Consider the following 54,097-nt stretch of genomic DNA (forward strand, 5'->3'; position numbering starts at 1 on the left):
AAGAAACCCGGCTGCCCTGCCATCACCGCCTCCGACGCCTCGTCGGCGAAGTGAATCAAATCCGACCTTCAAACGCCAGAGTTTTTCGAGGCGTCCATCTTGGCAGTGGGACGCCACCATCGGCATGGAAGAGGGGATTGATCGCCGCCTGATACGCAACGGATACCATTGCAAAGCTGATCGTCTGATCCGCTAGCTTTGGCTGAAGCGCATTTCTGAACCGCCCTCTCACCCATAAGATGACGAAACCAGGGGATAAAAGGCTCGCTAGTGCGGTCAACTCAGACGCTGAAGGTAGGCTTGCCATCCTAGTCACGAACCAACATGCGATTGCTCGCGTCAACGTTCGCCACCGTCACGAAATCTCCTACTCGCATGTACCCCATCGCCCATCGCGCGAATGCAGGCGCATTTCTGTTTCTGAAAAACGGCTTTCGGGTGCCTGAGATCAAAGTAATACCCCCTCCATTATAGGAGCTTTGCCCTATCTTTTCGAATATCCCCGGACCATCAGGACTGATTATCAATGCGCCACTGCCGAGAGAATCGCCATCGCCAATCGCACTAGGGTCCAGACTCGTTCAGAGCCAGAAGGCTACGGCGACTGCGAGGCTCACGGCTGACAGGAAGTTTCTTGCGAGCTTGTCGTAGCGGGTAGCGATGCGGCGGAAGTCCTTGAGGCGGCAGAACATGGCCTCCACCCGCCAGCGGTCCTTGTAGCGACGTTCGTCATATTGGATCGGGCGCTTGCGGTTGCGTCGGCCGGGGATCACGGGGATCGTGCCCTGTTCGCGCAAGGCGGCCCTGATACGGTTGGCGTCGTAGCCACGGTCAGCGATCACCCGCTTCATGCCGACGGTCTCGCCGATCAGCATGTCTGCCCCCTTTACATCCGACGTGTTGCCAGGCGTCAGGACGAGGCGGAGCGGTCTTCCCAGCACATCGACAAGGGCGTGGATCTTCGTTGTCCGGCCGCCACGCGAGATGCCAATGGCATTGGCTCGCGCCCCCCTTTTGCCCCACCGGCGCTGCGGTGGGCCTTGATGTAGCTGCTATCGATCTGACCGGTTTCAGCGATCCAGCCTTCCTCCGTCAGCGCCGTCAGGATGCGAGTCCAGATGCCCCGGCGGCTCCACCGGTTCCAGCGATTGTAGACGGTCGTCGATGGGCCGTATTCAGCTGGGCAATCCGCCCACCGACCGCCGCATTTGAGCATGTGAATGATACCCGAGATCACCCTGCGATCATCGACCCGTCGCGCTCCTGGCTGGTTCTTCGGCAAGTGCGGCTCGATTGCAGCCCAAGCGTCATCCGATAACCAGAACAAGAAACGCGACATTCTCAAAGCCTCCTGCCTCAGCGGAGACTCCCTGAATCAATGTGCACGCCGATTTTCAAGAGGCTGATTGGGTTTGGACCCTAGTGGGATCAAATATAACTGCCGCCAATCCAAAGGACAGAAGTGGCGTTCCCCCCTCATCCCGCATGTTTGTATATTCACCAGCGAGGCGGAACATCCATTTGAAGCCACCTTCTTCAGAGACGAGCACTGGAACGCCGACGTCCTGATACCCGAAGTATAGTGCGATAATACCCCCACCAGTATCGTCTAGGGTAGTGAGTTTCGCGTCATTCGCAAACAGCATAGCCATCTCCATCCTTCATGTTTTGATATAGTTTTAAAAACCAATACACTAGACGTTGTCGGCAAATAAGCGACCGGTAGAACCATTGGCTTCCCCCCTTCCCCTCCCGCCCCCGATCCCCCTTATCCGCCCCATGGTCGAACTCATCATCCGCCGGGGCCTCGAAGAACTCGATACTTCCGGCAACTTCGTGCCGCACAAGTCTGCGCGCCCCGAAAAATCCGGGGCGGGCAGGCCGTTTCGGATCGTGTCGGAATACCAGCCCGCCGGGGACCCGGCGGTAGGGTAAGCCCGACCGGCGCTTGACTCCCGCTCCTGTTTTGATATTTCCATAATCATCGAATCATGGAAAGTAGGTCATGGAAGCCACTGCCGTCATCAAAGCACTGGGCGCGCTGGCGCAGGAGCATCGGTTGGCGGTGTTCCGGCTGCTGGTTCAGGCCGGGCCGGAGGGCTTGCCCGCCGGAGCGCTGGCCGAGGCGCTGGGGGTTCCGGCGTCGTCGATGAGCTTTCACCTCGCCCAGCTGGCCCATGCGGGGCTGGTGCTGCAACGCCGCCAGAGCCGGTCGATCATCTATTCGGCGGACTATGGCGCGATGAACCTGCTGATGGGCTATCTGACCGAAAACTGCTGCGGCGGGGCCAGTTGCGCCCCGGATGCGGCCTGTCCCCCTGTTCTCTCACCTGCGAAGCCCCTTCATTCCCCCAGAAAGGATGTCGCATGAAGCGTTTTCATGTCCATGTCGGCGTGGCCGACCTCGATGCCTCGATTGCGTTCTATTCCGGCCTGTTCGGCAGCGAACCGGCGGTGACGAAGGCTGACTATGCCAAGTGGATGCTGGACGATCCGCGCATCAACTTCGCGATCTCGCAAAAGTGCGGCGCGGCCAAGGGGATCGAGCATCTGGGGATGCAGGTGGAGGATCAGGCGGAACTGGCCGAAGTCTATGGTCGCCTGAAAGCCGCCAATCGCCCGGTGCTGGAAGAAGGCGCGACGACCTGCTGCTATGCCCAGTCGGAGAAAAGCTGGATCGCCGATCCCGATGGCGTAGTGTGGGAAGCGTTCCTGACCAATGGCGACAGCACGGTCTATGGCGACAGCCCCGATTTCGCCGCGCTGGCATCGAGCAACGCCGCCGCCGGCGCGTGCTGTGCGCCGCAGATGGCGGCCCCGGCCCCGTCCTCCTGCGCCCCCTCCTCCTCCTCCCCCCCCTCCTCCTCCTCCTCCTCCTGCTGCTGAGCGTGCCCGTGCCTGACCGTCCCTTTACCGTGCTGGTGCTGTGCACCGGCAATTCGGCCCGCTCCATTCTGGGCGAGGCGATGTTCCAATCGCTTGGAGCGGGGCGGATCGCGGCCCATAGCGCCGGGAGCAAGCCCAAGGGCGTGCCGCATCCCGGCGCGCTGCGGCTGCTGGCGCGCAAGGGGATCGATCCCGCGCCGTTCCGGTCCAAGAGCTGGAACGAATTTACCGGGCCGGATGCCCCGCCGATCGACCTGGCGATCACCGTCTGCGGCAATGCGGCCGGGGAAGCCTGCCCGGTGTTCATGGGCGCGCCGCTGAAAGCGCACTGGGGCCTGCCCGATCCCGCCGACGTAACCGGCGATGACGCCGCCGTCGATGCCGCCTTCGCCCAGACCTGGGACTGGCTGGAACTGCGCGTGCGCTCCATGCTGGACCTGCCGTTTGAAACGATGGACCGCAAGGACCTGACCGCCGAACTCGCCCGGATCGGGCAGATGGAAGGAGCCGCCTGATGGCCACGCTGGCACTCGAAACCCCGCGCCTGTCGTTTCTCGACCGGTATCTGACCGTCTGGATTTTCGCCGCGATGGCGCTGGGGATCGCGCTGGGCTCGCTGTTCCCCGCCATTCCGCAGACGCTGGACGCGATGTCGGTGGGCTCCACCAGCATTCCCATCGCCGTGGGCCTGATCCTGATGATGTTCCCGCCGCTGGCCAAGGTCCGCTATGAGGAGCTGGGCAAGGTGTTCCGTGATGGGCGGATACTGGCGCTGTCGTTCCTGCTGTGCTGGATCATCGCCCCGGCGTTCATGTTCGCGCTGGCCGCGCTGTTCCTGCCGGACCAGGGCGAATACATGACCGGCCTGATCCTGATCGGCATCGCCCCCTGCATCGCCATGGTGCTGGTGTGGAACCAGCTGGCGGGCGGCAACGCGGAATACGTGGCCGGTCTGGTGGCGTTCAATTCGCTGTTCCAGATCGTGTTCTATGTGCCCTATGCGTGGTTCTACCTCACGGTGCTGCCCCCGGTCTTCGGGCTGGAAGCGCACCTGATCGACATCGACTTTGCCACCATCGCCAAGGCCGTGCTGACCTATCTGGGCGTGCCGTTCCTGGCGGGCTTCGTGGTGCGGCGGACCCTGCTGAAATCGCATGGCACCGAATGGTATGAACACCGCTTCCTGCCCGCGATCAGCCCGCTGACGCTGGTGGCGCTGCTGTTCACCATCGTCGCCATGTTCAGCCTGAAGGGCGGCGAGATCCTGGCCCTGCCGATGGACGCGCTGCGCGTGGCGCTGCCGCTGGTGGTGTTCTTCGTGGTGATGTTCGTGCTGGCCTTCGCGGCGGGCCGGGCCATCGGCGCGGGCTATTCGCGCACGGCGGCGCTGTCGTTCACGGCGGCATCGAACAACTTCGAATTGGCGATCGCCGTCGCCATCGCGGCCTTCGGCCTTGCCTCGCCGGTGGCATTTGCCGCGGTGATCGGGCCGCTGGTGGAAGTCCCCGTGCTGATCGCGCTGGTCAACCTGGCGCTGTGGTTCAAGGCGCGCTGGTTCGCCGCCGGCAGCTGAGGCGCGCCGGCACCGCGCTCAGTTCTTCAGCCACTGGTAGAGGAAATCCGGCACGCTGTCGTTGGCCTGGCGGTCGACCAGGTCCATCGCGCTGAACAGCAGGCGGCGGCCGGATTTGCGGGTGGCGGGCGCGGCGGCCTCGTAGAGGCGGTTGGCACTGCCCAGCTTCTGCCGCAGCGGCTCATAGGAATTACCGACGGTGCTGTTGCGCCACGCCTGCATCAGGTCGGTCGCCATCAGCATCCGCGCCTGATTGACCGAGCCCTGATCCGGCAGGCCATACAGCCGCGCGAGATGCAGTTGCAGCTCCGGGTTGCCTGCCTGCAACTGCGCCCCGGCGTTGGGGTTGCCCCGGAAGATCAGGTCCATGAACCGCGCGGCTTCGGGCTGGAGCGGACCGATCGTGGCGGGCCGTCCGTCCAGCGTGACGGGAAACGGCGCGCGCGCCTTGGACAGGGCTTGCAGCAGGGCCTGCTCCTCCGCGTTGATCGCGGTGGCGGGGTTGCTTGCAGACCCGGCCATGATCGCGGCCATGATCGCGGCGGCCTCGTCCGCATCGATGCCGGGGGTGGCGGCGGTCTGGCCCACGGCAGCGGCCAGCGGGCCGGTCAGCGCCAGCGGCGCGGCGTTCGCCAGCGCGGGCAGCGGAGCCAGCGCCAGCAGCACGGCGGCCAAGTGGGCGGCGGCCAAGTGGGCGGCGGCCAAGTGGGCTGCGGCTGGCCGGGCGGCGGATCGCGGTATCGGCATGGGATGCAGTCTCCCGTCTGGCAGGCACCGGATCAGCATATCGCCGCCGCGCATGGCCGCAAGGGCCGCCTTGCATGTCCCCGGTCTGTTCCCCATACAGCCCCCATGGCCGAACTCATCATCCGCCGGGGCCTTGAAGAACCCGACACCTCAGGCAACTTCGTGCCGCACAAGCCCGCGCGCCCGGAAAAGTCCGAGGCGGGCCGGCCGTTCCGGATCGTGTCGGAATACCAGCCCGCCGGGGACCAGCCGAGCGCGATTGCCGATCTGGTCGAGGGGGTGAACGCGGGCGAGGCGACGCAGGTGCTGCTCGGCGTGACCGGATCGGGCAAGACCTTCACCATGGCGCAGGTGATAGAGGCGACGCAGCGGCCCGCGCTGATCCTCGCGCCGAACAAGATCCTGGCGGCGCAGCTCTATGGCGAGATGAAGAGCTTTTTCCCCGACAACGCGGTGGAATACTTCGTCTCCTACTACGACTACTACCAGCCGGAAGCCTATGTCCCACGGTCGGACACCTACATCGAGAAGGAAAGCTCGGTGAACGAGGCGATCGACCGGATGCGCCATTCGGCCACCCGCGCGCTGCTGGAACGCGATGACGTGATCATCGTCGCGTCGGTGTCGTGCCTCTACGGCATCGGCTCGGTCGAGACCTATTCGGCGATGATCTTTGACATCAAGGCGGGCGAGACGGTCGACCAGCGGGAACTGATCCGCAAGCTGGTGGCGCTGCAATACAAGCGCAACGACGCCGCCTTCACGCGCGGCACGTTCCGCGTGCGCGGCGACAACCTGGAACTGTTCCCCTCGCACTATGAGGACATGGCCTGGCGGATCAGCATGTTCGGGGACGAGATCGAGCAGATCGTGGAATTCGATCCGCTGACCGGCAAGGCGGGCAACACGCTGAACTCCGTGCGGGTCTATGCCAATTCGCACTACGTCACGCCGGGTCCGACGATGAAGCAGGCCGCCGACGCGATCCGGTTCGAGCTGGCCGAGCGGCTGAAGGAACTGGTGGCCGAGGGCAAGCTGCTGGAAGCGCAGCGGCTGGAACAGCGGACCAATTTCGACCTTGAAATGATCGCGGCGACGGGCAGCTGCGCCGGGATCGAGAACTACAGCCGGTTCCTGACCGGGCGCCTGCCGGGCGAGCCGCCGCCGACCCTGTTCGAATACCTGCCCGACAACGCGCTGCTGTTCGTCGATGAAAGCCACCAGACCGTGCCGCAGATCGGCGCGATGTCCAAGGGCGACCATCGCCGCAAGATCACGCTGGCCGAATACGGTTTCCGCCTGCCCAGCTGCATCGACAACCGCCCGCTGCGCTTCAACGAATGGGATGCGATGCGCCCCCAGACGGTGGCCGTATCCGCCACGCCGGGGCCGTGGGAGATGGAGCAATCGGGCGGCGTCTTTGCCGAACAGGTAATCCGCCCGACCGGGCTGATCGACCCGCCGGTGCTGATCCGCCCGGTCGAGGACCAGGTGCAGGACTGCATCAACGAATGCCGCGAAACGGCGGCCAAGGGCTACCGCACGCTCGTCACCACGCTGACCAAGCGGATGGCGGAGGACCTGACCGAGTTCATGCACGAGGCGGGCCTGCGCGTGCGCTACATGCATTCCGACGTGGAAACGCTGGAACGCATCGAGCTGATCCGCGACCTGCGGCTGGGGGTCTATGACGTGCTGGTGGGGATCAACCTGCTGCGCGAGGGGCTCGACATCCCCGAATGCGGGCTGGTGTGCATTCTGGACGCCGACAAGGAAGGGTTCCTGCGCAGCGAAACGTCGCTGATCCAGACCATCGGCCGCGCCGCGCGCAATGTCGACGGGCGGGTGATCCTCTATGCCGACCGGATGACCGGCAGCATGGAACGCGCCATCGCCGAAACCGACCGCCGCCGCGCCAAGCAGCAGGCCTATAACGAGGCCCACGGGATCACCCCGCAGACGATCAAGCGCAACATCCACGACATCGTGGCCGACACCGCCAGCCGCGACGGCGTGCTGGTGGAGATCGAGGACGACGAGCGTAACAACCTCGTCGGCCACAACCTGCGCGCCTATATCGAGGAACTCGAAGGCCGCATGCGCGCCGCCGCCGCCGACCTGGAATTCGAGGAAGCGGGGCGGCTCAGGGACGAAATCCGCCGGCTGGAAGCAACCGAACTGGGCCTGCCGGACCACGAACGCAAGGCGCCCATCGTGGGCCGCAGCAACGAAGGCAAGCCCGGCACGCGCAAGACGCGGTTCGGGAAGAAACAGCAGAAGTGGGGGCGGTAGCCCCCCGCGCTTACAGCTTCCCGAACTGCGCCTCGAACCCCGCCACGTCCCCGGCGGCGAGGTATTTGGCCTGTTCCATCCAGTTGTCGCGCTTCGGGCGGCCCGCGAAGGCGCCGAGTTTGGCGTCGAGGTCGGCGAGGTCCGCTTCGGTCAGGGCGGCGATCTGGGCATAAGTGCTGATGCCCAGCGTAGGGAGCAGCGCCTGCAGCTTGGGGCCGAGGCCCTTGATCTTCGACAGGTCATCGCCCGCTGCCGGCTGCGGTGCGGCGGTGGCGGCGGCTTCCTCGACCACGTCCTGCGCGCCGATGGCGACCGCTTCGGCAATGCCGCCCATCGCGGCGCCCAGCGGCGGAGGGACGATCTGCGCGGCGGGGGCGGCGTCGATCAGGGCCTGGTTGCGCTGGGCCGGCGCGGCGCCTTCGTCCAGCACATCGGGGCGGCGATCCCGCCGGGGGGCGGTCGAGGCGCGGCCGAACAGCCACCATGCCACCGCCAGTCCGATCAGCAGCGCCAGCGCGAATACCACCCAGTTGGCTTCGATCACAGTCATCATTCCGAACGTCCCCAGATGGCCCAGCCAAGCGCCAGGCCCAACAAATACGTGAGCAGGATAAGCAGCAGCAGTTCGATCCACAACGGCATCGCGTGTTCCTAACCCGGTCCCGGCGTGTCGATTGGCGTCGGCTTCAGCGAAACCGGCGACACCACGGAAAACTCGATGCGGCGGTTGGCCGGGTCATCCGGTTCCAGCCCGGCGACCGGCTCAGCCGAACCCATCCCCCGCGCCCGCAGGTCCGCGCGGGCGATGCCGCGCCGGACCAGTGCCTCGCGCACGGTGCGGGCGCGTTCGAGGCTGAGCGCGACATTGGCTTCCTCTGCCCCTTGCGCATCGGTGTGGCCGGTGACCGCGATGATGCTGCCCCGGCACGGGCGCAGCGCGGCGGCAACTTCATCCAGCAGGGTCACGCTGGCCGGATCGAGCGTGGCGCGCCCTTCCGCAAAGCGGATCGTGCGGGTCTTGAGGATCGCATCGACATCGCCCTGACAGCGCAAGCCGCCCTGCCGCAAGGCCGGATCGACCGGGCGGCGGGCCGGGTCGAACGACCACTGCACTCCGCCCACCCCCGGCTGCGCGGCCACTGCCGCCGCGACCCGCGCGCGGACCGCCGGGTCCAGCGTGCGCCCCCCGTCCAGCACCGGGTGGCGCGTCAGCCACCCGTTCGCGGTGCGGAACCGGGCGGTCACATCGCCCCCGCCACTGGCGGCGATAGCCCGCGCAGCGCGCCCTTCGATCCCGGCGATCAGCGCGGGGCCGTGGGCGATCTGGCTGGCAAAGGCCAGCACGCCGCTGGCCGCGGCACCGGCAATCACCAGAAATGGCACGCGCAGCCGCGTCATGGCTGCGCCGTATCCGTAGGCTTGGGCCCGACGCTGCGGCGGAACAGCACGCGGTCTTCGGGGCCGAACCCCTTGTGCCAGATGACAAAGCCATAGACGCCCAGGATCGCCGGGATGCCGAACGCCAGCTCGGCCCATTCGGGCAGGAACTGCGTTGCCGCCCAGCCGACCAGCGTGGCCGGGGCGGCAGCCCAGACCAGCGGCCAGCGCCACGAATTGACCGGCTCGCGCAGGATCCGCGAGAGGATCCACGCCTTGACCACCGAGGCCATGCCCAGCGCCAGCAACAGCGCGGCGGCGGCGGCAGCGGCGCGGAAGTTGTCGTTCAGGCCCAGCCGGGTTGCGAGCATGATCCCGCCAACGGTCAGCACAGCCTGCACCGCGATGGTCGCGAGCGAGACCCACAAGTTGCGCAGCCGCGCGACATAGACCAACGCCGCCTCGCTCACCACGGCGGTCGCGGCGGCGACTTCGGCGGCCAGCAGGAACGCCAGCGCGCCGGTGCCGCCGACGAACTCCGGCCCGATCAGGCCCATCACGCCCTCGCCCGGAATGCCCAGCGCCAGCGCGATGCCCGCCTGCGCAGCAATGATCCAGAAGCCCACCTGGCAGACCTGCCGGGCAATCGCCGCCAGATTGCCTTCCCGCAAGTTGCGGGTGATGACCGGGCCCAGGATCGGCTCGAAACTGGTCTTCAGCTTTTGCGGCAGCGAGGCGACCTGCTGCGCCGCGTAATAGACGCCGACGGCGGCGGGGCTGGTGAAAATGCCCAGCAGCGCGATGTCCAGCTTGCGCGTGCCCCATTCGACCAGGTCGGCCCCGGCCAGCGGCATGGACTGCACCGCCAGCCGCCCGATCCGCATCGGGTGCGGGTGCCAGCCGCGCGGCAGGCCATACATCCGCAGCAAGGGCCAGAGCGACACCGCCAGCGCCGCCAGCTTGGCCAGGATGAACGACAGCGCCAGCCCGGCTTCGGGCAGGATGAAGAGGAATGCGACCGCCGCCAGCGTCTGCGTCCACGGCTCCACGATGGAGCGCGCCCGCACCGTGGCCGCCACGTTGTACCGATAGGCCAGCCCTGCCAGCGCCACGTCGGTCAGCGCCCCGGCGATGATCGCCACGGGCAGCAGCCGGTCCCATTCGTTGAACTGGCCGCTGGGAAACATCGGCGCGGGAAACAGGTAGAGCACCGCCGCCGCCAGCAGCGACAGCATCAGCGTCAGCGTCAGGCCATCGGCAACCACGTGCGAGGCGTCGCGATCGTCTTCGGACAGGCGCTGCGCCAGCCCCCGGCGCTGCCCCAGCGCGCAGAGCTGGCCGACCAGCTCCACCACCACCAGCGCCGAGGCATAGCGGCCCAGCGCCTCGACCCCGTAAAACCGCCCGGCAATGAACAGGAACGGCGCCGTGCCGCCCAGGCGCAGGACAAAGCCCAGGAAATTGGTGCGCCCGCCCTTGGCCAGCGCCTGGATATCCTGTTGCCCGGCGTCGCTCACCCGGCGTGTTCCTGTTCGGGCTTGAGCGGGCGGGCCAGCAATTCGGCCACCACCGCGCGGGCCGGTGCCTCGCCCGCCAGCAGCTTGCACACCGCATCGACGATCGGCATGGCGATGCCGTCCCGCCGGGCCAGGTCGGCCAGCACCGGCGCGGTATGCGCGCCCTCGGCCACGCTGTTCTTGCCCGCCAGCGCCTCGGCCGCGCTCATCCCCTCGCCCAGCGCCTTGCCGAGCGAGAAGTTACGGCTGGACGTGGATGAGCAGGTCAGCACCAGATCGCCCATGCCGCACAGGCCGGTCAGCGTTTCCGCCCGCGCCCCGCGCGCCAGGCCAAACCGCAGCATTTCGGCAAAGCCGCGCGCGATCAGCGCGGCGCGGGCGTTCTGACCCAGCCCCAGCCCGTCAACCACGCCGCAGGCAATCGCCAGCACGTTCTTGACCGACCCGCCGATTTCCGCGCCGATCACGTCGTCCGAATAATAGGGCCGCAGCGCCGGGCGCGAGAGCAGCGGGGCGAGCCGCTCCCACTGCGCCTGCCCGCCCGAACAGGCCAGCGTTACGGCGGTCGGCAGGCCAGCAGCCACTTCGTGCGCGAACGTGGGGCCAGACAGGACGGCCAGCTGCGCGGACGGCGCGGCGGCGGCGGCAACATCGCCCATCAACCGCCCGGTCCCCGCCTCGATCCCCTTGGCGCAGAGCACCAGATCGCGCTGGCCAAGCTGCGGGGGGGCATCGGGCAGGTCCGCCAGCACGCGCGCCAGATGCTGCGCGGGCACGACCACCAGCAGCACCGGCAGCGCGGCCATGTCGGCCAGCGCGTTGGTGGCGATCACGCTCGGCGAGAGGCGTGCGCTGGGCAGGAACAGGCTGTTGGTGTGCTGCGCGTTCACTTCCGCGACCAGTTCCGGCTCGCGCGCCCACAGCAGCACTTCGGTGCCGTCCGCAGCGAGGCTCTCCGCCAGCGCCGTGCCCCATGCGCCCGCGCCGATCACGCCGATTTGTGCCGTCATGCCTTTACTCCTGCTCCGCGCACTGGCTGCGCATCGGGGTCCAGCGGCCAGCGAGGGCGCGCCGCGAAATCGAGCGGGTCGGACTGCCCCAGCCGTTCCACCCCGGCCCAGGCAATCATCGCCGCGTTATCGGTGCACAGCGCCAGCGGCGGGGCCACAAAGGGCAGGCCGAACTCCGCCGCCAATTGCTCCAGCGCCGCCCGCATCGCCTGATTGGCGGCGACTCCGCCCGCCACGACCAGCGCGGTGGCGCTGCTTACCGCCGACAGGGCAATCCGGGTGCGGTCCACCACGCAGTCGATCGCGGCCTGCTGGAACGAGGCCGCCAGATCGGCCGCACTGTGCGTTCCCGCCTGATGCGCGCGCAGCACGGCGCTTTTGAGGCCGGCAAAGGAAAAGTGCGGTTCGCCGCTGCCCACCAGCGGGCGCGGCAGCGGCACGGCACGGGGGTTGCCCTCACGCGCCAGCCGCTCCACCGCCGGGCCGCCGGGATAGCCGAGGCCGAGGATCTTCGCGGTCTTGTCAAACGCTTCGCCCAGCGCATCGTCGATGGTGGTCGCCAGCCGCCGGTAGCGCCCCAGCGCCTCAACCAGCAGGACCTGGCAATGCCCGCCCGACACCAGCAGCAGCAGATAGGGGTAGGCGAGCGTGGCATCCGCGAGCCGGGGGGACAGCGCGTGGCCCTCCAGATGGTTGACCGCGATCAGCGGCTTGCCCGATGCCATCGCCAGCGCCTTGGCCGTGACGAGGCCGACCATCACCCCGCCGATCAGCCCCGGCCCCGCCGTGGCGGCAATCGCGTCCACATCGTCCAGCGCCATGCCCGCGTCGGCCAGCGTTGCCTCGACCAGCGGGGCGATCCGCTCCGCATGGGCGCGCGCGGCGATTTCGGGGACCACCCCGCCATAGGGACGGTGCGCTTCGTCCTGCGAGGCGATACGCTGCGCAAGGATGCGCCGCTCGCTGTCAACCAGCGCGGCCGCCGTTTCGTCACAGGACGATTCAATTCCGAGGACAATCCCCATCGCGCCTTTCCCTTAGAGAGATTGCGCAATAGGACAAGCGGCCATGCCTTCGAGTCCACAACCGCCCTTTACCGCCCTGCGCCTTGGGACGCGCAATTCGCCGCTGGCCATGGCCCAGGCCGAAGAGGCGCGCGACCGCCTGATCGCCGCGCATCCGGGGCTGACCATCGAGATCGTCCCCGTCACCGCCAGCGGCGACAAGATCCAGGATCGCCCCCTGGCCGAGATCGGCGGCAAGGCGCTGTGGACCAAGGAACTGGACCACTGGCTGATGAACGGCGAGATCGACTTTGCGGTCCATTCGCTGAAGGACGTCGAGACGATCCGCCCCGCCGCCATCGCCATCGCCGCGATCCTCCCGCGTGAGGACGTGCGCGACGTCCTGATCGGGGCTGAAAGCATCCGCGCCCTGCCGCAGGGCGCACGCGTGGGCACCAGCGCCCCGCGCCGCGCCGCGCAATTGCTCCACGCCCGCCCGGACTGCACGGTGGTGATGTTCCGGGGCAATGTCGCCACGCGCCTCGCCAAGCTGGCCGCGGGCGAGGCCGATGCGACCCTGCTGGCCCGCGCCGGGCTCAACCGGCTGGACGCCGCTGGCACCGGCCATCCGCTGGCCGCCGACGAATGGCTGCCCGCGCCGGGGCAAGGGGCCATCGCGATCGAATGCCGCGCCGATGACACCGCCACCCGCGCGATCCTGTCCGCCATCGACGACCTGCCGAGCCGCCACGCGGTGTTTGCCGAACGCGCGCTGCTGGCGGGCCTTGGCGGCAATTGCCACAGCCCGATTGCCGTGCTGACCACGGCCGAGGGCAGCGAGTTGATCCTGCGAGCGGCGATCTACAGCCCCGACGGCGCGGAGAAAGTGGAGGCGACGACGCGCTTTGCGGCTGGCGACCCGGCGGGACCGGCGCGGCTGGCGGCCGAGCTGCTCAACCGCGCGCCGGATGCGGTGCGGGCCCACTTTTCCGGGCCGGCGCAAGAGTAGCGCGCCGTGGTCCCGCTGATCGTCATCCGCCCCGAACCCGGCTGCAGCGCCACGGTCGCGGCGGCGACGGCGGCAGGGCTGGACGTGCATGGCCACCCCTTGTTCGCGGTCCGTCCATGCAGCTGGCAAGCGCCCGATCCGGCGCGCTTCGACGCGCTGCTGGCGGGCAGCGCCAACGTGTTCCGCCACGGCGGCCCCGGCCTGGCCGGGCTGAAGCGCCTGCCGGTCTATGCCGTGGGGGAAACGACAGCGAGCGCCGCGCGGGCGGCAGGCTTTGCCGTCGCAGCAGCAGGCAGCGGCGGGCTGCAAGCGGTACTGGATAGCGTGGTCCCCTCCGGCGCGCGATTGCTGCGGCTGGCCGGGGATGAACGCGTGCCGCTGCACCTGCCGCCGGGGCTGCGGATCGAAGAACGGGTGGTCTATGCCAGCAAGCCGCAGGATATGCCGCCCGAGCTGATCGAGCGGCTGCGCGCGCCCGCGATCATCGCGGTGCATTCGGCCGAGGCCGTGCGCCACCTGACCGCGCAATGCGTCTATCACGGCATTCGCCGCGCCCCGCTGCGGATCGCGGCGCTGGGCCAGCGGATCGCCCAGGCGGCGGAAGGCGGCTGGGGCGAAGTGGCCGTGGCCGCCCTGCCCAACGATACCGCGCTACTGGCATTGGCCCGCCAGATGTGCCAAGACCCCGGTCCCAAGGGTCGATAGGCAAGAACAGGACGGCACCTCAAGATGCCAGATGATTACTTCACCCGCTCGCAGGCCGCCGCAGCCGCGCGGCGCAGCGGGCCTTCGCTGCGGGCCGTGCTGGGAACTTCGCTGCTGGCGTTCATCGGCGGGGCCGCGCTGGTCGGCTGGCTGGTCTGGGATGGCCGGATCACGCTGACCCAGAATGACGCCGCCCCTGCCCCGGCGAGTGCCAGCGCCAGCTTTGCCAACTTGCCCAAGCCCGCCGCCAGCCCCACTGCCGCCGCTTCGTCCGAAGCCGCGCAGGATGCCGCGCTGGGGGGGATGGACCAGCGGATCGCCGCGCTGGAGCAGCGCCTGACCCGGATCGACCTGCAAGCCGCCGCAAGCGAGGGCAACACGGCCCGCGCCGAAGCCCTGCTGGTGGCTTTCGCCGCCCGCCGCGCGCTGGAACGCGGCGCGCCGCTGGGCTATCTGGCCGACCAGCTGAAACTGCGCTTTGGCGAGGCCCAGCCGGGCGCGGTCGCCACCGTGATCGACACCGCGCAGAACCCCGTCACGCTGGACCGGCTGGCGGGCCAGTTCGATGCCCTCGCCCCCACCCTGATCAACGCGCCGCGCGGCGAATCCGGCTGGGACCAGTTCACGCGCGAGCTTTCCGGCCTGTTCGTGATCCGCCACGGCGACGGCCCCTCGGCCCGCCCCGAACAGCGGCTGGAGCGCATCCGCGTGCTGCTGCGCACCGGCCAGATCGACGCCGCGCTGGCCGATGTGGAGCGCCTGCCCGGCGCTGCCGCCGCAGGCGAATGGACCAATGCCGCCCGCCGCTATGCCGCTGGCCAGCGCGCGCTGGACCTGATCGAGACGACCGCGCTGATCGATACGCAGCGGCTCAAAACCGCGAGCGGCGCACCGGTTGAGCAGCCGGGAGTGGACGCTGCACCAGCCCCCGCGAACCCTGCCCCCAAGGCTGCCGCGCACGGCACCGTCCCCGCGAAACCGATTTAGGGTCTGATCCAAACCAGACGGTTCGGATGGTGCGGCATTCCACGGTAGTGGAAAATACTCTAGGCGCGTAGCAACTCCGGCAAGTCGCCGGACATGCCGCGCGCTTCTTCCATGAAGAACTTCTTCAGCCAGCCAGTGCGCTGGACCACGCCCATGCCCATGCGCCGCACCAGGCTGGGCAGCCGGCCGGGAATGCCGAACAGCCGCACCAGCGCGTCGGTCGCGGCCATCACGGTCAGGCTGTCGACGCTGCGCCAGCGTTCATAGCGGGCCAGCACTTGCGCATCGCCCGGTTCCAACCCCAGCCGCATCCCGTCGGCCAGCACCTGCACCAGCGTGCCGACATCGCGCAGCCCCAGGTTCAGGCCCTGCCCCGCGATCGGGTGCATCCCGTGCGCCGCATCGCCGACCAGCGCCAGCCGGTCCGCCACGATGCGGCCCGCATGGTGGAAGTTGAGCGGATAGGCCATGCGCGGCGCGATCAGTTCGATTGCGCCGAAGATCCCGTCCATCCGCCGCTGGATTTCGTTGAGGAACGCCGCGTCCGGCAGCGCGATCACCCCGGCGGCATCCTTTTCGCCCACGGTCCAGACCACCGCGCTGCGATGACGGCCATCGGGCAGGTCGAGCAACGGCAGCAGCGCCAGCGGTCCCGCCGGGAAGAAGATTTCCCATGCCACCCCGCCGTGCGGCTGTTCATGCGTGATCGCGGTCACCATCGCGCGGTGCGAATAGTCCCACTTGGCGGATTTGAGGCCGGATTCCAGCCGGGTTGGCGATTGCCGCCCTTCCGCGCCGACCAGCAGGCTGCCCTGCAGCACGCGCCCGTCGCTCAGCGTCACCGCCACGCCGTGCGGGCCGCGGTCCCGCTTCACCGGTTCCACCCCGCTGTGCCAGGCAATCGCGCTTTCGCCGCGCGCGGCCTCGAACAGGGCAAGGCGGATGTCGCGGTTGGCATACATCCGGCCCAGCGTGCCTTCATCGGCCTGCGGCTTGAAATCGATCCGGCCGGGGCGCATCGCATCGGTCACCGCAATCGCCTCGATCGCGCAGCCCAGCGGCTCCAGCCGGTCCTTCAGCCCGATATTGCAGAACAGGTTCCAGCTGGCGGTCGAAATCGCCGAGGCGCGGCCATCGACGCCTTCCGCCGTCAGGTCCTCCGGCAGCGCCTTGTCCACGACGTGGCTGGTAATGCCCTGCTTCGCCGCTGCCAGCGCCAGCGTCATGCCGACGAGGCCGCCGCCGAGGATCACGAGATCGCGCTTGTCCGTCATGGTTCAACCTGCTGCTTGAGTCGGCCCGCTATGTAGGACGCCTTGATCCCGCTTCGTAGGGCAAAGATCAATTTTACCGACTTTTGGGCAGGTCGGGACAAACACCCCTCGTCATTGCGAGCGTAGCGAAGCAATCCAGGGCGTGCGCGCAATTCGCTCTGGATTGCTTCGCTACGCTCGCAATGACTAAGAAAAGCGGCTCACTTGACCGCGCAAGTATCCCGTTCCCCGCCATCGAGGTCGAGGCAGCGGCCGTCCCATGTGCCGTCCGGCGTCTTGACGCCCACCAGCGCGGCCAGCGTCGGCGCGATGTCGACCGTTTCGACCGGGGCCCCCTGTTCGAACGGGGTCAGCCCCTTGCGCCAGAACAGCATCGGCACGCGGCGGTCATAGTCATAGACGCTGCCATGCGTGGCGATATAGGCGCCCGGCATCGGTTCCGGGATCGGCGTGACCGCGCGGTCGAGCAGGATCAGCACATCGCCCGAACGCTCTGCATCGAACGAGGCGCGGACGCGGTCCAGAATGCTCCAGTCCTGCGCGTTGGCCCTCGGCATCGGCATCCGCGCAAGTTCGCCGTTGGTGTAGACCGCGGCGACTTGCGGGTGGGCGCGGGCAATGGAGACCAGCGCATCGATCACGCGGTCCTTCTCTTGCGCCGAAAGCCCGCGATTGACGTAGAAATCGCCCGACGCGCCATCGGCATAGAGCAGCGGGCCTTGTTTGGCGGAAATGCCGGTGCGCGCGGTGATCGCCTTGGCCAGCCGGTCCGGGCGCAGCGCATCGTCCACCCGCACGGCGGCGGGCAGCGCCTGCTGGTTCGAGCGTTCGGGCGCGTCCAGCCCGCCGTGGTCGGCGCTCAGCACCACCGCGTAATCGATCCCGCGCGCGTCGAGGTGCGCCAGCAGCTTGCCGATCGCGGCATCGACTTCGGCCATCTGGATGCACATTTCCACGCCCTCGTTGCCGACCGCGTGGCCGATGTAGTCGGTCGCGGAAAGGCTGACGGAGAGCAGATCGGGCGCGGCGCCCTGCCCCAGCTTCATTTCATCGACCAGCCGGATCGCGAGCTCGGCCGTGGCCTGATCCATACGCGGCGAAATGCGCAAAGCATCGCCCTTCGCACCGGGTTCCAGCTTGAACCGCCCGGTGCCCACGGTGGACTTGCCGACCGCGATCGCCCGGTCCTGCGCGCCGCACCACGGCCGCGGGTTCAGCGCGGGCGCGCCGGATTTCAGCACTTTGGCCACGGCGGCATTCTGCGCCTGCACGGCGGGGGACAGCTCGCGCCCCTTGAAGGTGACGAAGGCGCTGCCCTTCCACCAGTATCCGGCGTCGATCTGGTGCCCGCCCATCATCACCACGGCGCGGTCCTTGGCCGATACGGCGACGTTGCGGCTGGCCGGGTTCGCGCGCTTCATCCATTCGCCCAGCGTGGGCACTTTCAGCAGGCTGGCGGACACCACCGGATCGCGCGAGGTGCTGGCCGGATCGCTGAGGTCTTCGGAGCAATAGATCCGCTTGTCCGCGCGGGCGATGCCGGGATCGAACCAGTTGTTGGCGATGATCCCGTTGCGCGCCGGGTGCGTGCCGGTCAGCAGGGTGGAGTGGCCGGGGCAAGTCTCGGTCGCGGCGTGCGACTGATAGCCGGATGGGAACACCGCCCCTTCCTGCAACCGCTTCAGCCCGCCGGTGTAATGGCGGCGATACTGGGCGAACAGGTCGGCGGAGAACTGGTCGACCGAGATCGCCAGCACCAGCTTTGGAGCAGGCTGGGGGGCAACTTGGGGCGCGGCAACAGGCGCGGGCGCTTCATCGGCCAGTGCGGGCGAGGAGAGCGCGGTAGCAAGCGCAAGGGCGGCGATCAGGGGGAAACGGCGCATCGGGCAATCCTGTTGGGGCGCTACCTGGCCCGACCGCCCCGCTACGGCCCAAGGGCGCGCTTGCGGGATGGCCACGGCACAGGCAAATAGCGCACGTGAACGCATCAGCAAATCCTATGCCCGCCGCCCGCCCCGCCCGCAAGCGCGGGCACGGCTGGCAATCCGGACAACCGGCCCGGCCGCTGTGGCAGTGGCTTGTTGCAGTGATGTTGCAAGTGCTGGCGCTGGCCCTGCCGGGGCAAGCGCTCGCGCGCGAGCCGAACATCACCGCCAGCCTCGTGGCCGAGGGACCGGGCGCGCCGGGGCAGACGATAACGCTGGCATTCGTGATGCAGCCCAAGCCCGGCTGGCACGGCTACTGGCAGAACCCCGGCGATGCGGGGCTGGGCATGGGGTTGGAATGGACCCTGCCGGCCGGCGCGAAAGCGGGCGCGCTGCAATACCCGGTGCCGGAAACGCTGCTGATTTCCGGGCTGATGAACCACGTTTACGAACATGACTATGCCGTACTCGTCCCGCTGACCCTGCCCGCCAATGCCGCGCCGGGGCAGCGGCTGGACGTGGCGGTCGATGCGACCTGGCTGGCCTGCACCGATGAAGTCTGCGTGCCCGAACAGGGGCGGCTCTCCACCACGGTCACTGTCGGAACAGGCATTGTCGGAACAGGGCGCGATGCCCGCTTCGATGCCTGGCGCGCCGCCCTGCCCGCGCCGCTGGGCAGCCCGGCAAGTTTTGCGTGGGACGGGGCGAAAGTGCGCATCGGCATTCCCCTGCCCGCCGCCGTCCAGCTCGATTCGCCGCACCTGTTCCTCGGCGATGACCGCGTGGTCGATTACGCCGCACCGCAGAAGTTCTTCCGGCAGGGCGACCTGCTGGTGGTGGAACTCGACCGCGCGAAGATCGCCCCCGCCCAGCCGGGCGCGCTGAACGCGGTGTTGCGCCTGAACGGCGCGGGCGACGGCGTGACGCTGACCGCCGCACCCGGCGCAGTGAAACCGGGCGGAGAGCCGGTGGGCGAAGCGCGTTCCAGCGCCCCGCTGGCGATGCTGGTGCTGGCCGCGCTGGCCGGCGGCCTGCTGCTCAACGTCATGCCCTGCGTGTTCCCGATCCTCAGCCTCAAGGCTTTGAGCCTCGCCCGCGCGGGCGAGAGCGAGGCACAGGCCCGCGCCGAAGGGCTGGCCTATACCGCCGGGGTCGTGCTGGCCTGTCTGGCGCTGGGCGGCCTGATGCTGGGCCTGCGCGCGGCGGGACAGGAAGTGGGCTGGGCGTTCCAGTTGCAGGAACCGCTGGTCGTTGCCACGCTGCTGCTGGTGGCGGTGGCGATCACCGCCAACCTCGCGGGCCTGTATGAGTTTGCGGTGCCCGGCTTTGCCAGCGCCGGATCGCCGCAGGGCGCCTTCGCCACCGGGCTGCTCGCCGCGTTTGCCGCCACGCCCTGCACCGGGCCGTTCATGGCCGCCGCGATGGGGGCGGCGCTGCTGCTGCCGACCCTGCCCGCGCTGCTGCTGTTCGGCGCGCTGGGGCTTGGGCTCGCGCTGCCGTTCCTTGCCATCGCCTTCGTCCCCGCGCTGCGGCGGATGCTGCCGCGCCCCGGCGCGTGGATGGTGTGGTTCCGCCGCGCGATGGCCGTGCCGATGGGGCTGACGGCGCTGGCGCTGGTCTGGCTGGCCAGCCGGGTCGCCGGATCGGCCTTTGCCCTGTCCGCCGCGTTGCTGGGCTTCCTGCTGGTCTGCGCGCTGCTGCTGCTGGGCCGGCGCCAGCGCCACGGCCTGTCAGGGGGCAAGCCGGTGCTGGCCGGGCTGGTCGCCATCGCGGTCATCGCCGCGCTGGGCCTGCCGACCGTGGTGCGCGCGCCCAGCGCCGCCGCCACCGGCATCCTCCCCGCCCAGCCGTTCAGCGAGGACGCGCTGGTCAGGGCGCGCGCCAGCGGCAAGCCGGTGTTCGCGTGGTTCACTGCCGACTGGTGCCTGACCTGCAAGGTCAACGAACAGGTCGCGATCGAGCGCGAGGACACTCGCGCCGCGTTCGAGCGCGCGGGCGTGGTGGTGCTGCGCGGCGACTGGACCCGGCGCGATCCCGCGATCACCCGCTTTCTGGCGGCGCAAGGTGCGGCGGGCGTGCCGCTCTATGTGTGGTATCCCGCTGGCGGGGGCGCGCCGCAGCAATTGCCGCAAGTGCTGACCCCCGCGATGCTGGCCGAACTGGCGAAGTAGGCTTCGCCGCTTACAGCACCTGCCCGTCGTCCACCGTGATCGTCGCGCCGGTCACGCAGGCCGAGGCATCGCCGCTCAGGAACAGCAGCGGCGCGTCGAGCGCTTCGATCGGGCACATCCGGCGGCGGTGGAAACTGGCGATCTGGCGCTGGCCGCCTTCGGTCTGGAACCAGTCCCCGGCGATCTCGGTCTGGATATAGCCGGGCTGGATCGTGTTGACGTTGATCCCCTGGCGCACCCATTCGCGCGCAAACTGGCGGGCCAGATGCGCCACCCCGGCCTTGGTCGCAGCATAGGCGCTTTCGCCCTGCCCGGTCAGTTCCGCCGTGATCGACCCGATCACCACGATTCGCCCGCGCCCGGTTTCCTTGAAGTTGGCCGCGATCATCCGCCGCGCCCCTTCGCGCGCGGTCAGGTAGACGCCGTTGAAGTTGGTCGCCACCACCGCCGCCATGTCCGCGGCCGGCACGTGGGTGGAGCGGCCATCGTGGGCGATCCCCGCGTTGCAGATTACCGTGTCGACCGTGCCGAACTTTGCCTCGGCCGCGTCATAAGCCGCGATCAGCGAGGCTTCGTCGGTCACGTCCATCGCCAGCGGCAGTGCGGCGTCGCCCAGTTCCGCGGCCAGCGCGCCCACCCGGTCCACCCGGCGCGCGCCGATCACCACTTTCGCGCCCTCGCGCACGAACAGCCGCGCGAAGTGCGCGCCGAACCCGGACGAGGCCCCGGTAATCAGGGCCACCCGGCCCGCCATTGACAGCTGCATCGCCATTCCTCTCGTCTTTATCGTTACCCGTTCGCACAAGCAGCCGCCTCCGCCAGCGTCAAGCGCGGTTATTTGTAAGCGCGGCATACAAAAATTTGCGATGTTTGATCTTGGTCAAGGTGCATGGGGTCGGACCGGGGGCATATCCTGTTTCAAGGAAAGGATTTGCTCATGGCCAGCACCGCTATACCCGGTACGCACATTTTCGACGGTGCTGCTGCGCGCAAGGGCTACGCGCTCAACGCGATGTGCTTTTCCTTCAACGAGGCTGCCAATCGCGACGCCTTCCTGCGTGACGAAGACGCCTATTGCGCCCGCTTCGGCCTGACTGCCGAACAGCGCGACGCGGTGGCGAAGCGCAACGTGCTGGCGATGATGGCAGCGGGCGGCAACATCTATTACCTCGCCAAGCTGGCCGGGATCTTCGGCCTCAACGTGCAGGACGTCGGCGCGCAGCAGACCGGCATGACCGTGGACGCCTTCAAGCAGATGCTGCTGGACAACGCGGCGGCGATCCCCACCAAGGAGATGGCCCATGGCTAAGGTTATCGGCGGCGTCTTTACCAGCCACGTCCCCGCCATCGGCGGCGCAATCCATCGCGGCGCGCAGAACGAACCCTATTGGAAGCCGTTCTTCGATGCCTGGCCGCCGGTGCGCGAATGGCTGGGCGAACAGGTGCCCGACGTGGTCATCATGTTCTACAACGACCACGGGCTGAACTTCTTCCTCGACAAGATGCCGACCTTTGCCATCGGCGCGGCGGCGCAATACCGCAACGAGGACGAAGGCTGGGGCCTGCCGCCCTTCCCGGTTCCACCGGGGCATCCCGAACTCAGCTGGGCGATCATCGAAAAGCTGGTTGCGGAAGAATTCGACATCACCACCTGCCAGGACATGCTGGTCGATCACGCCGCCTCCATCCCGCTCGCGCTGGCCTGGCCGGACCGCGAAGCGCCGGTGAAGATCGTGCCGATCGCGATCAACACCGTCCAGCACCCGCTGCCCAGCGCCAAGCGCTGTCTGGCCCTGGGCCGCGCGGTGGGCAAGGCGCTGGCCGAATGGCAGGGCGATGAAACGATCATGGTGATGGGCACGGGCGGCCTCTCACACCAGCTGGACGGCGAACGCGCCGGGTTCATGAACCCCGAATACGATCTGTTCTGCATGGACAACCTGTCGGCCGATCCCGATGCGCTGACCCGGCATTCGGTGCACGAAATCGTCGAACTGTCGGGCACGCAGGGCGTGGAAATCCTCAACTGGATCGCCGCGCGCGGGGCCCTGGGCGACAAGGTCCACGAAGTCAGCCGCAGTTATCACATTCCGATTTCCAACACGGCCGCCGCCGTCATGGTCCTGGAGACCGAAGCAGCGCGCGCCGCAGGCAACGCAGGAGCGGAAAAAACCGCCGAACTTGCCTGAACCGCAACCAGTTCTCCCCACCTGGAGCGACTGATCCCTTGGGACGGTCGCTCTCTTTTTTTGGCTGGTTGCCGCAGCCTGATGCCAGCAAGCGGGGGCGCCCGCAAGAGGGTTACGCCACAGCCTTCCAATATGAAGAAAACTGTCGCCAAAAACCCACACACTGACACACACCGTCACCATGCATCGTCACCCTGAACTTGTTTCAGGGTCTATCTCTCCTCCTGCACGGACAGTGCGGGCTGAGAAATGGATGCTGAAACAAGTTCAGCATTACGATGTGTTTGTGTGTGAAAGGGTCCGCCTAAACCGCCGAGCTGAACCGCCGCGCCGAATCCTGGCGATAGGGGTCGAACAGCGCCGCGATGGTGCGGGCATAGGGCAGTCCGCCCGGCAGGATCGACAGGCTGCCCCCATCCAGCACCGCCAGATCGCGCGCCAGGAACGGGGCCAGCCGTCCGCTGACTTCGGCCAGCAGATCGGCATCGATCCGCGCCGTGCCGTTGCACAGCAGCGCCTCAATCACCGCGCCGCGCCGCCGGTCGTCCGCACTGCGCCGCACGCCGCCGGTTGCGGGCAGGATATCCTGCGACAGCAGCATCCGGTAACGGCCGGCGTTCTTTTCGTTCTGCCACAGCACGTCGTCAAAGCAGCTGATCGATGAAGCCCCCAGCCCGATCAGGCTGGGCGCGGCGTCATCGGTAAAGCCCTGGAAATTGCGCCGCACGCGCCCCTGCGCCGCCGCGCGGGCCAGCGGATCGCCGGGCAGCGCGAAGTGATCGAACCCGATCGGCACATAGCCGGCCCCCGTCAGCAGGCGATAGCCGAAGTCCGCCATGGCAAAGCGTTCATCCTGCCCCGGCAGCGCGCTGGCATCGATCCGGCGCTGGCGCGGCAGCATGTGCGGCACGTGGGCATAACCGAACAGCGCGATCCGGTCCGCGCCCAGCTCCACCGTGCGGCGCAAGGTCGCTTCCAGCTGCTCCAGCGTTTGCCCCGGCAGGCCATACATCAGGTCGAAATTGAGCGAGGTGACGCCCGCCTTGCGCAACATGTCGGTCGCGCGGGCAATGTCGGCGTCGGGCTGGATGCGGCCGATCGCGGCCTGCAATTCCGGCGCGAAAGTCTGCACGCCCATGCTGGCGTTGGTCACCCCGATCCATTGCAGCACCTGGCCCCATTCGGGCGAGAGCGTGCGCGGGTCCAGTTCGATCGACAGCACCGGATCGACCAGCGCCATGTGCAGGGTCAGCGCATCGACGAGCCGGACGAAATCGGTGGGGGCGATGGCGTTTGGACTGCCGCCGCCAAACGCGATCCGCCGCACGTCGACCCGCCCGTCCAGCCGCGCGCCCGTGATGGCGATATCGCGGTGCAGCGCATCGAGATAGCTTGCCAGCCGGTGCTTCTTGTTCGCCGCCCCGGTGTTGCAGCCGCAATACCAGCAGATCTGCTCGCAATAGGGGATGTGGACATAGAGCGAGGCATCGCCCGCCGCGCGGCGCAGCGCCGCATCGGCATCCGCCGCCCCGACGGACGCGGTGAATTCCGCCGCCGTGGGGAAACTGGTGTAACGCGGCACCGGCGTTGCCAGAAGATCGGGATGATAAGGCCACATGGGAAGCTGTGTGGCAGATGCCATCGGCTCAAACATTGCGACTGCTCAAATTTGCGCGAATCAGGCCGCGGCGTCGTCGTCCGGCTTGCCGTCGCGCTTGCGCGAGCAGCTGGCATGGCAACCCTTGACGCAGCAGTTGGACTGGTCCTGCCCCGGCGCGCGCGGACCGTCCAGCGGCACTTCGACCATGCGCACCAGCCCGTCGCCGGTGCACAGCGGCATCATCATCGTCGCGCCGGCAGCCGGCCCGGCCAGGTTGAACGCGGCGGGAACCAGCGCCAGCATCGCGAAGTGCACGACCGAGCGCTTCATGGCTGCTCGTCCCCGGAGACTGCATCCCTGGGCGCTTCGTCGCCCTCGTCATCGATCAGGATGCGCGCGGCGGCGCCGTCCAGATCCTCGAACTGTCCGCGCTTCAGCGCCCAGAAGAACGCCAACAGACCGAACATCCCCAGCCCCAGCGCAATCGGGATCAAGACCGCCAGCCCGTTCATTTCGCCGCCCTCACCAGCCGCAGCGAGTTGGCGATCACGATCAGCGAACTGGTCGACATCGCCGCCGCCGCGATCAGCGGGGTGACATAACCCGCCATCGCCAGCGGCACGGCCAGCACGTTGTAGCCAATTGCCAGCACGAAATTCTCCTGCACCACGCGCATGGTCCGGCGCGCGGCGCGGATCGTGCGGGGAATGGCCGTCAGCGCATCGCCCAGGAACACGAAGTCCGCCGTCTGGCGGCCAACGTCGCTGGCGGTGCCTGGCGCGATCGAGGCGTTGGCCGCCGACAGCGCGGGGCCATCGTTAAGCCCGTCGCCCGCCATCAGCACCTTGTGCCCATCCGCTTGCAGCGCGGCGATGGCGGCCTGCTTGTCGGCGGGGGAAGCATTGCCCTGCGCGGTCAGCCCGGTGGCCTGCCCCACATCGGCCACGGCAGCGGCATTGTCGCCCGACAGGATCGCCGGTTCGATCCCCAGCGCCCGCATTTCGGCAAGCGCCCGGTCCGTTTCGGGACGCAGGCGGTCGGCAAAGGTGATCAGTCGCGCCGGCTGGCCGGCGATATCCAGCGCGGTTGCAATCCCGCTGGCGGCTTCGGGCCGGTGCAGCGCCACGGCCGCGCCGTTCCACTGTGCGCGCACGCCCTGCCCGGCCTGTTCCTGCACGTCGGTGAGCGCGGCCGGCGTGACCCCGCGCGCGACCAGTGCTTCCACCAGCGCGCGCGACAGCGGATGGCGGCTGTGCGAGGCGAGCCCCAGCGCAACCGCCGCCGCATCGGCGGGGAGCGCGTCCAGCGTGGCCGGATCGGGCAGCGGGCGACCCATCGTCAGCGTGCCGGTCTTGTCCAGCAACGCGCGGTCCACGCTTGCCAGCCGCTCCAGCGCGCTGCCGTCCTTCACCATCACGCCCTGCTTCATCAGCGCGCTGCACGCCACCACTTGCGCCACCGGCACGGCAAGGCCGAGTGCGCAGGGGCAGGTGATGATCAGCACCGCAATGGCGATGACCAGCGACTGGTGCACGCCCGCCCCGGCAATCATCCAGCCCGCAAACGTCAGCGCCGCCAGCGTATGCACGGCGGGGGCATAGAGCCGCGAGGCCCGGTCGGCGATGCGGACATAGGCAGAGCGGACCTGCCCTGACGCTTCCATCAGCCGCGCGATTTCGGCCAGCGTCGTGCCCTGCCCGGCGGCCGTGACGCGCACGTCGACCGGCGCATCGATGTTGAGCGTGCCCGCCAGCACCGGATCACCCACGCCGGCGGTCACGGGTGCGCTTTCGCCGGTCAGCAGCGACTGGTCGAACCGGCTGGCCCCGGCGATCAGTTCGCCATCGGCGGCAAGGCGCTCACCAGCGGCAACCCGCATGACCAGTCCGGGGACGAGGTCGGTCGCGGGCAGCCATTCCAGCCCCCCGTCCCGCGCCACGACCATCGCCCCCGGTGCGGCCTGGCGCAGCAGGGCATCGACCCCGGCGCGCGCGCGATCGCGCATCGCCGCGTCGAGCGCGCGCCCGGCCAGCAAGAACAGGAGCAGCATCAGGGTGCCGTCAAACCACGCATCCTTGCCGTGCGTGGCGGTTTCATACAGGCTGAGCGCGGTCGCCAGCGTGACGCCGATGGAAATCGGCACGTCCATGTTGGTGGTGCGCTTGCTCAGCGCGCTCCACGCCGAAGTGAAGAACGGCATCCCCGCATAGAGGATCGCCGGAACCCCGATCAGCGCTGAGAGCCAGTGGAACAGCACCTTGGTCGATCCGTCCGCGCCCGACCAGATGCTGACCGACAGCAGCATCACGTTCATGCAGGCGAACCCCGCCACCGCCAGCGGCGCCAGCAGCGGCTTCACGGCGGAGGGCGGCGGCGCGAGTTCCTCGCCCCGCGGCTGGCTGGCAAAGCCGACATTGCCCAGCGCATCCATCAGCGCGGGCATCGTCACCGCGGGATCGTGCTCCACCCGCACTTGCCGCGCGGTCAGGTTGACCCGCGCGGCAACCACGCCGGGCACCGCGCCCAGCGCGCGTTCGACTTTCGCCATGCATCCGGCGCAGTGCATCCCCGGCACGACCAGCACGGTCGATTCCGCAGGCGTCAGGCCGGTCGTGGGGGCAATCGCGTTCACTTGATGTCCAGTTCGGTCCGCCAGGGTTGACCTGCCGCGTCACGCGCCGCGATCCGCAGTTTCCAGCGGCCGGCCGGCAGCGCGGTTTCAGACAGGAACTGCCCGGCACCGGTCGCGCTGAACGCCAGCGCCACGTCGCTCTGGCGGCCCAGCGGATGGCGAGCGACCGCCGCAACCGTCACTCCCGGATCGGTTGCGCCAGCCCCATTCACTTTAGACAGCGTCAAGGCCACGCGCCCGTCGGCCTGCCGCGCGGCGGTGGCCGTCCACCCCAGCGCCTTCTGCTTTTCCGCCGCCGCCAGCCATTCGTTGTAGTTCTGGCTGGCGACATAGGAGTTTTCGACCACCACCCCGCCGAACGTCGAGGAGGCAAACCGGGCCATGACCAGGTTGACCGTGATCACCACCGCAAAGAACGACACGATGATCGCGGTGAAATGCCACCCGGTCAGCGGCCCTTTGGTGAACGCCTTCATATTCATTCCTCTGGCGCGTCGAAGCGCGCTTCGCTGGTGTCGCCACCGCCTTCGGCGTCGGTCGCCTTCAGTGCGAAACTGAACGACTGCGGCGTGGTATCGGACGGAGCGACGACATAGACCCGCATGACCTCGACCTGGTCGGGCGCAACGGTCACCCGGATTTCGCGCGCGGCCTTTTCGCGGGCCATTTCGTCGGTCCACATCACACCGCCGGGCAGCCCTTCCAGCGTCACCTGCATCAGACGCGGGCGGGTCTGCATGTTGCGCAGCTTGACCGTGTAGGCGTTGCGGATTTCCCCGTCGCTCATCAGCATGAACGGCGGATTGCGGTCCTTCTGCACCGACACGTCGATCTGGGTGCGCACGCCAAGGGCGAACAGCAGCGCCAGGCCGATGGCGCCCCACACGCCGAGGTAAACCAGCGTGCGAGTGTGGAACAATGCCTTCATGATCGGCTTGGGCTGGCCGCCGGCGCGCTCGATCTCGCAGTCTTCCAGCGTGGCATAGTCGATCAGTCCGCGCGGGCGGCCGATCTGCTGCATCACGCTGTCGCAGGCATCGATGCACAGCGCGCAGGTGATGCACTGGATGTCCGGCCCATTGCGAATGTCATACCCGGTCGGGCAGACGTTGACGCACTGGTTGCAGTCCACGCAATCGCCCACGGCGCCGGGGTTCTTTTCCGCCTTCTTGACGCTGCCGCGCGGTTCCCCGCGCCAGTCCTTGTACGTGACGATCAGCGACTTTTCATCGAGCATCGCCGTCTGGATGCGCGGCCAGGGGCACATGTAGACGCAGACCTGCTCGCGCATGAACCCGCCCAGCAGGAAGGTCGTCGCGGTCAGCACGGCGACGGTCGCATAGGCCACCGGCGCGGCATCCCCGGCCCAGAATTCGCGGGTCAGGGTCGGCGCGTCGGCGAAATACATGATCCATGCGCCGCCGGTCCAGAAGCTGATGACCAGGTAGATCGTCCACTTCAGGCCGCGCTTGAAGATCTTCTGCGGCCCCCACGGCGCCGCTTCCAGCCGCAGCTGGGCGTTGCGATCGCCGTCGATGAACCGGTCCACGTGCTGGAACAGGTCGGTCCAGACAGTCTGCGGGCAGGAATAGCCGCACCATGCCCGGCCCACCGCGCTGGTGACCAGGAACAGGCCGATGCCCGCCATGATCAGCAGCCCGGCCACGAAATAGAATTCGTGCGGCCAGATTTCGATCCCGAACATGAAGAACCGGCGGTTGCCAAGGTCCAGCAGGACCGCCTGATCGGGGGCATAGGGGCCGCGGTCCCAGCGGAGCCACGGCGTCCCGTAGTAGATGGCCAGAGTGACCACCATGACCAGCCATTTGAAGCGGCGGAAGCGGCCGTCTACCGCTTTGGGAAAGACGGCCTTGCGCTTCGCATAGAGGTCAAGATGGCCGGGGGCTGGTTCAGGGCTGTGCATTTCCAGTGTCCGCTGCTGCAGGAGTGGTCGGAGCTTCCGAGAAGTCTTCACCGCCCCCCAGCGAGTGGACATAGACTGCCAGCATCTTGATGGTCACCGCGTCAAGCTTGCCCCCCCAGGCAGGCATGACCCCGGCGCGCGCCTTGTGAATGCTCGCCGTGACCTGTTCCTTCTTGCCGCCATAGAGCCAGATGGCGTCGGCCAGGTTCGGTGCGCCGAACTGGCGCAGGCCCTTGCCATCGGTGCCGTGGCAGGCGACGCAGTTGGCCGCGAACACCGCCGCGCCGTTGGCATTGGCCGCAGCCTTGCCCGACAGCGACAGGACGTGATCGGCCACATCGCTGATCTGCGCCGCAGTCAGCAGCCCGTCCTGGCCGAAGCTGGGCATCAGGCTGGTGCGGGTCGCGTCATGGCCCGGCTGGCGGATACCGTGCAGCAGGGTGAACTCGATGTCCTTGACGTTGCCGCCCCACAGCCAGTCGTCGTCGTTCAGGTTGGGATAGCCGATGCTGCCCGCCGCGCCCGAACCGTGGCACTGCACGCAATTGACGAGGAACGCGGCCTTGCCGCCCGCCTTCGCCGCCGCCAGCAGCTTGGGATCGCCCGGGATCTGTTCGATCGGGGTGGCAGCCAGCGCGGCCAGCGTGGTGGCGCGGGCGGCTTCGGCGGCCTTGGTTTCGTTGGCCAGCTGGCCACGGCTGGTCCAGCCCCAGATGCCCTCGGTTCCCTTCGAGATCAGCGGCCAGGCGGGATAGACCACCATGTAGCCGATCGAGAACAGGATGGTCAGCACCCAGGTGATGATCCACCAGCGCGGCAGCGGGTTGTTCAGTTCCTCGATGCCGTCCCATTCATGGCCGACAGTCTCGACACCGGTCGGTTCGTCGATACGCTTATTCGCCATCGTCTTCGTCCTTGAAGATCATGTTTGCGGCCGCTTCGTTGTCTTCCCGGGCACCCGGCCGGAACGGCCAGAGCGCCAGCACCAGGAAAGTCACGACCATTGCGGCCAGCCCCCAGCTGTCGGCAAAGTGCCGCAGCGCGTCATATGTGGAGTGCGTGCTCACCGGCCCTTTTCCTTGGCCAGTTCCTCCTGCGCGGCGGCGCTGTTCACATCGACCAGCGTCCCCAGCATCTGGAGGTAGGCAACCAGCGCGTCCATTTCGGTCACGCGCGACGGATCGCCGTCAAAGTCACGCGCCTGGGCCTTGGGATAGCGCTTGAGCAGCCCGCTCGCGTCGGCATTGGGATCGGCCTGGACGGCCAGGTCGGCCGCGGCGTTCTCCACCTGCTCCTTGGTATAGGGCGTGCCGGCGCGGTAGAGCGCGGTCAGCGTTGCCGCCGGATCGCCCGCATCGAGGTCCTTCTTCGCCAGGAACGCATATTGCGGCATGACCGATTCAGGCACCACGCTCTGCGGGTTCTTCAGGTGCTGGACGTGCCATTCGTCCGAATAACGCCCGCCCACGCGCGCCAGGTCCGGCCCGGTGCGCTTGGAGCCCCACTGGAACGGCCGGTCATACATCGATTCCGCCGCCAGGCTGTAGTGGCCATAGCGTTCGACCTCGTCCCGGAACGGACGGATCATCTGGCTGTGGCAGACATAGCAGCCCTCGCGCACGAAGATGTCGCGGCCCGCCTGCTCCAGCGGCGTGTAGGGCCGCATCCCGTCCACCTTCTCGATCGTGTTGTCGATCCAGAACAGCGGCGCGATTTCGACGATCCCGCCCACGGTCACCGTGAGGAACGCGGCAACCCCCAGCAGCGCAACGTTGCGCTCAAGCTTCTTGTGACGGCCCCAAGCCTCCTTGGGTGCCTGATCCTTGATGGTTTCAGCAGTCATTGGAAGTCACCCTTATTCGGCAGGAACGGCGGTCAGCGGACGGTCGGCATCGGCCGAGTATTCCGGCTGATACAGCGGTTCTTCCTGGCGCAGGTTGCCGGCGATGGTCTGCCACACGTTGTAGGCCATGATGATCCCGCCCGTCAGGTACAGCACCCCGCCGAACGCGCGCAGCAGGTACATCGGGTGCAGCGCGGCCACGGTTTCGGCAAAGCTGTTCACCAGGTAGCCGTCAGCGCCGTATTCGCGCCACATCAGGCCCTGCATGATCCCGGCCACCCACATCGCGGAGGCGTAGAACACGATCCCCAGCGTCGCGAGCCAGAAGTGCCAGTTGATCATCCGCTGCGAATACATCCGGCTGCGGCCCCACAGGCGCGGCGCCAGGAAGTAGATCGCCGAGAAGGTGATCATCCCGTTCCAGCCGAGCGCGCCGGAGTGGACGTGACCGATGGTCCAGTCGGTGTAGTGCGACAGGCTGTTGACCGACTTGATCGACATCATCGGGCCTTCGAACGTGCTCATCCCGTAGAACGCGACCGAGATGACCATCATGCGGATGATCGGATCGGTGCGGACCTTGTCCCAGGCGCCGTTCAGCGTCATCAGGCCGTTGATCATGCCGCCCCAGCTGGGCATCCACAGCATGACCGAGAACACCATGCCCAGCGTCTGCGCCCAGTCGGGCAGCGCGGTGTAGTGCAGGTGGTGCGGACCGGCCCAGATGTAGAGGAAGATCAGCGACCAGAAGTGCACGATCGACAGGCGATAGCTGTAGACCGGGCGTTCGGCCTGCTTCGGCACGAAGTAGTACATCATCGCCAGGAAGCCGGCGGTCAGGAAGAAGCCCACCGCGTTGTGGCCGTACCACCACTGGACCAGCGCGCCCTGCACGCCCGCCCACAGCGGATAGCTGCGGCTGCCGAAGATGCTGACCGGGATGTTCACGTTGTTCACCAGGTGCAGCATCGCCACGGTCAGGATGAACGACAGGAAGAACCAGTTGGCGACATAGATGTGCGGCTCGGTCCGCTTGATCAGCGTAACCACGAAGACCGCCAGGTAAGCCACCCAGACCAGCGTGAGCCACAGGTCGACGTACCATTCCGGCTCGGCATATTCCTTGCCCTGGGTCACCCCCAGCAGGTAGCCGGTCGCGGCCAGCACGATGAACAGCTGGTAGCCCCAGAACACGAACTTCGCGAGGCCCGGCAGCGCAAGGCGCGTGCGGCAGGTGCGCTGGACGATGTAGAACGAGGTGGAGATCAGCGCGGTGCCGCCAAAGGCGAAGATCACCGCCGAAGTGTGCAGCGGCCGCAGGCGTCCGAACGTGGTGTATTCAAACCCCAGGTTCAGCACCGGGAAGGCCAGCTGCAACGCGATGTACAGCCCGGCCAGAAACCCGACGACGCCCCAGAAGGTCGTCAGGATCACGCCCCAGCGGACCAGATCGTCATCATACTTGCCCTGATCGGGCACCAGCTTGCCAAAGCCGGCGGTCGCCAGCTTGTAGTTGGTCCCGGTCAGCTTGATCACCAGCCCGGCCAAGGCCGCCAGTGCGAAAACAACCATGTGGACCGCAAACCCGGCATCAACCGCGTTCGCGTAAGCCACAATGGCGACGAATAGCGCAACCAGCCACCAGCCAGCGCGTGCCACTACGGATTCCATGAGCCCCTATCCCCTCATAGCAGGGTTAAATGAGAAAAAACTAATATTACCAATACTGTCCCATTTCAACCGGCTTCTGCATTGCAACATTGACCCGGATCAAATTGCACGGATTGCAACAAAAGTTCCCGGAAAAACGTGTGAAATTGCGAAATATCAATGTTCGCAGGCGCACCCTGGGCGCATTTCCCCTGTGACGCCGTAATTGCCTTGGTCGCACGGTGCGACCACTGCGGCGCTCGGATGAGGGATTATGAAGAAGCTCACCATCGCAGCGGCACTGGCTGCCGCCACCATGCTGGCAACGCCGGCCCAAGCCGCCGATCCGGAAGGCAAGATCCAGGTCAAGGTGCTCGCCACGGGCGTGCTGCCGGATGGCAAGATCGAATCGGTCAACGTCAACCTGACTGCCGCACCTTCCGCCGCGCTGGCGACCAAGGCCAATGACAACGTCGTCCCGACGCTGGCGGTGGAATACTTCGCCACGCCGAACGTCTCGGTCGAGACGATCTGCTGCTTCACCCAGCATCATGTTACCGGCACCGGCGCAATCGCTGGCGCGGATATCGCTCAGCATGTGCTGATCCTCCCCGCGACGGTCACCCTGAAGTACCACTTCAATGCCGGTGGGATCAAACCCTATGTCGGCGCTGGCCCGGCCGTGTTCTTCTATTTCGACGAAAAGCCCGGCGCGACCGCGCAGGCGCTGGGTGCGACCAAGCTGAAGATGGACAACAAGTTCGGCGTGGCGCTGCAGGCTGGCGTGGACGTGCCGCTGGGCGACTCGGGCCTGGGCATCTCGCTCGACGCGAAGCGCTATTTCATGAAGGCCAAGACGCACTTCTACACCGCTGGCGGGGTCGAAGCGCTGTCGACCACGCACAAGCTTGATCCGTGGGTTGTCTCGGGCGGTGTCTACGCCCGGTTCTGATCCGGTCCGTGGGCCGGGGCGGGTCAACCCGCCTCGGCCGCGAGGCCTTCCCGGTCGAGAATCACCACTTCACGGCGTGAGGGCAGGTCGATGATCCCATCGGCTTTCAGACGGGTGAACTGGCGGCTGACCGTTTCGATGGTCAGGCCCAGCACATCGGCCACCTGCTGGCGCGAAAACGGCAGGGCAAACTGGCGCAGCGGCAGATCAGGCGCATCGATGCAGCCCGGCTGGACCAGCCGCTCCGACATTTCCAGCAGGAAGCTGGCCAGCTTTTCGCCGGCGGACTTGCGCCCCAGCAGCAGCATCCAGCGCCGCGTGCGGTCCAGTTCGGCCAGCGTACGCTGCAACAGCTTGTGCTCCAGCGCGGGATGTTCGCGCGCGAAGGCATCGAAATCCTTGCGGCTGAACACGCAGACGCGCGCCTCGGTCAACGCGGTGACGCCGTGGCCGGATGTCGCGCCGAACGGGCGGCCGATGAAATCGGAAGGATAGACCACGCCGACGATCTGCTCGCGCCCGTCCTCCGTCCCGGTCGACAGCTTGAGCACCCCTTCGATGACGTTGGCGACGAGGACCGAATCCTCCCCTTCCCACATCAGCGATTCGCCGGGGGTCAGCGTCCGGCGGCGGCCGATATTATTCAAGGCCTTAAGCTCTTCCGTATCGAGGGAAGAGCAGATGGCGCGGTTGCGCACCAGGCAGGTATCGCAGGCGGTCATGGCGTAAGGCTATGCAGCGCCGGGCCTTTCTGTGCAAGATCATATAACATCGGCCACCCCGGCCAGCGCGCTCCGCAGCTTGTCGAGCGCCTGGGCTTTCAGCTGGTGGACGCGCGGGACCGATACCTGCAGCGCTTCGGCAATTTCGGCGAGATTGAGCTCCTCGACGAAGTAGAGCTGGATCACCAGCTGCAGCCGATCAGGCAGTTCGGCAATCGCCCCGGCCACGCTGAGGCGCAGTTCCTCGTCCTCCAGCAAGGCCAGACTGTCGGGGCGGGTATCGGCAAAGGCCATGTCGCTTTCGCTGTAAACCTCGTCGATCGCCTCGAATCGCACCGGCTCGCTGGCGGTCAGCATGGCGTGCAGTTCGGCCTCGGGCAGGCCCATCGCCTCGGCCAGTTCGGCGGCACTGGGATCGCGGCCCAATTGCCCGCGCAGCCGGGTCTGCGCCTCGCGCAGTTGCCGCCGCCGCTCGGTCGACCCGCGCGAGAGCGGCACGTGGCGGCGGATCAGGTCCACCATCGCCCCGCGCACGCGCAGCTTGGCGTAAGCGGCAAAGCCGTCCTCGGTCGGCCCGGCGTGGCGCTGGGCGGCTTCGGTCAGGGCGACCATGCCGGCCTGCATCAGGTCTTCCAGCTCGATCCCCGGCCGACCGCCGCCGTGGACGTGCCAGGCGATCCGGCGGACCATTGGCACGAACCGGCGGACCCGTTCGCTCGCATCGGTGCGATAGGCACCAGCGGCGGCAAAGCTGCGATGATCGTGTTTCATGCGGCGATACTTTCTGCTTCGGACAGGATTTCAGGGTGCGGGAGCGCAGCCGTCTGAACAGGGGCGGGCGCCGGGGCCGGACCGCCGATCACGGCGACCACCTCGATCGGCTGCGACACCGGCAGTTCGGCAATGGACAGCACCAGGCACGACGGCGCGCGCAGCTTCAGCAGCGCGGCCAGCGCGCGGCGGGCGCGGGGCTGGACGATCAGCGCCAGCGGCGGCGCGGACGGGCCGCGCTGGGCGATCAGATTGGCAACGTGTTCGCCGATGTTGCGGGCGAGATCCGGCTCGATCACCGGCTGGCCGGTGGCGGGGTCGGTCAACCCCTGGACGATGGCGGCTTCCAGCTGGGCATCCAGCGTCAGCACCGGCAAGCGCTCTCCCGGCGCGCAGATGCGCCCCACGATCAGCCCGCCAAGCTCCGCGCGGACCAGTTCGACCAGCCGGTCGTGGTCCAGCGTCTGCTGCACCGCTGTGGCCAGGCTGGAGAGGATCGGCAGCGGGTGGCCGATGGGAATCCCGTCCTCCAGCAGCGCCCGCAGCAGGCGCGTCAGCGCGGCGAGCGAGAGCGGCTGGGGATACACGGCCTCCACCAGCCCGGCGGAATGGTCCTTCACCCCGTCAAGGATCGCGCGGACTTCATCCGGCCCAAGCAGCGCCTGCGGCCGTTCGCCCAGCAGCTGGTTCAGCTGGGTGGCGATGACCGTGCTGGCATCGACCGTCAGGAACCCTTCGGCAATCGCATGGTCGCGCGCGGCCGGTTCGATCCACAGCGCCGGGCAGCCAAAGCTGGGATCGACCGTGGCTTCGCCCGCCAGCTTGTGATCGCCGCGCACTTCGCCCGCATCGATGGCCAGGATCCGGTCGGGGCGGATCGTGCCGCCCCCCAGCGGCACCCCGCCCAGCAGGATGCGATAGTCATTGGGCGAGATATCCAGCGAATCGCGCACCCGGAACTGCGGCACGACGAAGCCGAACGCCTGGCTGAGCTGCTTGCGCACGCCGGTAATCCGCGCGACCAGCGGCGATCCGCGCCGGTCATCGACCAGCTGGACCAGGCCATAGCCGAGTTCGATGGTCACCAGTGTGTGGTCGGACACGTCCTCCAGCACGATCCGCCCCGGATCGGCGGCGGGCGGTGCCTCGACCACGGCGGGTTCGGGCCGCGCCGCGCGCTCGCGCAGCTTGCGCCACAGCCAGAAGGCCAGGCCGGCAGCGGGCAGGAAAATCGTCTGCGGCATGGCCGGGATCACGCCGATCGCGCCAAGGATGATGGCGACCGGCAGCCACGTGCCGGGGCTGGCCAGCTGCCCGCCGATCTGCCCGGTCAGGTCGCGGCTGTCGGACACGCGGGTCACGATCACGGCCGCCGCGATGGACAGCAGCAGCGCCGGAACCTGCGCCACCAGCGCATCGCCCACGGCCAGCGTGACATACTTTTCCGCCGCCTCGCCCGCGCTCAGGCCGTGGCTGATCATCCCCAGGCAGAAGCCCGCGATGATGTTCACGCCCAGGATCAGCAGTGCGGCGATGGCATCGCCCTTCACGAACTTGCTGGCACCGTCCATCGAGCCATAGAAGTCCGCCTCGGTCGAAACCTCGCGGCGGCGGGCCTTGGCCTCGTCAGCGGTGAGCAGCCCGGCCGCCAGATCGGCGTCGATCGCCATCTGCTTGCCCGGCAAGGCATCCAGCGTGAAGCGCGCGGACACTTCCGACACGCGGCCTGCGCCCTTGGTCACGACCACCATGTTGATGATCATCAGGATCATGAACACGAACAGCCCGACCGCGAAATTGCCGCCGATCAGGAACGCGCCGAACGCCTCGATCACGTGGCCCGCCGCCGCCCCGCCCTGGTGCCCGTTGACCAGCACGACGCGGGTCGAGGCCACGTTGAGCGCGAGACGCAGCAGCGTGGCGAACAGCAGGACCGACGGGAAGGACGAGAAGTCGAGCGGCTTTTCCGCGTTCATCGCCGCCATCAGGATCGCCACCGACAGCGCGATGTTGAGGACGAAGAACACGTCCAGCACCACCGCGGGGGTCGGCACGATCATCAGGCAGATGAGCGTCAGGATCCCCGCCGGCAGGGCCAACGCCGTGGGATTGATGCGCGAGAGCCAGGTCACAGCCCGAACGCCCTGAGCTTGCCATAGGCGGCGCGGACATGGCCCGGCAGCGCGCTGGAGCCGCCCGCGCCGAACGTTGTCGCCAGCGTATCCGCCATCGACGGCCGCGCGGCCTCGGCCGGTGCGGCGGCGGCGGCGTGGAATTCGCGCGCGATGGGGCCGAGCGCGGGGTTGGTTGCGGCCAGACTGGTTGCAGCAACCGGCAGCGCGGTGCCGTCCATCGCGGCGGCAACCTTGCCGCGCAGCAGGTCCATCACCTGCCCGACCGAACGCGGCGCGCCATCGGCAAAGAAGACGCCCCGGTTCGCCGCCGCCGCCGCAGGCAGCAGCGCGGCGGCGGACTGGCCGGGATCGGCGGCAAGCGCGGTCAGAAACCGTCCGGCCCCTTCGGCCCCCAGGAAGTGTGCGACATACAGCTCAGCCGCGTCCGGCTCGCGCCCCAGCGTGGCGGTCAGGCTGGCGCGGTTGTCGTTCGCCAGTTCGGCAGCCATCAGCGCGGAGGCGGCGGGATCGAACCGCAGGGCCATGACTTCCGACCGCAGCGCCGGATCGCTGACTTTGCCGCCGGCAATCGCCGCATCGGCCCAGCCCAGCCCGTGCCGCTCGCCGTGGCGGTCCAGCATCGCCAGCCAGGTCCCTTGCGTGAACTGATAAAGCCCCGCCGCGCTGGACGTTTGCGCCCGCGCCGCGGGGTTCAGGCTGGATTCGATCCGCGCCTGCGCCAGCAGATAGGAAAAATCGACCCCGGTCGCCTGCGCGGCGCGGGCAATTGCCGCCTGCACGTCGGCCCGAACCGGACCGGCAGCAGCGGCAGCAATGGATGGTGTCTGGCTCAAGCCGAACTCCCGGTGCGAAATGACTTCGCTGGGGGTTCAGCAAGGGGCGTGCCAAATCAGATGCGGCCGCCCGTATAGGCATAGGCGGCGCGGGCATTGCCGGGCGCGTTGTAGAGCGCCGGACTGCCGGTCAGCGCGTCCAGCCGGGCGGCGACATTGGCCGCGATCAGGTTGCGAACCTGCCGGTTTACCTCGTTCAAACGCCGTGCGGCATCCAGCAGCCCCCGGCATTCCTCGTCGATCTGGCTGGCCTCCACGAAGGGGCCGCATTCGTCCAGCGTGCCGCACAGCGCGACCTTGTCCTGCGCGCAGCCCATGATCGCGTCCAGGTCCAGCCCGGCAAGCGCCTGCCGTTCGGCCTGCAACACGGCAATCATCTGCCGCAGGTTTTCGCGCATTGCGGTGGTTCCGCTCATTTCCCGCTCCTCAGCAGCAGGCCCGCTGCGATCATGGCATCCGCCACCCGCATCGGGATCACCGGGTAGTTGCCCCGGTCGATCGCCTTGCGGATTTCGGAGACCCGCTCCGCATCGACCGGCGCCGCGCCCGCCTTGAACGCATCGCTGCGCTCGACAGTGGGGGCATCGCTGGCCGCCGCCGCGTCCTTCGCGGCCGGGCGGGCATCCGGACGGGTGGCCCGAACATCCACCGCGCCAACGGCGCGGGCCGGTTGGAGGCCTTTCGGCCCGAATTCGATGGAAGGCATGGTGCCGCTCCTGGTTGATGGTTCACAGCCAAGGACGGCACTGGCAGCCCGCGTTTAAGGGCGGGCGGCAAGCTTTTTCCGCCCTACGGCAAATCCATTCCGACCACGCCGGGCCGGATCACCCGCGCGCGCAGCGGCTGGGCCTTGGGGTTCAGCGTGCGCACGCGGATCCACGCGCCCGCCGCGCCGCTTTCCAGCGCCTCGCCCGGTTGCGACACGGCAAAGCCGCTGCCGCTGACGGTGATGCTGATCGCGTCCCCGCGCGCGACGACCGGCGCGGCCGCTTCGCCGGGCAGGTCCTGCGCCGCCGCCAGCGGCACGAACAGCCGCCACCCGCCGGGCTGCGGGCATTCCACCCGCACGCGATCCCGCTGCGGCCCGTGCCAGGCCAGCGCCAGCGGCTGGGCGCAGGCCGCCAACCGCAAGCGCCGATCCACTGGCGTGGCGGGCGCTCCGGCAAAGGCGGCAACCGCGTGGTCGATCATGGCGAGGTCGGCCAGCGGCCCGGCCTGAGCGGGCGCCGCCAGCAGGGCCAGCGGCAGGATGGCATAACGGATCATCGGTCAACTCCGGTGGATTGAGGCTGCGAGGCTGGCTGCAATGCGCGTGCCAGACCCGCGCTCTGGTCATAGGTCAGCGTGGCATAGGGGGTGCCCTGCCCGTCCGGCTCGATCACCAGTCGCGCGGGCCGCCCCGCCCCGCGCGCCATTTCAAGCGCGAGGGCGGCGGCATCGGTGGGGGCAACAATCGTCAGGCGCTGGCGCGGATCGGCGGGCTGGGTTTTCAGCCAGCGCGCAAGTTCAGCCGCATCCACCCCGCGCCACACCGCGACCGGATCGGCCAGCGCCGGGGGCGCGGTCGGCGCGCCAGAGTTGGTAGCAGAGTGGGCGGGCGGCACGGCCGGTGCATCCTGCACCGCTGCTGCCGTGACCATGAACAGAATCAGCGACAGGTCGGCCAGCACCGTCTGCCAGCCGCTGCCCGCGCGCGCGATCATGCTGCCTCGGCCAGCGGATCGCCGGGGAGCGGCGGAGAAGCGGGGTTGAGATCGGCGAGCTGCGCGGCGAGCCAGTCGATCACCGCCTGCCGCTCGCGTTCCTCGGCCTGTGCGGCGCGCTCGATCATCCGGGCCAGCGGCGCGAGCAGCAGGTTCGCGGCGAGCAAGCCGTAGAGCGTCGTCACCACCGCCATCGAGATCGCCCCCGCAAACGCCCCGCGCGCCAGTCCTTCGACCGGCAACTGGCTAAGCGAAACGAGCGTTCCGGCAAGGCCGAACACGGGGGCCAGCTCTGCCGCCTGCGCCAGCGTGCGCACGGCCCGCTCCGCCCCGGCCAGCCGCCGCGCGCGAAACGCGGCGTGGCTTTCCAGCAGCGCCTGCACAGACCGGCGCGCGATCATCGCTTCGGTTGCCTGTTCGAACTCGTCATCGTCGAAATGATGCAGCGGCGCGCGCAGGAATCCGTCCTGGCGGATTTCCTGCACCTGCAGCGCCACTTCGGCGCGGGTGCCATCGGCGTCGAACTGCGGCTGGCCCAGCTGGCCCAGCTTGCGCAGTGTGATCCGGCAATCACCGATCCCGCAGCGCAGCACGGTCGCCAGCGCGGTGCCGCCCAGCACGATCAGGGCCGACGGGCCGTCGATCAGGGTCATCAGGTTCATCGCGGTGTGCACTCCTTCCCTCCGAAGGACGGCGGTGCGCGCAGCATTTCAGGCGGCAACCCAACTTTGCCGCATTCCGGCAAGGATTTGCCGCCTGCCCCGCGCCGCCGCAGCCGCAAACCCCCGGAAAACCGCCATTCGGCAAACTGGCACACCCTTTGCTCTTTGACAGGCACGCAACCAACCGGAGACGGGACAATGGCTGAAGGCCTGTTTGGAATTCATGGCACCGCACTGCAGCTGCGCTCGCAGCGCATGGGCCTGATTACGTCGAACATCGCGAACGCCGGCACCCCCGGCTACAAGGCGCGCGACATCGATTTCGCCGCCGCGCTGAAAGCCCGCACCGAAGGGCTGAGCAACGACCAGGCCGTGGCGCAGGCCACCCGCTGGCGTGTGCCGGTGATGCCCAGCATGGACGGCAACACCGTGGAAATGGCGACCGAGCAGACGGCGTTTGCCGAAAACGCGGTCGGCTATCAGGCCACGCTGACCTTCGTGCGCGGGCGGATCGAAACGCTGACCCGCGCGCTGAAGGGCGATTAAAAAATGGCCGGACAGCCTTTCACTCTGTTCGACGTCGCCCGCCGGGGGATGTCCGCCCAGCTGGTGCGGATGAACGCGGCCTCGTCCAACCTGGCCAACGCCGGCACCGTCAGCGCCAGCGAAGGCGAAGCCTATCGCCCGATCCGCGCCGTCTTTGCCGAGGAACTGGACCGCCGCACCGGCCTCTCCACCGTCCGCGTCGGCAGCGTGGTCCGCTCTGACGTCGCGCCGCTGAAACAGCACAGCCCCGATCACCCGCTGGCCGATGCCGACGGCAATGTCTGGGCCGCCCCGGTCGATGAAAACGCCGAGATGGTCGAGATGCTCGATGCCTCGCGCCAGTACCAGAACCTGGTCGAGGCGCTCTCCACCGCCAAGCAGCTGATGCTCGAAACGATGAGGATGAAATGACCGTAAGCGCAATCTCGAACGGCACTTCCGCCCCGGCTGCGGCCGCGTCGGCTGCCCAGAACAAGACGCTGGGACAGGCGGATTTCATCCGGCTGATGACCACCCAGATGAAGCTGCAGGACCCGCTGGAGCCGGTCGATAACAAGGAGATGATCGCGCAGATGGCGCAGTTCTCGTCCCTGTCCGGCATCAGCGAGATCAACGCCACGCTGAAGGCGATTTCCGCCCAGCTGGAACAGGTCACGGCCACCGCGCCCGCCACCACAACCCCTGAAACCCCCGCCTGATCCCACCGCAGGAGCAAGTCCAATGTCCTTCTACACCTCATTGAACGGCCTGAAGAACGCGCAGTCCGAATTGTCGGTCATCGCCAACAACCTCGCCAACGCCGAAACCACCGGCTTCAAGAAAAGCCGGATCAACTTTGCCGACATCGTCGCCAGTTCCGCTTCGGCCAATCCGAAGCTGGTCAAGGGCATCGGTTCCGCCGTCCAGTCGATCGACCAGAACTTCTCGCTCGGCCCCACGCAGCAGACCGGCGGCGCGCTCGACATGGCGATCAACGGCGAAGGCTTCTTCACCAAGGTCTCCCCGGTCACCGGCAAGACGTTCTATACCCGCAACGGCAATTTCACGCTGGATGGCGGCGGGTTCGTCACCGACACGCAGGGCAGCCGCCTGCAGGTGCTGCCCGTCGATGCGGCGGGCAATGTCACCTCCACCACGCCCATTGACGCGCAGGCCCCGCTGGTCAGCGGCACGGGGTTCGATTTCATGGCCGTGACGATCAAGGCCGATGGCTCGGTCATCGCGTCCTATGCCGATGGTTCGGTGGCGAACGTCGGCAAAGTCGCGCTGGCCAGCTTCGTCTCGCCGGGCGGGCTGCTCCAGATCGGCGGGCAGGACTGGCAGGCCACTGGCATTTCCGGCCCGGCGACCTATGGCCAGCCCGGCGCGGCGCGGTTCGGCACGATCCTGTCGGGCAGCCTCGAACAGTCGAACGTCGACATTGCCGAGGAAATGGTCGGGCTGATCACCGCCCAGCGCTATTTCCAGGCCAACGCCAAGGCGATCGATACCGCGACCCAGCTGTCGCAGACGATCATCAACCTGCGCAGCTGATCCGGCTGAGGCAAAGGGAGTAACCCCGCATGGACCGGATGATCTGGACCGCGGTGACCGGCATGTCCGCCAGCATGGCACGCCAGCGGATGATCGCCAGCAACATGGCCAATGCCCAGACCATCGGCTTTCGCGCCGAGATCATGCGCGCCACGCCGATGACGCTGAAAGGGCCGAGCCTGGAATCGCGCGCGATGACCGATGCCTCGGTCCACGGCGCGATCATGACCGCCGGCGCCATGACCCCCACGGGCCGCGCGCTGGACGTGGCGCTGCAAGGCGATGCGCTGCTGACCGTGCAGGCCGCCGACGGGACCGAAGCCTACACCCGGCGCGGCGACCTGTCGGTTTCGCCCAACGGGCTGCTGGTCAACGGCGAAGGCTATCCGGTGATGAACGATGGCGCCCCGATTTCCATTCCCCCCGGCAGCGATGTTTCGATTGCCGAGGACGGCGCGGTGATGGTGCGCGATCCCGCCAATCCGGAAGCCCCGCCCCAGCAGATCGACCGGCTGAAGCTGGCAAGCTGGCGCGGGACCGACATCGCCAAGGGGCTGGACGGCCTGTTCCGCGTGACCGGCGGCGGGGTGCTGCCCGCCGATGCCGATGCGCGCCTGGCCCCGGCCACGCTGGAACAATCGAACGTGCGGCCCAGCGAAGTGCTGGTCGAAATGGTCGAAGCCCAGCGCCTCTACGACATGCGCACCAAGCTGGTCGCGACCGCCAAGGAACTCGACGAAGGCAGCGCCAGTCTGATGCGCCTTTCGTAACAAGCACAAGGAGTTAACCCATGCCCACTTCCGCTCTTCACGTCGCCCGAACCGGGCTGGAAGCCCAGGACGTGCGGATGCGCGTGATCGCCAACAACCTGGCGAACATCGGCACCACCGGCTTCAAGCGCGATCGCGCCAATTTCGCCACGCTGGCCTATCAGGACGCGCGGGTGGCGGGGCAGCAGTCCTCGGCCGAAACCGCCTATGCCACGGGCCTGAACCTTGGCACCGGAGTCAGCGTCCAGTCGACCACCAGCATCACCACGCAGGGCACGCTGAACCCCACCGGCAACGCGCTGGATCTGGCGCTGGACGGCGACGGGTTCTTTCAGGTGCAGTTGCCCGGCGGCCAGCTGGGCTATACCCGCGCGGGCAATTTCAGCCGCAGCGCCGAAGGCACGCTGGTGACGGCGCAGGGTTATGCCCTGCAACCCGCGATCACCATTCCCGAAGGCGCCAGCGCGGTGACGATCGGCCCGGACGGCACCGTATCCGCCAATGTCGCGGGCAATGCCGCGCCGGTCGAACTGGGCCAGATCACCGTCGCCAGCTTTGCCAACCCGGCCGGGATGCAGGCGCTGGGCGACAATTACCTGGCCGAAACCGCCGCCAGCGGCGCGGCGCAGATCGGCGCGGCCGGGGACGCGGCACGCGGCGCGATCCGGCAGGGGATGCTGGAGGCGTCCAACGTCAACGTGGTCGAGGAACTGGTCGACATGATCGAGGCGCAGCGCGCCTATGAAATCAATTCGAAGATGATCTCCGCCGTGGACGAGATGCTTCGCAACGCGAACCAGACGCTGTGATGCGCGGGGTGCTCATCGCGGCGCTGGCGCTTTCATCGCCCGCCCTTGCCGGGCCGAAGCCCAAGCCGGGTTTCGAGGCCGCCGTGCCCACCACCCAACCCGCTCCGCGCGTGGCCGATGGCGGCATTTTCAGCGTCAGCGCCGGTTACGCCCCGCTCCATGATGGCCGCCGCGCCCGCGCGGTGGGCGATCCGCTGACGATCATGCTGGTGGAACGCACCACCACCGCCAAGTCCGCCGGATCGAAAACCCAGCGTGGCGGCGGGTTCGGGATTACCCCGCCCACCGCCGGTCCGCTCAGCTTCCTGAACCCCAACGCCCTTAAAGCTTCGGGGGAATCGTCGTTCAACGGGCAGGGTAACGCCTCGCAGACGAGTTCGCTCGACGGCGAAGTCACTGTCACCATTGCCGAAGTGCGCCCCAACGGGACCGCACTGGTACGCGGAGAAAAGCGCTTGTTGCTGAGCCAGGGCCAGGAATGGATCCAGTTCGCCGGGATCGTGCGGCTGGCGGATATCGATGCGGACAACCGCATCGCGTCCAGCCGCGTGGCCGATGCCCGGATCGAATACGCCGGCGACGGCGCGGTCAGCCGCGCCAGCCGGCAGGGCTGGCTGAGCAAGTTCTTCAGCGCGATCAGCCCGTTCTGATGGGGGACTGACGATGGTTATCCGCTCACTCTACCTGCTGGGCCTCGCCCTCGCCTTTGCGCTGCCGCAGACCGCCCATGCCGAACGCGTGCGCGATCTGGGCGCGTTTCAGGGCGTGCGATCGAACCAGCTGACCGGCTATGGTATCGTCGTAGGCCTCAACGGCACCGGCGATGACAGCCTGGAATACCTGACGCAGGCCATGCGCGGCGTATCCGGCCGGGTCGGCGTGCAGCTGCCCGCCGGGGTCAACCCCGCGCTGAAGAACGCCGCCGCCGTGATGATCACCGCCGATCTGCCCGCCTTCGCCAAGCCGGGCCAGCGTATCGACGTGACGGTCTCCGCTATCGGCAAGGCCAAGTCCCTGCGCGGCGGATCGCTGATCCTGACCCCGCTCTATGGCGCGGACGGGCAGATTTACGCCATGACGCAGGGCAACCTCGCGGTCGGCGGCCTCGGCATTTCTGGCGCGGACGGATCGAAGCTGACAGTCAACGTCCCCACCGTGGGCCGGATCGCGGACGGGGCCAGCGTGGAACGCGCGGTCGCCACCGGGTTCGACAGCGGCGACGTGCTGCGTTGGAACCTGTTCCAGGCCGATTTCCTGACCGCGACCCGCGTGCGCGATGCCATCAACCAGCGCTGGCCGGGGACGGCGGCGATCGAGGACGGCGTGACGCTGGCCCTGCGCCTGCCCGCCGGGCCGGACGCACGCGGTAGCATGATGGCCGCGATCGAGATGCTGGACGTGTCGCCCGCCGAAACGCCCGCGCGGGTGATCGTCAACAGCCGCACCGGCACGGTCGTGATCAACAGCGCGGTGCGGCTCTACCCGGCGGCGATCAGCCACGGCAAGCTGACCGTGCAGATCGACGAGAACCCCACCGTCGTCCAGCCCGCCCCGTTCAGCCGCGGCACCACCGCCGTCCAGCAGGACAGCACCCTGTCCGCGACCGAGGATGGCCGCCATGTCGCGCTGTTCAAGCCGGGTGCCTCGCTGGCCAAGGTGGTCGACGCGCTGAACCTGCTGGGCGTCACCCCGTCCGACCTTGTCGCGATCCTCGAAGCCTTGAAGCAGGCGGGCGCGCTGAAAGCGGAAATGGTGGTGATATGAACCCGGTTTCCGCCCCCCTGCTCGCCACCGGTTCGCTGGTCCAGAACCACGGCACCGACCGTGACAAGCTGGCCGCCGCCGCGCGCCAGTTCGAGGCGATCTTCGTCCGGCAGATGCTGGCTCAGGCGCGCAAGGCCGATTTTGGCGAGCCGCTGTTTGGCGGACAGGCGCTGGATACGTTCCGCACCATGCAGGACGAACACTTTGCCGACATCGCCGGAAAGACCGGCGCGCTGGGCCTCGCCGCGCAGATCGAGGCGCAGCTGGCGCGGTTCGTCGGGGGGAAGGCCTAGGCCATGGCGTCAGACCTGTTCACCATCGGCAGCAGCGGGGTCAAGGCCGCGCGCACCGCGCTGGAGATCACCAGCCAGAACATCGCCAATGCCGCGACCGATGGCTATATCCGGCGCAGCGTGCGCCTGTCGGAAATGGCCGGGCCGGGCAGCTGGCTGCGGGTCAGCGACCTGTCCCTGTCAGGCGTGCGGGTGGACGGGATCGGCCGCAACGCGGACCTGTTCCGCCAGGTCGAAGTGCGCCGCACCGGCGGCGATGCCGCGCGCGCCAGCACGGAGCTGCGCGGGTTTGAAAACATCGAGGCCGCGCTGGAACAGTCCGCGCTGTTCCCCGCGCTGACCGGCTTTGAGGCCAGCCTGCAACGGCTGAGCTCCGATCCGGTCAACCCGTCGCTGCGGGCCGCCGTGCTGGAAGATGCCCGCACGCTGTCGCGCACCTTCAACCTCGCCGCCAGCGCGCTGGACACGGCGGGCGAAGGCCAGCGCTTCGAGGCCAGCGACGGCGTCAACCAGATCAACCTCCTGGCGGGGGAGCTGGGCCGGGTGAACCTGCAGCTGACCCGCACCACCACCGGGACGAGCGACCAGGTCACCCTGCTCGACCAGCGCGACCTGCTGCTCGAACGCCTGTCGGGCTATGGCGACATCGCCGTCAGCTATGCCCCGGACCAGACGGTCGAAGTGCGCATGGGCGGCGGGCCGACCCCGCTGGTCAGCGGCGGCAATGCCGCCCCGCTGGCGATGAGCGCCAATGCCGATGGCACGTTGGCCTTCACGCTGGGGGGCAATCCCATCACGCTGTCATCGGGCAAGCTGGCGGGCCACGCCCAGACGCTGACCGCGCTGCGCGACAACCGCGCCACGCTGGACAGCATCGCCGACAGCCTGATCGCCGCCGCCAACACCGCGCAAGCCAGCGGCGTGGCGCTGGATGGCACGCCCGGCCAGCCGCTGTTTACCGGCAGCGGCGCGGCGGGCATCGCCATAGCGCTGGCCGCCGGCAGCGGCATCGCCACCGCCCCTGCCGGGGCCGCAGCGGGCAGCCGCGATCCGGCCAACCTTGCTGCCCTGCGCGACGCGCTGCAAACGGCCGGCATTTCCGGGCAGGTCGATGGCCTGCTGTTCACCGCATCCAGCGCGGTCGCCGGTCGCCGCGTGACGAGCGAGGCGCTGGACGCCATCGCCAGCTCCGCGCGGATCGCGCTGGACGAACAGGCCGGAGTCGATCTCGATCAGGAGGCCGCCAATCTCGTGCGATTCCAGCAGGCATTCCAGGCCAGCGGCAAGGCGCTGCAAGTGGCCTCCGACATCTTCGACACCCTGCTGGCGCTGAAGTGATGCAACAGGAACAGCCGACATGACCATGCTGAGCACCAGCGCCTTCTACGAACGCGCGACCCGCAACATCGGCACCCTGCGCAGCCGCGCCGAGGGGCTGCAAACGGCGCTCGGCACGGGCCAGAAGCTGTCCCGCTCGTCCGACGATCCGGTCGCGGCATCGCGCCTGCGCAGCCTGACTCGCGCCGATGCGATGGCCGCGATCGACACCACCAACGCCGCGCGCGCCGCATCCGACCTGACGCTGACCGACAGCGCGCTGTCCAGCTTTGCGAACCATGTGATCCGCGCGCAGGAACTGGCGACGCAGGCCGCCAGCGGGTTGCTGACCGGCGACCAGCGCAAGGGGATTGCCACCGAACTGGCGCAACTGGGCCAGGAAATCGTCCGGCTGGCCAACGCCCGCGACAGCGTGGGCCATGCCCTGTTCGGCGGCGAAACCGCCGGGGCGGCCTATACCTTCGATGCGGCGGGCAACCCGGTTTACGCCGGAACCGCCAGCGCCGGGGAAATGCCGCTGGGCGAAGGCCAGAGCGTGACGCGCAGGCTGACCGGGCCGGAATTCCTCAGCTTCACCGGCTCCAGCGGCGCAACCGACCTGTTCGCCGTGATCGGCGGGCTGGCCGCCGCACTCGATGGCGGCGCGGCCGATCCGGCCCAGGCCGCGCGCGATGCGCTGGGCGATCTCGCGGGCGGGCTGGAAGCGATCACCACCGCGCAGACCGTGGTCGGCGCGCGGCTCAACTGGATCGACCTGATCGGCGACCGCCGCGTCCAGACCAGCGAACTGCGCGCCGAGGAGCAGGCCGACGTCGGCGGCACGGACCTTGCCGCCACGGTCACCGAATTGCAGCAGGTGATGACCGTGCTCGAAGCCAGCCAGGCCAGCTTTGCCAAGCTGGCGGGCCTTTCGCTGTTCAACGTGCTGCGTTGATCCGCGCCGATCCAGACCTGATAATCCAAGGATAGAATTACATGTACGCAGCAATCGGCATCGTGATCCTGATCGTCATGGTCTTTGGCGGCTTTGCGATTACCGGCGGCGCGCTGGGGCCGGTGCTGCACGCGCTGCCGCACGAAATGCTGATCATCGGTGGCGCGGCCATCGGTGCGTTGGTTACGGGCAATTCGCTCCACGGGTTGAAAGCCATCGGCGGCGCCTTCGGCAAAGTGTTCAAGGGGCCAAAGCACAACAAGCAGGACCACATCGACGTCATCATCCTGTGCACCAAGCTGATGAAGCTGCTGCGCGCGGAAGGCCCGGTCGCGCTGGAAAGCCACGTCACCGATCCCGCCAATTCCGCCCTGTTCGCGGAATTCCCGCGCCTGCTGGCCAACAAGGAACTCACCGCGCTGATTTGCGACACGCTGACGCTGATCGTCGTCTCATCCGGCACGCTGGAAGTCCACGCGGTGGAGGAGGTGATGGACAACGCCATGAAGACCCACTTCCACGAATTGCACGAACCCCAGCACGCGCTGCAGGGGCTGGCCGATGCCCTGCCCGCGCTGGGGATCGTCGCCGCCGTGCTCGGCGTGGTCAAGACGATGGGCTCGATCGACCAGCCGCCCTCGGTGCTGGGGGGCATGATCGGTTCGGCGCTGGTCGGCACGTTCCTGGGCGTGCTGCTGGCCTATGGCATGGTCGCGCCGATGGCGGGCCGGCTGAAACAGATCATCGAGGCGGACGAGCAGATCTTTCACGCGGTCAAGCAGGTCGTGATCGCCTCGCTCCACGGCTGGCCGCAGCCGCTGGTGGTGGAAAGCGCCCGCTCCGGGCTGGGGCATGATTTCCGCCCCGGCCTGTCGGAACTGCTCGACGCGCTGCGGGGTCGCTGATCGTGGCCGCGAAAAAGGATGCCAAGGGCAAGAATGAGCTGCCCGCCCCGATCATCGTCAAGAAAGTGACCGTGGTCGAAGGCGGGCATCACGGCGGCGCGTGGAAAGTGGCCTATGCCGACTTCGTGACCGCGATGATGGCGTTCTTCCTGCTGCTGTGGCTGCTGGGCGCAACCACCGAGAAGCAGCGCAAGGGGCTGGCCGATTACTTCACCCCCACGCTGGTCAAGCTGAAGGAGGGCAGCGCCGGTTCGAACGGGATGCTGGGCGGATCGTCGATCACCGATGTCGACAACTATCCCAACCGCGCCGGGCAGACCGGCACCAAATCGATGACCATCCCGCGCGACACCACTGGCGGCCCCAAGGAAGGGGCCGAGCGGGTGAAAAAGATGCAGGAGATGCAGCAGCGCCTCGCCGCCAAACTGGCGCAGAGCGAACGGCTGGCGCGGCTGGGCAAGCAAGTGCGGATGGTCGACACCACGCAGGGCATCCGCATCGATCTGGTCGACGATGCCGACTTTTCGATGTTCCAGCTGGGCACCACCGTCCTGACCGGCGAGGCGGCACAACTGCTGGAGGCCATCGGCGCGATGGTCGGCCCGGAACTGGGCGCGATCTCGATCCGCGGCCATACCGATGCCCTGCCCTGGCGCGGCGGCATGGGCGCGAACAACTGGTCGCTCTCCGCCGGACGCGCCGAAGCGACCCGGCAGGCCCTGTTGCGCGACGGCATCCCCGAAGCCCGCTTCCGCCGGATCGAGGGCGTCGCCGACCGCGAACCGCTGATCCGCGACAAGCCCGAAGACCCCCGCAACCGGCGGATCTCGATCCTGTTGATGCGTTAGCGCCAGTCCTCGCGGCAGGCTTCTCCACCATTGCCAAGGTCGAGCTGGAAGCGGCTGCGGGTCGAGCGCACGAGGCTGACATACTGGCCGGGGCAGCTCATGTTCTCCAGCGTCCGTTCGGTGCTGGCGATGCTGCGGCAGGCCCGCTCGAAATCCTCCCAGGCATAGTTGGTGCCATAGCGGCCGGTCTTGAGCCAGGTTTCGGCCATGCGATAGGCCGCCTGCATGTTGCGGCCCGCGCGCTCCACGCCTTCGCTGGCGACGACATCGCAGCGCTGGCTCAGCTCGCGCAGCGGGCGCTCCGCTTCCTCGCGCTCGGCCGCTGCAATCTGCGCGAGCCGGGCCCGCTCGGCGGCGCGCGCGGCTTCCTGCCGGTCGCTTTCGCGCCGGGCGAGATAGCGCGTCATCCGGTCCGGCCCAAGCAGCTTGGCGCGATAGGGATTGGCTTCGATGGCCTGCCCGTCGCGGCGGGCAAGACAGCGATTGGCCACGTCGATCACTTCATCGCGGCTCAGCGCCGCTTCCATGTGCCGGGACCGGTAGGCCGCCTTGATCTTCCAGTTCTCGCCCGAAAAGAAGCCATAGTCGCTGAACGGGGTTTTCAGGTAGGCCGCCTCGAACCGCGTGCGCTGGTCTTCCGGCAGGCCAAAGTCGCGCGACTGCGTCGACAGCAGCGCCATGGCGCAATCCACTTCATCCTCGTCAGCGGCGGGTTGATCGGGAAACAGCTGCGCCACGGTAAACTGCACCGGAGAGGGCGGGGCGATCGGCCCGAACAGCGTCTCGGTATGCGGGCGCAGGGCAATGCCGGACTTGGCCTTGCTGACGGCGCGGCACGCCTCCGCCCCGGCCGCGATCTGCTCGACCGACAGCTTGGCGCGAACTTCGGGCGTAAACATGCCGAACCGGCTATGCGGGCGTTGCAGGAAAACCGCATCCCACCAATCGACCACGTCCTGCCAGGCCTTGCGCTTGCCGCGGGGCTGATTGTCGCGATGCACTCGCGCCAGCAGGGTGCAGGCATTGGCATCGTCAGGCGAATAGGCCGCCGGAAAACCGGGCGTTCGTTCGGCCAAGGCCTGGTACCCGCCGATCCCGGCGGTCAGCACGATGGCAGGGAACAGGAGCGACCGGACGGCAAGTTTCAGCTTCATGGCCGCGACCTATCAACCATCGCCCTTCCGATCCTTGGCCAAATGCGACACGACCTTGCCAAGCAGGCGGGCGGGCGACACGATGGGGATCATGCATATCGTCTTCCTGCTGTTCCCCGGCGTCACCCAGCTGGACCTGACCGGTCCGGCGCAGTTCCTCTCGCGGCTGCCGGGCGCGAAAGTCGATCTGGTGTGGGCCAGCCTTGAGCCGGTGCCGACCGACGCGGGGTTTTCGATCCTGCCGACCGCGACCTTTACCGACGTGCCGCACGCCGATCTGCTCTGCGTGCCGGGCGGCATGGGCGTAGCCAGCGTGATCGACCACGCGGGCGCGCTTGACTGGGTGCGGCAGGTGGGGTCCGGCGCGGAGTGGGTGACGAGCGTGTGCACCGGCGCGCTGGTGCTGGGTGCGGCCGGGCTGCTGCGGGGCTACCGGGCGACGACCCACTGGGCCTGGCACGATCTGCTACCCCTGTTCGGCGCCGAACCGGTGGCGGCCCGCACCGTGATCGACCGCAACCGCGCGACCGGCGGCGGGGTGACGGCAGGGATCGACTTTGCCCTGACGCTGATGGCGCGGATCGCCGGGGACGATGTCGCCCGCGCGGTGCAGCTGGCGCTGGAATACGATCCGGCCCCGCCGTTCGACAGCGGCTCCCCCGCCAAGGCCGGGGCCGAGCTGGTGGAGGTCTATACCGCGCGCGCCAATCGCCTTGCCCCGAACCGCCGCGCGGACCTGATCGCGGCGGCACACCGTCTGGGCTTTCAAGCCAGCTGAACGCGTGCCACACTCGGTTGCAAGATGAAACGGGAGGGGTGATTCATGGGCCATGGCGAGTATGTCATGTGGGGCACGCCCCATTCGCTCTATGCCGGCAAGGCGCGCAGCTACCTGATCAAGAAGGGCGTGCCCTATCGCGAGGTGATCGCGTCCGACCCGGAATTCCTCGGCCAGATCATTCCGCAGGTCGGGCACATGGTGATCCCGGTGGTGCGCACGCCGCAGGGCGAAGTGGTGCAGGATACGACCGACATCATCGACCGGATCGAAGCGCGCACCCCCACCCCGGATTTCACCCCGCCCGGCCCGGTCCAGCGCGTGGTCGCGGCGTTTCTGGATGCGTTCGGTTCCAACTACCTGCTGCCGCTGGCGATGCATTACCGCTGGTCCTATCGCGACCGGCAGGAACTGTTCCTGCGCACCGAATTCGCCCGCGCGATCCCGCGGATGCCCCATGCACAGCGGCTGGAAGTGGCCGGTCAGCTGATGACGAAGTTCGCGGGTTTCCTGCCCAACCTGGGCGTGACCGAGGCGGTGATCCCGGCGCTGGAGGCCAGTTATGGCGAATTGCTGGCGGTGCTGGACGCGCATTTTCAGGCCCACCCCTATCTGCTGGGCGGACGTCCCAGCCTGGCCGATTTCGGCCTGATGGCGCCGCTCTATGCCCACCTTGCGCGCGATCCGGTGCCGGCCTTCCTGATGAAGACCACTGCCCCCAGCGTGTTCCGCTGGACCGAGCGGATGAATGCGCCCGCGCTGGTCGACACCGATTATCCCGACCATGCCGATGGTGCCTTCCCGGCAGGCGATGCCCTGCCCGAAACGCTGGAGGCGGTGCTGGCCGTGGCCTTCGCGCACTGGGGGCCGGGCATCCTGGCCGATGCGGCGTGCTTCAACCGGTGGGTCGCCGGGCTGGACAATCCCGTCCCCGGCACGCTGGTGTCGCACAATGGCGCGCGGCAGGTGCACCCCCATGTCGGCCGGATCAGCTATCCGTGGCGCGGCGTAACGATGGAACGGGCCAGCCATCCGCATTCGCTGTGGCACCTGGCCCGCGCGCAGGCGCTGGCCGCCGCACTGGACGGGACGGACGCCGCGCGCCTGTCGGCGCTGCTGGAGCGCACTGGCGGGGCCGAAGTCATGGCGATTGCCACCACGCGCCCGATCGTGCGCGAAAACAATGTTCTGGTTCTGGGCTGAGAGGAAAACAACACGTGGAATTCGATGACGTCATCATGGGCCGCCGCTCGATCCGGGGATACCTGGACAAGCCGGTGCCGAAGGAACTGATCGCGGAAATCCTGACCCTGGCGATGCGCGCGCCATCCTCGATGAATTCGCAGCCCTGGAACTTTCACGTGATTACCGGCGCGCCGCTGGACCGGATCCGCGCGGGCAATACCGAACGCAACCTGGCCGGCGTGCCGCACAGCCGCGAGTTTCGCACCGGGCACGCCTTTGAAGGGGTCCACCGCGAACGGCAGGTTGGCGTGGCCAAGCAGCTGTTCGCCGCCATGAACATCGCCCGCGACGACAAGGACGCGCGGCTCGACTGGGTGCTGCGCGGCTTTCGCCAGTTCGACGCGCCGGTCTGCGTGATCGTGACTTATGACCGCGAACTGGCCGACAGCGACGATACCGCGTTCGATTGCGGCGCCGTCACCACCGCGCTGGTCAACGCGGCGTGGTCGCGCGGGCTGGGCTGCGTGATCAACAGCCAGGGCATCATGCAAAGCCCGGTCGTGCGTGAGCACGCCGGCATCCCCGACGATCAGGTGATCATGAAAGCGGTCGCGCTGGGCTGGCCGGACGAAAGCTTTCCCGCCAACGCCGTGGTATCGGAACGCAAGTCGGTGGACGAAGCGGTCGTGTTCGTGGGGTTTGAAGACTGATTTTAGCGCCAATCGCCTCTGCGATTGGCTTGCTGTGCCGGACGGGGGAGCGGGACGGCACAGCAAAGGGCAGGCCGGATGGCCTGCCCGCACCAAACAAGAAATTAAAAACCCGGCGGTCAGGGACGGACCGCCGGGTTCAAGCCTGGAAGGGGTCAGGCTGTGGGTCTTAGCGCAGCAGCGACAGGACGTTCTGCTGGCTCTGGTTGGCTTGCGCCAGCATCGCGGTCGAAGCCTGGCTGAGGATCTGGGCCTTGGCCATCGCGGTGGTTTCCGACGAATAGTCCGCGTCCTCGATCCGCGAACGGGCGTCGGACAGGTTGGTGACATTGCCGGTCAGGTTGTTGATCGCCGATTCGAGGCGGTTCTGCCCGGCACCCAGCCCGGCGCGGGCGGCGTTCACATCCGCCAGGGCAAGGTCGACGTTGTCCATCGTC

61 protein-coding genes are annotated in these 54,097 nt (G+C 67.9%); 30 read left to right on the forward strand and 31 right to left on the reverse strand.

What is annotated here, in order from left to right; genetic code table 11:
* A partial coding sequence (locus IE113_RS16330) for a hypothetical protein (protein WP_229822551.1) occupies window positions 1-196 on the forward strand: 196 nt, incomplete at its 5' end.
* 385 nt (window positions 197-581) lie between these two features.
* On the opposite strand, the gene IE113_RS14595 is transcribed toward IE113_RS16330, so the two are convergent.
* A protein-coding gene (locus IE113_RS14595) for an IS5 family transposase (protein ID WP_373297880.1) occupies window positions 582-1,339 on the reverse strand; the annotation gives its coding sequence in 2 pieces (ribosomal slippage) (window positions 582-998 and window positions 1,001-1,339; 756 coding nt in all).
* Window positions 1,340-1,779: 440 nt separating this feature from the next.
* Here IE113_RS14595 and IE113_RS14600 point away from each other — a divergent pair.
* The 5 genes from IE113_RS14600 (at window position 1,780) to arsB (ending at window position 4,459) form a co-directional block, all read left to right on the forward strand.
* On the forward strand, window positions 1,780-1,935 hold the full coding sequence (locus IE113_RS14600; protein WP_189542791.1) for a hypothetical protein: 156 nt from the start codon (window positions 1,780-1,782) through the stop codon (window positions 1,933-1,935).
* Window positions 1,936-2,005: 70 nt separating this feature from the next.
* Entirely contained in the window at window positions 2,006-2,371 is a 366-nt protein-coding gene (locus tag IE113_RS14605) for an ArsR/SmtB family transcription factor (protein WP_189542793.1), read from the forward strand.
* Window positions 2,368-2,886 carry an ArsI/CadI family heavy metal resistance metalloenzyme gene (locus IE113_RS14610; protein WP_189542795.1) on the forward strand — a complete coding sequence of 173 codons (519 nt, stop codon included), beginning with the start codon at window positions 2,368-2,370 and terminating at the stop codon, window positions 2,884-2,886. The genes IE113_RS14605 and IE113_RS14610 overlap by 4 nt, the downstream gene beginning before the upstream one ends.
* 8 nt (window positions 2,887-2,894) lie before the next feature.
* Window positions 2,895-3,401 (forward strand): arsenate reductase ArsC, encoded by a 507-nt coding sequence (locus IE113_RS14615; protein ID WP_189542796.1) that lies wholly within the window; start codon window positions 2,895-2,897, stop codon window positions 3,399-3,401.
* The gene (arsB, locus tag IE113_RS14620; protein ID WP_189542798.1) at window positions 3,401-4,459 is read left to right on the forward strand and encodes an ACR3 family arsenite efflux transporter; all 1,059 of its coding nucleotides are present in this window, start codon (window positions 3,401-3,403) and stop codon (window positions 4,457-4,459) included. Before IE113_RS14615 ends, arsB begins: the two co-directional genes overlap by 1 nt.
* A gap of 18 nt (window positions 4,460-4,477) precedes the next feature.
* Here the strand turns inward: arsB and IE113_RS14625 are convergent, their stop codons facing one another.
* A complete protein-coding gene (locus tag IE113_RS14625; protein WP_189542800.1) occupies window positions 4,478-5,206 on the reverse strand; it encodes a hypothetical protein in 729 nt (242 codons plus the stop codon).
* 105 nt (window positions 5,207-5,311) lie between these two features.
* Here IE113_RS14625 and uvrB point away from each other — a divergent pair, with 105 nt between their 5' ends.
* Window positions 5,312-7,498 (forward strand): excinuclease ABC subunit UvrB, encoded by a 2,187-nt coding sequence (uvrB, locus tag IE113_RS14630; RefSeq protein ID WP_189542802.1) that lies wholly within the window; start codon window positions 5,312-5,314, stop codon window positions 7,496-7,498.
* 10 nt (window positions 7,499-7,508) lie between these two features.
* On the opposite strand, the gene IE113_RS14635 is transcribed toward uvrB, so the two are convergent.
* The 5 genes from IE113_RS14635 to tsaD form a co-directional block, all read right to left on the reverse strand.
* On the reverse strand, window positions 7,509-8,048 hold the full coding sequence (locus IE113_RS14635; RefSeq protein WP_308430079.1) for a helix-hairpin-helix domain-containing protein: 540 nt from the start codon (window positions 8,046-8,048) through the stop codon (window positions 7,509-7,511).
* A gap of 101 nt (window positions 8,049-8,149) precedes the next feature.
* Window positions 8,150-8,896, reverse strand: coding sequence for an OmpA family protein (locus IE113_RS14640; RefSeq protein ID WP_189542806.1), 747 nt, complete (start codon window positions 8,894-8,896; stop codon window positions 8,150-8,152).
* Entirely contained in the window at window positions 8,893-10,392 is a 1,500-nt protein-coding gene (locus tag IE113_RS14645) for a lipopolysaccharide biosynthesis protein (protein ID WP_229822553.1), read from the reverse strand. Before IE113_RS14645 ends, IE113_RS14640 begins: the two co-directional genes overlap by 4 nt.
* On the reverse strand, window positions 10,389-11,402 hold the full coding sequence (locus IE113_RS14650; RefSeq protein WP_189542808.1) for an NAD(P)H-dependent glycerol-3-phosphate dehydrogenase: 1,014 nt from the start codon (window positions 11,400-11,402) through the stop codon (window positions 10,389-10,391). Before IE113_RS14650 ends, IE113_RS14645 begins: the two co-directional genes overlap by 4 nt.
* On the reverse strand, window positions 11,399-12,427 hold the full coding sequence (gene tsaD / locus IE113_RS14655) for a tRNA (adenosine(37)-N6)-threonylcarbamoyltransferase complex transferase subunit TsaD (RefSeq protein WP_189542810.1): 1,029 nt from the start codon (window positions 12,425-12,427) through the stop codon (window positions 11,399-11,401). The genes IE113_RS14650 and tsaD overlap by 4 nt, the downstream gene beginning before the upstream one ends.
* A 43-nt stretch (window positions 12,428-12,470) precedes the next feature.
* Between tsaD and hemC the strand changes: the two genes are divergently transcribed.
* The 3 genes from hemC to IE113_RS14670 are packed head-to-tail and all read left to right on the forward strand — an operon-like array spanning window position 12,471 to window position 15,107.
* Window positions 12,471-13,415 (forward strand): hydroxymethylbilane synthase, encoded by a 945-nt coding sequence (gene hemC / locus IE113_RS14660; protein ID WP_189542812.1) that lies wholly within the window; start codon window positions 12,471-12,473, stop codon window positions 13,413-13,415.
* 6 nt (window positions 13,416-13,421) lie between these two features.
* On the forward strand, window positions 13,422-14,120 hold the full coding sequence (locus tag IE113_RS14665) for a uroporphyrinogen-III synthase (protein WP_189542814.1): 699 nt from the start codon (window positions 13,422-13,424) through the stop codon (window positions 14,118-14,120).
* 24 nt (window positions 14,121-14,144) lie between these two features.
* Window positions 14,145-15,107, forward strand: a complete 963-nt coding sequence (locus tag IE113_RS14670) for a hypothetical protein (RefSeq protein ID WP_189542816.1) — start codon at window positions 14,145-14,147, stop codon at window positions 15,105-15,107.
* A gap of 59 nt (window positions 15,108-15,166) precedes the next feature.
* Here the strand turns inward: IE113_RS14670 and IE113_RS14675 are convergent, their stop codons facing one another.
* Both IE113_RS14675 and IE113_RS14680 read right to left on the reverse strand, forming a co-directional pair.
* The gene (locus tag IE113_RS14675; protein WP_189542818.1) at window positions 15,167-16,381 is read right to left on the reverse strand and encodes an FAD-dependent monooxygenase; all 1,215 of its coding nucleotides are present in this window, start codon (window positions 16,379-16,381) and stop codon (window positions 15,167-15,169) included.
* A 200-nt stretch (window positions 16,382-16,581) separates the two neighbouring features.
* Complete coding sequence (locus IE113_RS14680) at window positions 16,582-18,264, reverse strand: alkaline phosphatase family protein (protein WP_189542820.1); 1,683 nt, start codon at window positions 18,262-18,264, stop codon at window positions 16,582-16,584.
* Between the two features lie 206 nt (window positions 18,265-18,470).
* Here IE113_RS14680 and IE113_RS14685 point away from each other — a divergent pair, with 206 nt between their 5' ends.
* A complete protein-coding gene (locus IE113_RS14685) occupies window positions 18,471-20,477 on the forward strand; it encodes a protein-disulfide reductase DsbD family protein (protein ID WP_229822572.1) in 2,007 nt (668 codons plus the stop codon).
* Between the two features lie 10 nt (window positions 20,478-20,487).
* On the opposite strand, the gene IE113_RS14690 is transcribed toward IE113_RS14685, so the two are convergent.
* Window positions 20,488-21,243 (reverse strand): SDR family NAD(P)-dependent oxidoreductase, encoded by a 756-nt coding sequence (locus tag IE113_RS14690; RefSeq protein ID WP_308430080.1) that lies wholly within the window; start codon window positions 21,241-21,243, stop codon window positions 20,488-20,490.
* 171 nt (window positions 21,244-21,414) lie between these two features.
* On the opposite strand from IE113_RS14690, the gene IE113_RS14695 reads away from it, so the two are divergent.
* Window positions 21,415-21,786: a protocatechuate 4,5-dioxygenase subunit alpha gene (locus IE113_RS14695; protein ID WP_189542824.1), complete on the forward strand. Its 372-nt coding sequence runs from the start codon at window positions 21,415-21,417 to the stop codon at window positions 21,784-21,786.
* Complete coding sequence (locus tag IE113_RS14700) at window positions 21,779-22,666, forward strand: class III extradiol dioxygenase family protein (RefSeq protein WP_189542826.1); 888 nt, start codon at window positions 21,779-21,781, stop codon at window positions 22,664-22,666. Before IE113_RS14695 ends, IE113_RS14700 begins: the two co-directional genes overlap by 8 nt.
* Window positions 22,667-22,970: 304 nt before the next feature.
* Here the strand turns inward: IE113_RS14700 and IE113_RS14705 are convergent, their stop codons facing one another.
* The 10 genes from IE113_RS14705 to ccoN all read right to left on the reverse strand — a co-directional run bounded on the left by IE113_RS14705 (window position 22,971) and on the right by ccoN (window position 32,336).
* Entirely contained in the window at window positions 22,971-24,284 is a 1,314-nt protein-coding gene (locus tag IE113_RS14705) for a radical SAM protein (protein ID WP_189542828.1), read from the reverse strand.
* A gap of 60 nt (window positions 24,285-24,344) precedes the next feature.
* Window positions 24,345-24,596 (reverse strand): hypothetical protein, encoded by a 252-nt coding sequence (locus IE113_RS14710; protein WP_189542830.1) that lies wholly within the window; start codon window positions 24,594-24,596, stop codon window positions 24,345-24,347.
* Window positions 24,593-24,778, reverse strand: coding sequence for a cbb3-type cytochrome oxidase assembly protein CcoS (gene ccoS, locus IE113_RS14715; protein ID WP_189542832.1), 186 nt, complete (start codon window positions 24,776-24,778; stop codon window positions 24,593-24,595). Before ccoS ends, IE113_RS14710 begins: the two co-directional genes overlap by 4 nt.
* A complete protein-coding gene (locus tag IE113_RS14720; protein WP_189542897.1) occupies window positions 24,775-26,832 on the reverse strand; it encodes a heavy metal translocating P-type ATPase in 2,058 nt (685 codons plus the stop codon). Before IE113_RS14720 ends, ccoS begins: the two co-directional genes overlap by 4 nt.
* Before the next feature lie 62 nt (window positions 26,833-26,894).
* The gene (locus IE113_RS14725; protein ID WP_189542834.1) at window positions 26,895-27,374 is read right to left on the reverse strand and encodes a FixH family protein; all 480 of its coding nucleotides are present in this window, start codon (window positions 27,372-27,374) and stop codon (window positions 26,895-26,897) included.
* 2 nt (window positions 27,375-27,376) lie between these two features.
* On the reverse strand, window positions 27,377-28,822 hold the full coding sequence (gene ccoG / locus IE113_RS14730; protein ID WP_189542835.1) for a cytochrome c oxidase accessory protein CcoG: 1,446 nt from the start codon (window positions 28,820-28,822) through the stop codon (window positions 27,377-27,379).
* Complete coding sequence (gene ccoP, locus IE113_RS14735) at window positions 28,809-29,726, reverse strand: cytochrome-c oxidase, cbb3-type subunit III (RefSeq protein WP_189542836.1); 918 nt, start codon at window positions 29,724-29,726, stop codon at window positions 28,809-28,811. The genes ccoG and ccoP overlap by 14 nt, the downstream gene beginning before the upstream one ends.
* Window positions 29,716-29,889: a cbb3-type cytochrome c oxidase subunit 3 gene (locus IE113_RS14740; protein WP_189542838.1), complete on the reverse strand. Its 174-nt coding sequence runs from the start codon at window positions 29,887-29,889 to the stop codon at window positions 29,716-29,718. The genes ccoP and IE113_RS14740 overlap by 11 nt, the downstream gene beginning before the upstream one ends.
* A complete protein-coding gene (gene ccoO, locus IE113_RS14745) occupies window positions 29,886-30,665 on the reverse strand; it encodes a cytochrome-c oxidase, cbb3-type subunit II (RefSeq protein WP_189542840.1) in 780 nt (259 codons plus the stop codon). Before ccoO ends, IE113_RS14740 begins: the two co-directional genes overlap by 4 nt.
* Window positions 30,666-30,677: 12 nt before the next feature.
* Complete coding sequence (gene ccoN / locus IE113_RS14750; RefSeq protein ID WP_189542842.1) at window positions 30,678-32,336, reverse strand: cytochrome-c oxidase, cbb3-type subunit I; 1,659 nt, start codon at window positions 32,334-32,336, stop codon at window positions 30,678-30,680.
* A 253-nt stretch (window positions 32,337-32,589) separates the two neighbouring features.
* Between ccoN and IE113_RS14755 the strand changes: the two genes are divergently transcribed.
* Entirely contained in the window at window positions 32,590-33,267 is a 678-nt protein-coding gene (locus IE113_RS14755) for an OmpW/AlkL family protein (RefSeq protein ID WP_189542844.1), read from the forward strand.
* A gap of 23 nt (window positions 33,268-33,290) precedes the next feature.
* Here the strand turns inward: IE113_RS14755 and IE113_RS14760 are convergent, their stop codons facing one another.
* The 9 genes from IE113_RS14760 to IE113_RS14800 form a co-directional block, all read right to left on the reverse strand.
* On the reverse strand, window positions 33,291-33,989 hold the full coding sequence (locus IE113_RS14760; RefSeq protein WP_189542846.1) for a Crp/Fnr family transcriptional regulator: 699 nt from the start codon (window positions 33,987-33,989) through the stop codon (window positions 33,291-33,293).
* Window positions 33,990-34,028: 39 nt separating this feature from the next.
* Window positions 34,029-34,760 (reverse strand): sigma-70 family RNA polymerase sigma factor, encoded by a 732-nt coding sequence (locus IE113_RS14765; RefSeq protein ID WP_189542847.1) that lies wholly within the window; start codon window positions 34,758-34,760, stop codon window positions 34,029-34,031.
* Entirely contained in the window at window positions 34,757-36,820 is a 2,064-nt protein-coding gene (locus IE113_RS14770; protein ID WP_268248120.1) for a flagellar biosynthesis protein FlhA, read from the reverse strand. The genes IE113_RS14765 and IE113_RS14770 overlap by 4 nt, the downstream gene beginning before the upstream one ends.
* Before the next feature lie 68 nt (window positions 36,821-36,888).
* On the reverse strand, window positions 36,889-37,728 hold the full coding sequence (locus tag IE113_RS14775; RefSeq protein WP_229822556.1) for a transglycosylase SLT domain-containing protein: 840 nt from the start codon (window positions 37,726-37,728) through the stop codon (window positions 36,889-36,891).
* 56 nt (window positions 37,729-37,784) lie between these two features.
* The gene (locus IE113_RS14780) at window positions 37,785-38,144 is read right to left on the reverse strand and encodes a flagellar protein FlgN (RefSeq protein ID WP_229822558.1); all 360 of its coding nucleotides are present in this window, start codon (window positions 38,142-38,144) and stop codon (window positions 37,785-37,787) included.
* On the reverse strand, window positions 38,141-38,434 hold the full coding sequence (flgM, locus tag IE113_RS14785) for a flagellar biosynthesis anti-sigma factor FlgM (protein ID WP_189542851.1): 294 nt from the start codon (window positions 38,432-38,434) through the stop codon (window positions 38,141-38,143). Before flgM ends, IE113_RS14780 begins: the two co-directional genes overlap by 4 nt.
* 83 nt (window positions 38,435-38,517) lie before the next feature.
* Window positions 38,518-38,994, reverse strand: a complete 477-nt coding sequence (locus IE113_RS14790) for a flagella basal body P-ring formation protein FlgA (RefSeq protein ID WP_189542853.1) — start codon at window positions 38,992-38,994, stop codon at window positions 38,518-38,520.
* Entirely contained in the window at window positions 38,991-39,431 is a 441-nt protein-coding gene (locus IE113_RS14795) for a hypothetical protein (RefSeq protein WP_189542854.1), read from the reverse strand. Before IE113_RS14795 ends, IE113_RS14790 begins: the two co-directional genes overlap by 4 nt.
* On the reverse strand, window positions 39,428-40,093 hold the full coding sequence (locus IE113_RS14800) for a MotA/TolQ/ExbB proton channel family protein (protein WP_189542856.1): 666 nt from the start codon (window positions 40,091-40,093) through the stop codon (window positions 39,428-39,430). Before IE113_RS14800 ends, IE113_RS14795 begins: the two co-directional genes overlap by 4 nt.
* Window positions 40,094-40,291: 198 nt before the next feature.
* Between IE113_RS14800 and flgB the strand changes: the two genes are divergently transcribed.
* The 13 genes from flgB to IE113_RS14865 are packed head-to-tail and all read left to right on the forward strand — an operon-like array spanning window position 40,292 to window position 49,833.
* Complete coding sequence (flgB, locus tag IE113_RS14805; protein WP_189542858.1) at window positions 40,292-40,639, forward strand: flagellar basal body rod protein FlgB; 348 nt, start codon at window positions 40,292-40,294, stop codon at window positions 40,637-40,639.
* A gap of 3 nt (window positions 40,640-40,642) precedes the next feature.
* Window positions 40,643-41,050, forward strand: coding sequence for a flagellar basal body rod protein FlgC (gene flgC, locus IE113_RS14810; protein WP_189542860.1), 408 nt, complete (start codon window positions 40,643-40,645; stop codon window positions 41,048-41,050).
* Window positions 41,047-41,337 (forward strand): flagellar hook assembly protein FlgD, encoded by a 291-nt coding sequence (locus tag IE113_RS14815; protein ID WP_189542862.1) that lies wholly within the window; start codon window positions 41,047-41,049, stop codon window positions 41,335-41,337. Before flgC ends, IE113_RS14815 begins: the two co-directional genes overlap by 4 nt.
* A 22-nt stretch (window positions 41,338-41,359) precedes the next feature.
* Window positions 41,360-42,172, forward strand: coding sequence for a flagellar hook-basal body complex protein (locus IE113_RS14820; protein ID WP_189542864.1), 813 nt, complete (start codon window positions 41,360-41,362; stop codon window positions 42,170-42,172).
* A 29-nt stretch (window positions 42,173-42,201) separates the two neighbouring features.
* Window positions 42,202-42,942: a flagellar basal body rod protein FlgF gene (locus tag IE113_RS14825; protein WP_189542866.1), complete on the forward strand. Its 741-nt coding sequence runs from the start codon at window positions 42,202-42,204 to the stop codon at window positions 42,940-42,942.
* Window positions 42,943-42,962: 20 nt separating this feature from the next.
* Complete coding sequence (gene flgG, locus IE113_RS14830) at window positions 42,963-43,751, forward strand: flagellar basal-body rod protein FlgG (protein WP_189542868.1); 789 nt, start codon at window positions 42,963-42,965, stop codon at window positions 43,749-43,751.
* Window positions 43,751-44,401 carry a flagellar basal body L-ring protein FlgH gene (locus tag IE113_RS14835; protein WP_189542870.1) on the forward strand — a complete coding sequence of 217 codons (651 nt, stop codon included), beginning with the start codon at window positions 43,751-43,753 and terminating at the stop codon, window positions 44,399-44,401. Before flgG ends, IE113_RS14835 begins: the two co-directional genes overlap by 1 nt.
* Before the next feature lie 13 nt (window positions 44,402-44,414).
* Entirely contained in the window at window positions 44,415-45,515 is a 1,101-nt protein-coding gene (locus IE113_RS14840) for a flagellar basal body P-ring protein FlgI (protein ID WP_189542872.1), read from the forward strand.
* Entirely contained in the window at window positions 45,512-45,808 is a 297-nt protein-coding gene (locus IE113_RS14845) for a rod-binding protein (RefSeq protein WP_189542874.1), read from the forward strand. The genes IE113_RS14840 and IE113_RS14845 overlap by 4 nt, the downstream gene beginning before the upstream one ends.
* 3 nt (window positions 45,809-45,811) lie before the next feature.
* The gene (gene flgK, locus IE113_RS14850) at window positions 45,812-47,146 is read left to right on the forward strand and encodes a flagellar hook-associated protein FlgK (RefSeq protein ID WP_189542876.1); all 1,335 of its coding nucleotides are present in this window, start codon (window positions 45,812-45,814) and stop codon (window positions 47,144-47,146) included.
* Between the two features lie 19 nt (window positions 47,147-47,165).
* Entirely contained in the window at window positions 47,166-48,080 is a 915-nt protein-coding gene (locus tag IE113_RS14855; protein WP_189542878.1) for a flagellin N-terminal helical domain-containing protein, read from the forward strand.
* A 41-nt stretch (window positions 48,081-48,121) separates the two neighbouring features.
* A complete protein-coding gene (motA, locus tag IE113_RS14860) occupies window positions 48,122-48,985 on the forward strand; it encodes a flagellar motor stator protein MotA (protein WP_189542880.1) in 864 nt (287 codons plus the stop codon).
* Window positions 48,986-48,987: 2 nt separating this feature from the next.
* Entirely contained in the window at window positions 48,988-49,833 is an 846-nt protein-coding gene (locus tag IE113_RS14865; RefSeq protein WP_189542882.1) for a flagellar motor protein MotB, read from the forward strand.
* On the opposite strand, the gene IE113_RS14870 is transcribed toward IE113_RS14865, so the two are convergent.
* Window positions 49,830-50,987, reverse strand: a complete 1,158-nt coding sequence (locus tag IE113_RS14870) for a hypothetical protein (protein WP_189542884.1) — start codon at window positions 50,985-50,987, stop codon at window positions 49,830-49,832. The genes IE113_RS14865 and IE113_RS14870 overlap by 4 nt on opposite strands.
* A gap of 91 nt (window positions 50,988-51,078) precedes the next feature.
* On the opposite strand from IE113_RS14870, the gene IE113_RS14875 reads away from it, so the two are divergent.
* The 3 genes from IE113_RS14875 to IE113_RS14885 are packed head-to-tail and all read left to right on the forward strand — an operon-like array spanning window position 51,079 to window position 53,660.
* Window positions 51,079-51,765: a DJ-1/PfpI family protein gene (locus IE113_RS14875; RefSeq protein WP_229822561.1), complete on the forward strand. Its 687-nt coding sequence runs from the start codon at window positions 51,079-51,081 to the stop codon at window positions 51,763-51,765.
* Window positions 51,766-51,810: 45 nt separating this feature from the next.
* A complete protein-coding gene (locus IE113_RS14880) occupies window positions 51,811-52,968 on the forward strand; it encodes a glutathione S-transferase family protein (protein WP_189542888.1) in 1,158 nt (385 codons plus the stop codon).
* 35 nt (window positions 52,969-53,003) lie between these two features.
* Window positions 53,004-53,660 (forward strand): nitroreductase, encoded by a 657-nt coding sequence (locus IE113_RS14885; RefSeq protein WP_229822579.1) that lies wholly within the window; start codon window positions 53,004-53,006, stop codon window positions 53,658-53,660.
* 169 nt (window positions 53,661-53,829) lie between these two features.
* On the opposite strand, the gene IE113_RS14890 is transcribed toward IE113_RS14885, so the two are convergent.
* On the reverse strand, window positions 53,830-54,097 hold a 268-nt coding region (locus IE113_RS14890), incomplete at its 5' end, for a flagellin (RefSeq protein ID WP_268248119.1).

It is taken from the genome of Novosphingobium arvoryzae, assembly GCF_014652615.1.
Classification (GTDB): domain Bacteria; phylum Pseudomonadota; class Alphaproteobacteria; order Sphingomonadales; family Sphingomonadaceae; genus Novosphingobium; species Novosphingobium arvoryzae.

What these genes read in the sequence shown, in the direction of transcription:
- IE113_RS14720 (WP_189542897.1), bottom strand. Translation starts at nt 26,832, where the DNA reads ATGCACTGCGCCGGATGCATGGCGAAAGTCGAACGCGCGCTGGGCGCG.
- IE113_RS14880 (WP_189542888.1), top strand. Translation starts at nt 51,811, where the DNA reads ATGGGCCATGGCGAGTATGTCATGTGGGGCACGCCCCATTCGCTCTAT.
- IE113_RS14770 (WP_268248120.1), bottom strand. Translation starts at nt 36,820, where the DNA reads ATGATCGTGCCGACCCCCGCGGTGGTGCTGGACGTGTTCTTCGTCCTC.
- IE113_RS14635 (WP_308430079.1), bottom strand. Translation starts at nt 8,048, where the DNA reads ATGACTGTGATCGAAGCCAACTGGGTGGTATTCGCGCTGGCGCTGCTG.
- ccoN (WP_189542842.1), bottom strand. Translation starts at nt 32,336, where the DNA reads ATGGAATCCGTAGTGGCACGCGCTGGCTGGTGGCTGGTTGCGCTATTC.
- tsaD (WP_189542810.1), bottom strand. Translation starts at nt 12,427, where the DNA reads ATGGGGATTGTCCTCGGAATTGAATCGTCCTGTGACGAAACGGCGGCC.
- IE113_RS14755 (WP_189542844.1), top strand. Translation starts at nt 32,590, where the DNA reads ATGAAGAAGCTCACCATCGCAGCGGCACTGGCTGCCGCCACCATGCTG.
- IE113_RS14685 (WP_229822572.1), top strand. Translation starts at nt 18,471, where the DNA reads ATGTTGCAAGTGCTGGCGCTGGCCCTGCCGGGGCAAGCGCTCGCGCGC.
- ccoP (WP_189542836.1), bottom strand. Translation starts at nt 29,726, where the DNA reads ATGGCGAATAAGCGTATCGACGAACCGACCGGTGTCGAGACTGTCGGC.
- IE113_RS14825 (WP_189542866.1), top strand. Translation starts at nt 42,202, where the DNA reads ATGGACCGGATGATCTGGACCGCGGTGACCGGCATGTCCGCCAGCATG.
- IE113_RS14610 (WP_189542795.1), top strand. Translation starts at nt 2,368, where the DNA reads ATGAAGCGTTTTCATGTCCATGTCGGCGTGGCCGACCTCGATGCCTCG.
- uvrB (WP_189542802.1), top strand. Translation starts at nt 5,312, where the DNA reads ATGGCCGAACTCATCATCCGCCGGGGCCTTGAAGAACCCGACACCTCA.
- flgK (WP_189542876.1), top strand. Translation starts at nt 45,812, where the DNA reads ATGGCGTCAGACCTGTTCACCATCGGCAGCAGCGGGGTCAAGGCCGCG.
- IE113_RS14885 (WP_229822579.1), top strand. Translation starts at nt 53,004, where the DNA reads ATGGGCCGCCGCTCGATCCGGGGATACCTGGACAAGCCGGTGCCGAAG.
- IE113_RS14765 (WP_189542847.1), bottom strand. Translation starts at nt 34,760, where the DNA reads ATGAAACACGATCATCGCAGCTTTGCCGCCGCTGGTGCCTATCGCACC.
- IE113_RS14800 (WP_189542856.1), bottom strand. Translation starts at nt 40,093, where the DNA reads ATGAACCTGATGACCCTGATCGACGGCCCGTCGGCCCTGATCGTGCTG.
- arsB (WP_189542798.1), top strand. Translation starts at nt 3,401, where the DNA reads ATGGCCACGCTGGCACTCGAAACCCCGCGCCTGTCGTTTCTCGACCGG.
- IE113_RS14845 (WP_189542874.1), top strand. Translation starts at nt 45,512, where the DNA reads ATGAACCCGGTTTCCGCCCCCCTGCTCGCCACCGGTTCGCTGGTCCAG.
- IE113_RS14760 (WP_189542846.1), bottom strand. Translation starts at nt 33,989, where the DNA reads ATGACCGCCTGCGATACCTGCCTGGTGCGCAACCGCGCCATCTGCTCT.
- IE113_RS14705 (WP_189542828.1), bottom strand. Translation starts at nt 24,284, where the DNA reads ATGTGGCCTTATCATCCCGATCTTCTGGCAACGCCGGTGCCGCGTTAC.
- flgC (WP_189542860.1), top strand. Translation starts at nt 40,643, where the DNA reads ATGGCCGGACAGCCTTTCACTCTGTTCGACGTCGCCCGCCGGGGGATG.
- IE113_RS14695 (WP_189542824.1), top strand. Translation starts at nt 21,415, where the DNA reads ATGGCCAGCACCGCTATACCCGGTACGCACATTTTCGACGGTGCTGCT.
- IE113_RS14640 (WP_189542806.1), bottom strand. Translation starts at nt 8,896, where the DNA reads ATGACGCGGCTGCGCGTGCCATTTCTGGTGATTGCCGGTGCCGCGGCC.
- IE113_RS14710 (WP_189542830.1), bottom strand. Translation starts at nt 24,596, where the DNA reads ATGAAGCGCTCGGTCGTGCACTTCGCGATGCTGGCGCTGGTTCCCGCC.
- IE113_RS14650 (WP_189542808.1), bottom strand. Translation starts at nt 11,402, where the DNA reads ATGACGGCACAAATCGGCGTGATCGGCGCGGGCGCATGGGGCACGGCG.
- IE113_RS14690 (WP_308430080.1), bottom strand. Translation starts at nt 21,243, where the DNA reads ATGCAGCTGTCAATGGCGGGCCGGGTGGCCCTGATTACCGGGGCCTCG.
- IE113_RS14625 (WP_189542800.1), bottom strand. Translation starts at nt 5,206, where the DNA reads ATGCCGATACCGCGATCCGCCGCCCGGCCAGCCGCAGCCCACTTGGCC.
- IE113_RS14870 (WP_189542884.1), bottom strand. Translation starts at nt 50,987, where the DNA reads ATGAAGCTGAAACTTGCCGTCCGGTCGCTCCTGTTCCCTGCCATCGTG.
- IE113_RS14815 (WP_189542862.1), top strand. Translation starts at nt 41,047, where the DNA reads ATGACCGTAAGCGCAATCTCGAACGGCACTTCCGCCCCGGCTGCGGCC.
- IE113_RS14820 (WP_189542864.1), top strand. Translation starts at nt 41,360, where the DNA reads ATGTCCTTCTACACCTCATTGAACGGCCTGAAGAACGCGCAGTCCGAA.
- motA (WP_189542880.1), top strand. Translation starts at nt 48,122, where the DNA reads ATGTACGCAGCAATCGGCATCGTGATCCTGATCGTCATGGTCTTTGGC.
- ccoG (WP_189542835.1), bottom strand. Translation starts at nt 28,822, where the DNA reads ATGCACAGCCCTGAACCAGCCCCCGGCCATCTTGACCTCTATGCGAAG.
- IE113_RS14780 (WP_229822558.1), bottom strand. Translation starts at nt 38,144, where the DNA reads ATGAGCGGAACCACCGCAATGCGCGAAAACCTGCGGCAGATGATTGCC.
- IE113_RS14605 (WP_189542793.1), top strand. Translation starts at nt 2,006, where the DNA reads ATGGAAGCCACTGCCGTCATCAAAGCACTGGGCGCGCTGGCGCAGGAG.
- flgB (WP_189542858.1), top strand. Translation starts at nt 40,292, where the DNA reads ATGGCTGAAGGCCTGTTTGGAATTCATGGCACCGCACTGCAGCTGCGC.
- hemC (WP_189542812.1), top strand. Translation starts at nt 12,471, where the DNA reads ATGCCTTCGAGTCCACAACCGCCCTTTACCGCCCTGCGCCTTGGGACG.
- flgM (WP_189542851.1), bottom strand. Translation starts at nt 38,434, where the DNA reads ATGCCTTCCATCGAATTCGGGCCGAAAGGCCTCCAACCGGCCCGCGCC.
- ccoO (WP_189542840.1), bottom strand. Translation starts at nt 30,665, where the DNA reads ATGACTGCTGAAACCATCAAGGATCAGGCACCCAAGGAGGCTTGGGGC.
- IE113_RS14700 (WP_189542826.1), top strand. Translation starts at nt 21,779, where the DNA reads ATGGCTAAGGTTATCGGCGGCGTCTTTACCAGCCACGTCCCCGCCATC.
- IE113_RS14855 (WP_189542878.1), top strand. Translation starts at nt 47,166, where the DNA reads ATGACCATGCTGAGCACCAGCGCCTTCTACGAACGCGCGACCCGCAAC.
- IE113_RS14600 (WP_189542791.1), top strand. Translation starts at nt 1,780, where the DNA reads ATGGTCGAACTCATCATCCGCCGGGGCCTCGAAGAACTCGATACTTCC.
- IE113_RS14670 (WP_189542816.1), top strand. Translation starts at nt 14,145, where the DNA reads ATGCCAGATGATTACTTCACCCGCTCGCAGGCCGCCGCAGCCGCGCGG.
- IE113_RS14680 (WP_189542820.1), bottom strand. Translation starts at nt 18,264, where the DNA reads ATGCGCCGTTTCCCCCTGATCGCCGCCCTTGCGCTTGCTACCGCGCTC.
- IE113_RS14835 (WP_189542870.1), top strand. Translation starts at nt 43,751, where the DNA reads ATGCGCGGGGTGCTCATCGCGGCGCTGGCGCTTTCATCGCCCGCCCTT.
- flgG (WP_189542868.1), top strand. Translation starts at nt 42,963, where the DNA reads ATGCCCACTTCCGCTCTTCACGTCGCCCGAACCGGGCTGGAAGCCCAG.
- ccoS (WP_189542832.1), bottom strand. Translation starts at nt 24,778, where the DNA reads ATGAACGGGCTGGCGGTCTTGATCCCGATTGCGCTGGGGCTGGGGATG.
- IE113_RS14840 (WP_189542872.1), top strand. Translation starts at nt 44,415, where the DNA reads ATGGTTATCCGCTCACTCTACCTGCTGGGCCTCGCCCTCGCCTTTGCG.
- IE113_RS14725 (WP_189542834.1), bottom strand. Translation starts at nt 27,374, where the DNA reads ATGAAGGCGTTCACCAAAGGGCCGCTGACCGGGTGGCATTTCACCGCG.
- IE113_RS14795 (WP_189542854.1), bottom strand. Translation starts at nt 39,431, where the DNA reads ATGATCGCGCGCGCGGGCAGCGGCTGGCAGACGGTGCTGGCCGACCTG.
- IE113_RS14875 (WP_229822561.1), top strand. Translation starts at nt 51,079, where the DNA reads ATGCATATCGTCTTCCTGCTGTTCCCCGGCGTCACCCAGCTGGACCTG.
- IE113_RS14790 (WP_189542853.1), bottom strand. Translation starts at nt 38,994, where the DNA reads ATGATCCGTTATGCCATCCTGCCGCTGGCCCTGCTGGCGGCGCCCGCT.
- IE113_RS14675 (WP_189542818.1), bottom strand. Translation starts at nt 16,381, where the DNA reads ATGACGGACAAGCGCGATCTCGTGATCCTCGGCGGCGGCCTCGTCGGC.